Annotated in this window: 35 protein-coding genes and 1 pseudogene; 5 read left to right on the top strand and 31 right to left on the bottom strand. The window is 43.7% G+C overall.

Features of this window, described 5'->3' with window-relative positions:
• Positions 1–134: 134 nt before the first annotated feature.
• The 16 genes from DWY84_RS04845 to DWY84_RS04770 all read right to left on the bottom strand — a co-directional run bounded on the left by DWY84_RS04845 (position 135) and on the right by DWY84_RS04770 (position 17918).
• Entirely contained in the window at positions 135–1958 is a 1824-nt protein-coding gene (locus tag DWY84_RS04845) for a hypothetical protein (RefSeq protein WP_118531331.1), read from the bottom strand.
• A 154-nt stretch (positions 1959–2112) separates the two neighbouring features.
• Positions 2113–2499 carry a GtrA family protein gene (locus DWY84_RS04840; protein ID WP_182434915.1) on the bottom strand — a complete coding sequence of 129 codons (387 nt, stop codon included), beginning with the start codon at positions 2497–2499 and terminating at the stop codon, positions 2113–2115.
• A 43-nt stretch (positions 2500–2542) separates the two neighbouring features.
• Positions 2543–3310, bottom strand: a complete 768-nt coding sequence (locus DWY84_RS04835) for a radical SAM protein (RefSeq protein ID WP_118531327.1) — start codon at positions 3308–3310, stop codon at positions 2543–2545.
• Positions 3291–5306 carry a pyruvate formate lyase family protein gene (locus DWY84_RS04830; RefSeq protein WP_118531325.1) on the bottom strand — a complete coding sequence of 672 codons (2016 nt, stop codon included), beginning with the start codon at positions 5304–5306 and terminating at the stop codon, positions 3291–3293. Before DWY84_RS04830 ends, DWY84_RS04835 begins: the two co-directional genes overlap by 20 nt.
• A 10-nt stretch (positions 5307–5316) precedes the next feature.
• Positions 5317–6027 (bottom strand): glycosyltransferase family 2 protein, encoded by a 711-nt coding sequence (locus DWY84_RS04825; protein WP_347560766.1) that lies wholly within the window; start codon positions 6025–6027, stop codon positions 5317–5319.
• Between the two features lie 255 nt (positions 6028–6282).
• Positions 6283–7419 (bottom strand): polysaccharide pyruvyl transferase family protein, encoded by a 1137-nt coding sequence (locus tag DWY84_RS04820; RefSeq protein ID WP_118531323.1) that lies wholly within the window; start codon positions 7417–7419, stop codon positions 6283–6285.
• A gap of 20 nt (positions 7420–7439) precedes the next feature.
• A complete protein-coding gene (locus DWY84_RS04815) occupies positions 7440–8600 on the bottom strand; it encodes a glycosyltransferase family 9 protein (RefSeq protein WP_118531321.1) in 1161 nt (386 codons plus the stop codon).
• Positions 8590–9753: a glycosyltransferase family 9 protein gene (locus DWY84_RS04810; protein WP_118531319.1), complete on the bottom strand. Its 1164-nt coding sequence runs from the start codon at positions 9751–9753 to the stop codon at positions 8590–8592. Before DWY84_RS04810 ends, DWY84_RS04815 begins: the two co-directional genes overlap by 11 nt.
• Positions 9743–10924 carry a glycosyltransferase family 9 protein gene (locus tag DWY84_RS04805; RefSeq protein WP_182434914.1) on the bottom strand — a complete coding sequence of 394 codons (1182 nt, stop codon included), beginning with the start codon at positions 10922–10924 and terminating at the stop codon, positions 9743–9745. Before DWY84_RS04805 ends, DWY84_RS04810 begins: the two co-directional genes overlap by 11 nt.
• Positions 10911–11639: an ABC transporter ATP-binding protein gene (locus DWY84_RS04800; protein WP_118531342.1), complete on the bottom strand. Its 729-nt coding sequence runs from the start codon at positions 11637–11639 to the stop codon at positions 10911–10913. The genes DWY84_RS04805 and DWY84_RS04800 overlap by 14 nt, the downstream gene beginning before the upstream one ends.
• Positions 11640–11693: 54 nt before the next feature.
• Entirely contained in the window at positions 11694–12470 is a 777-nt protein-coding gene (locus tag DWY84_RS04795; protein ID WP_118531315.1) for an ABC transporter permease, read from the bottom strand.
• A gap of 14 nt (positions 12471–12484) precedes the next feature.
• A complete protein-coding gene (locus tag DWY84_RS04790) occupies positions 12485–13444 on the bottom strand; it encodes a glycosyltransferase (protein WP_243024761.1) in 960 nt (319 codons plus the stop codon).
• Positions 13445–13466: 22 nt separating this feature from the next.
• Positions 13467–14435, bottom strand: coding sequence for an ADP-glyceromanno-heptose 6-epimerase (rfaD, locus tag DWY84_RS04785; RefSeq protein WP_118531311.1), 969 nt, complete (start codon positions 14433–14435; stop codon positions 13467–13469).
• Between the two features lie 27 nt (positions 14436–14462).
• Positions 14463–15914, bottom strand: a complete 1452-nt coding sequence (hldE, locus tag DWY84_RS04780) for a bifunctional D-glycero-beta-D-manno-heptose-7-phosphate kinase/D-glycero-beta-D-manno-heptose 1-phosphate adenylyltransferase HldE (RefSeq protein ID WP_118531309.1) — start codon at positions 15912–15914, stop codon at positions 14463–14465.
• Positions 15915–15928: 14 nt separating this feature from the next.
• Positions 15929–16588 carry an SIS domain-containing protein gene (locus tag DWY84_RS04775; protein ID WP_118531307.1) on the bottom strand — a complete coding sequence of 220 codons (660 nt, stop codon included), beginning with the start codon at positions 16586–16588 and terminating at the stop codon, positions 15929–15931.
• Entirely contained in the window at positions 16578–17918 is a 1341-nt protein-coding gene (locus DWY84_RS04770) for a sugar transferase (protein ID WP_118531305.1), read from the bottom strand. The genes DWY84_RS04775 and DWY84_RS04770 overlap by 11 nt, the downstream gene beginning before the upstream one ends.
• A 274-nt stretch (positions 17919–18192) precedes the next feature.
• Here DWY84_RS04770 and DWY84_RS04765 point away from each other — a divergent pair, with 274 nt between their 5' ends.
• Positions 18193–19986, top strand: a complete 1794-nt coding sequence (locus DWY84_RS04765; RefSeq protein WP_243024759.1) for a hypothetical protein — start codon at positions 18193–18195, stop codon at positions 19984–19986.
• Positions 19987–20154: 168 nt separating this feature from the next.
• Here DWY84_RS04765 and DWY84_RS04760 read toward each other — a convergent pair whose 3' ends face one another.
• From DWY84_RS04760 to DWY84_RS04750, 3 genes and pseudogenes are all read right to left on the bottom strand, one after another.
• The gene (locus DWY84_RS04760) at positions 20155–21942 is read right to left on the bottom strand and encodes a cell wall-binding protein (RefSeq protein WP_182434913.1); all 1788 of its coding nucleotides are present in this window, start codon (positions 21940–21942) and stop codon (positions 20155–20157) included.
• A 150-nt stretch (positions 21943–22092) separates the two neighbouring features.
• Positions 22093–23793 carry an AAA family ATPase gene (locus DWY84_RS04755; RefSeq protein ID WP_347560768.1) on the bottom strand — a complete coding sequence of 567 codons (1701 nt, stop codon included), beginning with the start codon at positions 23791–23793 and terminating at the stop codon, positions 22093–22095.
• A 66-nt stretch (positions 23794–23859) separates the two neighbouring features.
• Positions 23860–24611: pseudogene (locus DWY84_RS04750) on the bottom strand (AAA family ATPase).
• Between the two features lie 220 nt (positions 24612–24831).
• Between DWY84_RS04750 and DWY84_RS04740 the strand changes: the two are divergent.
• Both DWY84_RS04740 and DWY84_RS04735 read left to right on the top strand, forming a co-directional pair.
• A complete protein-coding gene (locus DWY84_RS04740; protein WP_118531298.1) occupies positions 24832–25635 on the top strand; it encodes a tyrosine-type recombinase/integrase in 804 nt (267 codons plus the stop codon).
• A 134-nt stretch (positions 25636–25769) separates the two neighbouring features.
• The gene (locus DWY84_RS04735) at positions 25770–27566 is read left to right on the top strand and encodes a hypothetical protein (protein WP_182434912.1); all 1797 of its coding nucleotides are present in this window, start codon (positions 25770–25772) and stop codon (positions 27564–27566) included.
• 269 nt (positions 27567–27835) lie between these two features.
• Here the strand turns inward: DWY84_RS04735 and DWY84_RS04730 are convergent, their stop codons facing one another.
• Positions 27836–29638 carry a hypothetical protein gene (locus DWY84_RS04730; protein WP_182434911.1) on the bottom strand — a complete coding sequence of 601 codons (1803 nt, stop codon included), beginning with the start codon at positions 29636–29638 and terminating at the stop codon, positions 27836–27838.
• 417 nt (positions 29639–30055) lie between these two features.
• On the opposite strand from DWY84_RS04730, the gene DWY84_RS04725 reads away from it, so the two are divergent.
• A complete protein-coding gene (locus tag DWY84_RS04725; RefSeq protein WP_118531296.1) occupies positions 30056–31831 on the top strand; it encodes a phosphotransferase in 1776 nt (591 codons plus the stop codon).
• Between the two features lie 66 nt (positions 31832–31897).
• On the top strand, positions 31898–33049 hold the full coding sequence (locus tag DWY84_RS04720) for a cell wall-binding protein (RefSeq protein ID WP_118531294.1): 1152 nt from the start codon (positions 31898–31900) through the stop codon (positions 33047–33049).
• A 94-nt stretch (positions 33050–33143) separates the two neighbouring features.
• Here the strand turns inward: DWY84_RS04720 and leuA are convergent, their stop codons facing one another.
• From leuA to rho, 11 genes are all read right to left on the bottom strand, one after another.
• Positions 33144–34817 carry a 2-isopropylmalate synthase gene (gene leuA / locus DWY84_RS04715; protein WP_118531292.1) on the bottom strand — a complete coding sequence of 558 codons (1674 nt, stop codon included), beginning with the start codon at positions 34815–34817 and terminating at the stop codon, positions 33144–33146.
• A gap of 431 nt (positions 34818–35248) precedes the next feature.
• Positions 35249–36619: a phosphoglucosamine mutase gene (gene glmM, locus DWY84_RS04710; protein ID WP_118531290.1), complete on the bottom strand. Its 1371-nt coding sequence runs from the start codon at positions 36617–36619 to the stop codon at positions 35249–35251.
• Positions 36620–36696: 77 nt separating this feature from the next.
• Positions 36697–37542, bottom strand: coding sequence for a dTDP-4-dehydrorhamnose reductase (gene rfbD / locus DWY84_RS04705; protein WP_118531288.1), 846 nt, complete (start codon positions 37540–37542; stop codon positions 36697–36699).
• 49 nt (positions 37543–37591) lie between these two features.
• Entirely contained in the window at positions 37592–38620 is a 1029-nt protein-coding gene (gene rfbB, locus DWY84_RS04700; RefSeq protein WP_118531286.1) for a dTDP-glucose 4,6-dehydratase, read from the bottom strand.
• A gap of 20 nt (positions 38621–38640) precedes the next feature.
• Positions 38641–39543, bottom strand: coding sequence for a glucose-1-phosphate thymidylyltransferase RfbA (rfbA, locus tag DWY84_RS04695; protein WP_118531284.1), 903 nt, complete (start codon positions 39541–39543; stop codon positions 38641–38643).
• Positions 39544–39689: 146 nt separating this feature from the next.
• Complete coding sequence (srtB, locus tag DWY84_RS04690; protein WP_243024758.1) at positions 39690–40565, bottom strand: class B sortase; 876 nt, start codon at positions 40563–40565, stop codon at positions 39690–39692.
• A 77-nt stretch (positions 40566–40642) separates the two neighbouring features.
• Positions 40643–41716 carry a peptide chain release factor 1 gene (gene prfA / locus DWY84_RS04685; protein WP_118531280.1) on the bottom strand — a complete coding sequence of 358 codons (1074 nt, stop codon included), beginning with the start codon at positions 41714–41716 and terminating at the stop codon, positions 40643–40645.
• 52 nt (positions 41717–41768) lie between these two features.
• Positions 41769–42635, bottom strand: coding sequence for a peptide chain release factor N(5)-glutamine methyltransferase (gene prmC, locus DWY84_RS04680; RefSeq protein WP_118531278.1), 867 nt, complete (start codon positions 42633–42635; stop codon positions 41769–41771).
• Entirely contained in the window at positions 42632–43645 is a 1014-nt protein-coding gene (locus DWY84_RS04675; protein ID WP_118531276.1) for a DUF1385 domain-containing protein, read from the bottom strand. Before DWY84_RS04675 ends, prmC begins: the two co-directional genes overlap by 4 nt.
• Positions 43646–43731: 86 nt before the next feature.
• Complete coding sequence (rpmE, locus tag DWY84_RS04670) at positions 43732–43935, bottom strand: 50S ribosomal protein L31 (RefSeq protein ID WP_118531274.1); 204 nt, start codon at positions 43933–43935, stop codon at positions 43732–43734.
• Positions 43936–44096: 161 nt separating this feature from the next.
• Positions 44097–45407, bottom strand: a 1311-nt coding sequence (gene rho / locus DWY84_RS04665) for a transcription termination factor Rho (RefSeq protein WP_147354276.1), incomplete at its 5' end; no start/stop codon positions are given.

The following is a 45407-nucleotide window of genomic DNA, read 5'->3' as shown; positions in this document are numbered from 1 at the left end:
CCGGGAATTTTTATATCAACGGCTGAAATTTAAGCGCTTACTTTATATTAGCTTATACCGTAATGTTTTAAAATACTATACCAAATTTTATTATAGCATAGTAAATAAATTGAATTAAATCACTTTAATATTTTCTATTTCAAAAATCGAATTAAATATTCCGGCAATTTCGATAGACCTTGTATTCCACCTTCTCCGATCAGAGCTAAATATATAAGAATGACATATTTCCATTTATTACCTAAAATTCGCCTATAAGGCTCCACCGCATATTCCATTGATTTCGCTTCCACCTCATCACCAGTATAAAGCATAAATAGAATTACCAATATCATACACGCACAAGATAAAACAATCCATCTTCCAAAATCACAAGCTTTATAACAAGCAACCACAACCCCAAGCAAGGACAATGGAAATAAAAATATTGCTAATCTCTGTAATAAGCATTTACTTTTTTGAGCAATTCTATAAAAAAATCTAGCAGCAATATGAAATAATGGAAAACTCACTAATAAGCCTAATAACAAATATGTAAATGCATGTGTTCTAAACGCATCATAATGATCCAAAATTAGTTTGTCCCGCGTTGAAGTTACATAATACGAGCTTACATAAAACGAAGAAATTAACCCTTCCTCTTTAACATCACTCTGAAGTAATCCCAAAAGCGAATCCAAATCATTTGTTTTAATCTGCATTAATACAGTACACAAAAACAATACAACCACAATAAATGCACTCGAGAATAAAACGTAACCATCTTCCTTCTTTTTAGATTTAATGAAAACATATGTCAAATAACTGAACAACCACGGGTAGCATAATAATATAAACATTTCATGTGTTAACATAGCACATCCACATATAAATGGAACCAAAAATCTGCATTTACCAAATTCTTTACCCGATAACATTAAACAAATCACAAAAAATACTAATAATAATTCATCATAATGTAAAAATAAATTTGGACGAAGATAATAAGAAATAAATACCGGGCTTGCTATATATATAAGCAACATTAAATTCAACGCTTCATTATTAATCTTATTCGAGTTAGCCAATACGTGATAAAAAATAATCGACAACACAATTATAGAAACTATTTGACAAAACAATCCCGCATTTAACATTGTTTCCCTACTTATTTGATTACAGAACAGCTTTAAAATAGAACCAGGGAAAATTCTCGTAGTTAATCCTAATTTTTGAAATGAATACATCCATAGTGTATAGCCGAACTGATTGTTATAATTTGTGTATGGTTGGAACATGATGTAATCAACCACCCATCGAATTAATAATAGTATTATAATTGGTTCCTTTTTTATAATTAAATAACAGACTGATAAAATTATTGAAAACAGCATTAAATATAGAAAAATTGTTTTGTACTGAAACAGACATGCTTTAAAGCCTCTGAATGAAAAACGCGTAAGCACAAGCGCTCCATCCGACTTTTCATTTGAAACATATAAATTTCCATATTGTAACCCTTGCTCACTTTCGCTCACTATAAACTGTATACTTTCAACTCCCTGAATATTCTCTGGCCAAATATTTACTCTTCCCATTTCACTTCCCTTAAAGGCCGAAGCATCAATTATCATATTTGTCCATGTTCCATATTCATAGTCTGAAATTGATGATTTTCCATATATAACTTGATTATTCGCACCAGTAATATTCCAACAAAGATAACCATTTATTTTTTCCGAATTATCAGCAACTATCAATGTAGATATATTAATATCATGTGTTTTATTAATAAAAAGTTCTTGACTAACACTACCTACATCTAATAAATTTATAACACGTTCATTAATCCCATCTCTCAGTGTAACACTATGGTCCTCATCAATGACTAAGCATGCCTCTATTAAGCCAGCAATAAAAACACAAATTACCACCATTATCCCCATGGATCTTAATATTTTTTTTACTATATCTTTCATGTTTTGAACCTTCCTATAGGTAATACAAACTCATTACTACTAAATTCTCTTCCGTGTTTTTCTATATCTGTCCATTCTCTAATTGCATATTATGCTCAAACAAAGTGGCTCAATTTGTACATTGATAATTGAGACACTAATATTAATCACAATACTATTTTTTGTATGTCACAAATTTATTTAATAAATACTGAACTGCTGCAACAAACACAACTGAACCAATTTTAACTAACATTTGTTTCTGATTTAAAACATCAACACCAACCCACATGATTAACATCGACAGAATTAATCCAATATACCCAACACTAAAAAACTTAATGGCACGTTTGCCAACTTCATCTTTTTTCTTAAAGTTCAAATATGTATTAAGAAAAAAAGAAATAGTAATTCCAATATTTACACTTATAAAGTTAGATAGCAAAAGCGGAATTGATGTCTTAGACAAAAGAAAAAAACTTAGAGTATCCATAGAAGCCGAAAACAATCCAAAAATCCCATACAAAAACATTTCTCGAATTAACTTTTTTACACTGTCCATATTTCTCACTCGCATCTTTCATTTATTATTTATATCACTGTACTTAAGTATTTATTGAGACAGGTACTCCTGATGTCAATAGCCTGTCCCTTATTCGTTCAAGCATATCACCATCAGCTTTTTTAAATTCTGCATATGGTAAGCCCAAACTTCTGTACTTTGCTTTTCCCAAATTGTGTACACTAAAAATCTCACACTTAGCAGGTTTGTATTCAGCTAAAAACTCAACACACAAATTCAAACAACTCTCATCATCTGTTATTCCAGGTACAATAGGAATTCTCGTTGTTATTTTTTTATTCCCCACCATTTCAAAGAAATAATCTACATTAGATTTATACACATCAATATCAGCATTAAGACAATATTTTGCCCGCCTTTTATCCAATATTTTTATATCAACATATGCAAAATCCAGGTACGGTGCAACAACTTCAACAGCACGTTTTGGCGCATAAAGAGAAGTTTCTATTCCACATGAAATACCATTGTCTTTCAATCTTTTGAATAGTTCGCCCAATGCTTCATACTGAAGCAAGGCTTCTCCCCCAGAAGCTGTTACGCCGCCCTCATCACTATAATAATCTTTATCTCTAAGGCAAATTTCTAAAACTTCTTGTATCTCATAATCTTTGCCGAAGACCATAGGTGTTCCATTTTCGCTAACATATGGTTGTATCTCATAATTTAGGTTTTCTGGATTTGCACACCAGGGGCATCGTATCTGACACCCCTTAAGAAAAAGCGTTGTTCTAATACCAGGTCCATCATATGTGCTAAATCTTTGAATGCTAGTTAAACGTAAGTTCACTTTGAATCGCCCTTTCTATTAAATAATCCTTGTATTCTTCTGGCAATTCATTAAAGTATGCGTTAAAGCCCCACACCCGAACAATTAAATTCGGAAACTCTTTTGGATTTTTCTTCGCTGCAATAAGTGTTTTACTATCAACAATATTGGCCTGCATTTGGCAAACACCCTTTTTAAATGCTGCTTTTAAAAGGATTGCAAAATTCTTAACATTTCTGCTCACAAAGTTAGGAGAAACCATAAAGTCAACTACATTACCATTGAATCTGTCCTCGGAGCAATCTAACTGTGCAGCAAAATTGAATAACTCTGTGTACGCAATACCTGTCCCTGATGAAATATGAACAGAAAACGGCGCTTTGTTTTTTCGTCCATCAAATGACGCTGGATAATCCACACTATCCATAATATAATGCGGTGAACTCAGTCCAAATTTAAGCTTTCCGCCAAATGGATTTCTATAAGTGCTTATTATCTCTGTCGTCATTTCCGTAATCTTATTCACGAAAGCAATTATTTCCATATCATCTCTGGCAAATACTTTTGGACTATCGTTAAGTTCTTTTAATAATTCTTCTGCACCTTGGAAATTTTTCTTTCTATATGAATCTAACTCTTTATAGGTATATCGTTTTTCCTCAAATACGAATTTTTTTATGTTCGCAAATGAGTTAACTGCATTAGCCATACCAACAGTCAATATTCCATAATTATTATATTTTGCACCGCCTTCGCTAACATCAAGTTCAACTGATCTTGCATTTTTCGAAAACATAGAATATAAAGGATCTTTTTCCCATTTTATAGTAGATAAGTACTTTGTTATCTTTTCAATAGACTTTTCCAGCCCTTTCCTGTACATAGACAGCAAAATGTCCATTGATTGAATCGTATTTAAGTCCTCATTATCAGAAATATAATTAAATGGATCAAGATAATTCAATGAAAGAATATTATTTTGTTCGTAGGATTCCCCTGCTACCGGCTCCCAACAAGCGGACGTTATATAGTTACAAGCATCTGCTTTCTCATATCCAAACTGAATCATGCTTGGTATAATCTGATCATCATTCGATATAAGTGGACTTCCTACATTGGATGCCATAGTTGCCACAACATCATCCCATAATTCAGACGGCATTTTCTCACTAGTTCTAAGTAAAACTTTAGGATCTGGAAGTCCAAGTTTCTGTATAACACGCATGATCAATTTGGTATATCTACCATAAAAATATGTATCATCCTCTAATGTACCACCCAAAATAACAATCTGTCCTGTATCGCCCATAAGCGCGTTACTTTTCATCACATAATATTTATGAATCAAAGAGAAAAACTCTGTAAACAATTGCTCCGCTTCCGCTTCTTCACACTGATAAGAATCCAAATAGTAATCTAATCTGCCTAATCCTACCAAAATATGTCCCAGCTGCCACTGTATCTGATTCACTATCAAAATTCTTTGCAGTGCCTCCTCCAGAGATTCTGCTTTTTTATTTTTCATTCGATCAATGTATTTAACAATGTTTTCTTTATTCTCTATATTGCTTTCACGCACATAGATTTTTAGTCTTTCAAGATATTTAAAAATAGCATCTAATACAGCATTATTATCATTTGCAAAATCAGATGATGACTCCATATAATAGTCTTGTAATGGATACTTCAAGACTTTATTATACTCAATGGTACAGTTTCCTATAATCTTATTGTGAATCTTTGCGCTTTTAAAAATATCCCATGTGTAAATAAAGTTTGTGCATCCTTCATTATCAAATTCTGCCTGCGCCAAAAGCTTTTCAATTGATTTTCTTTTTGTTCCACCATACACCTTCATATCTGATAAATGATCCAATATGAATTTTACTGTATCACCCTTTTTCTCATTAACACGATTATACTTGTAAAATAAAATAACTGCTGAAAAAAGTCTTCCCTGAAACAAATGCCCATACTTTTTATATATTTTTATCAACAAATTCATTATTGTGTTCATTTTGGTATCCTCACATTTCCCGTTTCAATTTTCTAAAATCTCCAACTGCTTTCCAACCAATTTTTATAATTCTGGGAATATTTATTGAGTTTACCCCACCCTGACGTGGTTTGAATGAAATCTCTCTGAACGTTATACGTTCTTGATAATATGCAAAATATGTCGTAAACATAATATTAGGAATATTAAAATCTTCAGGCAAACGATCTATGTATTTATCAACCAAACTAGCTTTCATCAATCTATATGGAGCATTAGCATCAGGAACCTTTACTCCAAAAATACACCTCAAAAGGAAACATACTACATGTTCTACAAATGCTCTTGACTTTCCGTCTCCACGCACGCTCCTGTGGCCTAAAACCGCATCATACTTATCTCTGAGCTGCCAAAATGCCGCAAATTCCTCCGGATTTGTCTGACCATCAGAATCCGTCTGGAAAATATAATCCGCCCCATTCTTAATCGCATATTTATATAATGCAATCACCTTTGGACCATGATATCTATCGGTCTTCTCAAGAATTTCCAACTGTGGCATGCTCTCTTTTAATTTCATCAAAATTTCATGTGTTGCATCTTTGCTTCCATTATCAGCTATTACAAGTCTTGATTGCTCCCCCGCCATTTCTAATACTGGGTACCACTGTCTGACAACTGCCTCAATATTTTCTTCCTCATTATATGCAGGCATAACAACATAAATAGAATCCATTTTCATTTGCTCCTCCTAAAACTTTTAATCATTTGCAAAATTCTTTCCTACAACTTTTCCAAAACATTTCTTTACTCAAACAATACCTTATCGAATATACCGTAATCGTATTATTCTAATACCAGCCTCCCCTAGGAAATGATTGTTCCTAGTATCTATAATACTATATAAACAAGCTTTTTTATAAATACAAAATTACATGAAAAAACATTAATTTTTTCTAATTCTAATTTCAAAAAATTGCTTCAACAACATACGCATTTATTCCCTATGTTTATGTAGCACTTTATAGAATTCGTCATGTTCTTGATTAATTCGCTCATATAACTCATCATGTAATCCATTAACGGCACCATATAATTCTTCATGTTCCTGATTAATCCGAACATAAACTTCGTCATGTAATCGGTCAATTACTTCATATAATTCATCATGCAAGTCATTTATTGCATTTTGCAGATATTCCATACGTTCGGATAATCGACTTACTTCTGCCAATTTAGATTGAATATTCCAAGACTTCATATATGTCATTTCATAAAACTCTTGATATTCTTTACTTTTAGGAACATTCAATTCCAATATCAGCTTTTTTACTCGTTCAAAATATGCATCATTCATGCTTACTGCTTCAGCATAAGCATTCACATATATTTGAGCAACTTTACTTGCATTTTCCAATAATTCAACAGGGACTGCGTCTTCATTTTTAGATTCAATGAACTCTGGTTTGTATTTAAAATAATTAAATTTTGTACTCCATTTATTTATAACAATCGTCTTTCGCTGTAACAAAATTGACCAATAGGCACAATGATACGAATTTGTTATAACTACTTCTGATTCACAAATAAATTTTAAAATGTTATACAGGCTCTCACTATTCTTAATTCTATCTTCAATGTAGCCTATCCCTTTTATAGGCAAATCCTTGTGCTCAATTACACCATATTTTCTAATAGTATTCTGCTGTGACTTCAAAAAATCTTTTGGGATTGCAGCCGCACTCGGATCCGGCAACCATTCAATACCAGATGGGTGTTGATAATCTCTAATACTAAGCATTGAGAATTTATCCATACTAATAGTTGGAAAATCTGTTCCCTGAAACCACTGCTTATCATGAGTGTTAAAACCAGCACTCCATGCAATCACATGATTGCATCTTTCCAATATTTTGTTGATTGCTTCATTAAAAGAGCGTGTTACATTAAAAAGACCACTTCCCCCTAGTATAACTACATCTTCTGGTTCAATTTCTTTATAATCGATAAAATCAATGTCATGTCTAATCAGGTTAAATTGTTCAAAATAATCCAAATAGTAATTAAGTGGGCAACATCCCCAATCCCCTGCATTATCCCAATCAATCCGATTAATAAAATGAATTTTTTTCATACTCACACCTCACAAGCCAATTACGATAATTGCGCATCCAAAAATCCTTCAATTTTATCCATTACAATTTCCGCAGTAACCTTATACATACACTCCGGTTCTGCCAATCCCTTAAAACAGTCAAACGCCCAATCCGGATACGTTCCCATACAGTTATTGCATCCCTCATAAACAATATTGATGTTCTGCGGATACTCATAGAAATGCTTCGGCGTTGGTCCAAATATAACAGCACATTTTGTGTCAAACTGTGTAGCCAAATGTACCAGGCCACCTTCACAGTCTACATGCAGCATGGAGTTTTTCAAAATCCATTTCGTCACTTCCAGACTTTCTCCAAAAATAATCTGATCTACTCCTTCTATTTTAGTGTTGCCAGATGCACCGACCTGAATAATCGCAATATCCGGATACTTTTCACGAAACAGTGTTACAAAATGATTATAATGCTCTAATGGCCACACCTTAGTCTGCATTTTGCTGCGCCCCATACTGTCAGCTCCACGGTTTAAGGTAATGTAGCGCTTATTCTCCAGTCCCAGCTCCACAAAACGCTGATAAAACTCTTCCCGCAATGGGATCCACGTTTTCTGGTTCTCAATCTTGAAGACGCCTTCATGTCTCAGTTCTGTCCATCGGTTAATCCCCTTGTACTCGCAGCGTTTAAAATGCATCGCCTCCCGGAACCACTGTTGCTGAATTTCCGGATAATATGTTTTATAACTCCGCTCCAGCTTATTGAGTTTATCCATGAAAGCCGGACTGATTCTTGCAATTTTATTCGCATTCATCCGCTCAATATGCACAAAGTGTTCCACGGTTAATGCCAGATCATATTTCCACATCTGAGAATAAAATGTATTAATTGGCAGCACGCTGGTATTTTTACGTCCATCATATACGGCATGTCCAAATGTTACGTTCTCACAAAACACCAAAATATGACACGGTACTAATTCCAAAAGTTCATCCAGAAGCTTAGAACTAATGATATAGTCTCCAAATCCACCGGTCGGTCGAAATGCAATGGATATGCTGTGCTCATCGCACTCCTCTTTATTAACCAGATCATCCTCTGTGGATTCAATCATGGCTTTCACCAGATGAGCATGCTTGAATATAAAAAGTTCATCTCGCATACGATCCTTGATTTTCCGTAGTTTTTCCAGTTTATTTCCCATAACATTTCTCCCACAGTTCTTTTATCTTTTCATTTATTACTTCGGGTGTGTTCATAGCAATGCATCTCGGAACACCGTCAATTCCACATTCCGGATCAAATCGGTTGATATTTTCAATGCCACATCCAAGGCACGGTAAATTCGTAACAACATCCACCGGAAGCAGCGTTTCTCCTTCTGTCTCAACCTGATAAGGGAAAAATCTACCCCGGTTCCATCCAGCGGCAAGAACAACGCAAGGCGTTCTGGTTGCAGCTGCAATATGGGCACCGCCAGTATCATTCGATATAACAATGCTTGCATTCCGCACCAGCTGAATGCACTGCACCAAATTAGTTTCTCCCATACGGTTTTTACAAAGCGAAGAATTTACCTCTTTTTCAATGGCAGCACCTGTATCCCTGTATCGATTACCACCCAGAATCAGACATTGTACTCCATATTCTGAAATCAAATTCTGGACCACTTTTACATAGTTCTTATAATTCCACATCTGAATTGGTGCATCGGCATCAGGGAAAATAACAGCATATTTCTGTGTTGGAGTATCCACATCACACGGTACATCAGGAAGTACTGACAAATCTGCTTTAAAATCTTTCAAGCCTAATCCACGCATGAATTCCGCATTTTTTATTAGTTCCATTGCTTTTAGATTACAGGGAATCACTTTTTCATAAATTTTATCAGAACGCTTCATCTTTGTGGCGGACAATTCCGCATGATCACTCTGCTGCGCAATGCGATGCCGGACATTCACTGCCAGAACAAATAAATCTGACAGTAATGATCTGGATGGATTTGCATTAATGATCGTATCACCACAGAATCCTGCTGCCTCTCTCAAAGCTTTAATCCGGTGAAATCCCTCGGTATCCAGACTGATGACTTTATCAAAATATCCTGTAGCTTCTGCCAGTTCCTGAACATTTTTATAGGAATATGTTAAAAATATGATTTTCTTATCGGGGTAAAGGTTACGAAATGCACGAGCGCTGTCAAGCCAGATGCAGAAATCTCCAATATGTGCAAAACGTAAAACAAAAATATGATTGCTATTGCCCTTATATGATTTTCGGGCCTTTATTCTCAAAATATGGAATAGACTTTCATTCAAACAAACCGATATAAACCGCTTGATTTTATCTTTCATTTTTTCTCACCCACTCCAGACACTGATTCACAGCTTCCATACATTTCTCCACAGTGATGCTTGCAATGCAGTAATAAGTCCCCCGTTCTCCGAACGGATACTTGCACGGAACATCTTTCATTGCATTGCAGCCTTTGCACTCCAGATTAGCATCAACAACCCATAAGGGCAGCTTCTCATCTTTCTCACACGTATATGGGAAAAATCTTCCCAATTCATTATCTCCCATGAGAACTACCGAAGGAAGTCTGCATGCTACAGCCATATGCATAGCACCTGTATCGTTTCCAATTGCCATGCGGGAGCCATTTAATAAATGGATAGTCTGTGCCAGGCTGCAGCATCCTGCATAATTCTTGACTGTCTCAGCATGCTTCATATTGGAAATCACTTCTTCAATCAATACAGAATCAGCCTGACCTCCACTTAAGATACAATCCCAGCCGCTTTTCTCTATAATTGCGTCGAGAACTCTCGCATATTTTTCCGGTTCCCAGATTTTTGTCGGACCAGATGCTGCTGGAAATCCCACAAAATAATGTCCTTTATTCGAATTATCTTCACGAAGGTCCGGGAAACCCACCTGAAAACTTTCATCACCCAGGCCACGAATCAGTTCTCCACACCGAATCAATTCATGCTTGATTCCGGATGATGCCGGGATAATCTGATCATAACCACGATTTGTCCACTTGAGCTGTGTCCTGGAAAGAAATTTTGCGTTGGTGTCCAGAGTAATACGTTTTCCTGCTTTGCAGGCAAACACTAAAATATCCGTAAAGGCAACTCTGGAATATGCCGGCTGTATAAGCAGGTCAAATTCCATTTTCTGCATTTTTCGGAACTCAAAAAATCGTGTGTAATTATGAATATCAATATTAAAGACCTCATCAAACCACTGCGGCATCTCCTGCACCAGTTCTAAGGTAGGTTTAATGGAATCCAGCATCACAACAATCTTTTTATCCGGATACAATTCCCTGAATTTCTGCGCACAACTCAGCCATATAATAAAATCTCCCAGCCCGTCTGTCCGGGCCAGAAGAATCCTTCCTGTTTCATGTTTTGGACGCCGCTGTTTTGCTGTGGCACTATAATACCACAGCAAAAACATTTCCAGCTGATGTGCAACAAGTGGTTTCAAACGTCTTAATACTTTAGGTAGCCGCATACTGTCTCGCTCCATCGTAATCTTTTCTTTTATAAAAGTCGCAGACTGTCTGGGTATCTCCCATAGCAACCATATGTCCATGATCCAGCCATAATACACGGTTACAAAGCTCTTCTATCTGTCGAATGCTATGCGACACAATAAGAACAGTCGTTCCTCCATCCATCAGTTCCTTAATTCGCCGTTCACATTTTTCCTGGAAACTCATATCACCAACTGATAAGATTTCATCTACAATTAAGATATCTGGCTTTACAAGAGTCGCTATCGCAAAGCCCAGTCGCGCAACCATACCAGACGAATAGTTTTTGATTGGAACATCCATAAAGTCTCTTAATTCAGAGAATTCAATGATTTCTTCCTGTTTCGACTCAATAAACTTTTTTGAATAACCGAGCGTCAGTCCATTCAAAAGGATATTTTCTTTCGCTGTAAGTTCGATATCAAAGCCGGCGCCCAGCTCAATCAGTGGAGAAATGCTTCCATCTACTTCTACACTGCCCTTTGTAGGAGTTATGATTCCTGATATAATTTTAAGTGTAGTACTCTTTCCGCACCCATTGTCACCAATCAGGCCAAAAATTTCTCCTTTTTTTACGCTAAAGCTCACATCCTCCAAAGCAATGAACGCGTCTATCTGGAGCTTCCGCTTCATTTTTTTTATAAAAAATTCTTTTACATTATCTGTTTTTTCGCGCTCCAGATTAAAGCGCATTGTCACATTGCTGACCTTTATCGCATCCTGATTCACGTATGTTCCTCCCGCATATTATAAATATAAGATCAGATCTCCCTGTTTCTTTTTGAACACCTGAATTCCCACATTCAATGCCAGCAGCGCAAAGAAAATGCAGGCCGCATGACGCCTCCAGGTTGGGAATGTTCCATATAAAACCACCTCACGGAAGCACTGCAGCATCTGGTATAACGGATTTAACTTCATAATGTTCATGGCAAAGTCCGGGAGCTGGGTTGCCGGATAAAAGATAGGGGTAAAATACATCCAGGCTGTAATGAAAATTCCCCATAAGTAGTACACATCTCTGAAATAAGTTGCCATAATAGACAAAATCAGTCCAACACCCATGGAGAACACTAAGATATACAGGAGTGGAAGCGGCACCAGCAAAATAGCCGGTGTAACCTTTACCCTCGTAAAAATCATAATGATCACAATTGCCATCAAAGAAAATAAAAAGGTTACAAAACTGGATAATATTCTGGAAACCGGAAATACCTGTTTTGGCAAATAAACCTTTTTAATCAGGGAAGCACTGTTCGTAATAGAATTCATTGACATATTGGTTGCTTCCTGGAAAAAGTTAAACAGTGTCTGACCTGTAATCAGATACACCGGATAATTTTCAATATCAAAACGGAACATATACGAGAAAACAATGGAAACCACCATCATCATCATGAGTGGATTTAATAAACTCCACAAATATCCTAATACCGATTTTCGGTATTTGACCCTCAGGTCCCTTTTTACTAATTCTAATAACAGTTCTTTATAAGCCAGCAGCTCATCTAAAAAAGTCTTCATATTTTCCTCATTAATCAGCTATTTTTATGACGCATAGCATTCAATTTCTTTAAAACACGCAGTAAATATACCCAGATAAAATTCGGAAGCGGCATCATAAACAATTCAAACAGTGTCGTATTGCGATTATACATTCGGCCTTTCAGTACTCCGGGCAAAGCGGTCCATTTTCCTTCCGCATACTCCTTCCGACTGACCGCCCATTCATGCAAATTCCGAATGTATGTACAATAAGGTTCCTCCAGTTTTTTATCTAAAAGCCGCTGGTAACGATCTATCAGAATGCAAATCCGATTCTCATAATAATCCCGCTTGCTGCATACATTCTTTAAAAATCCGGTCTGATTGCTTCCATGAATTCGATACTGCATTAAAGATTCATTCAGGAAATAAATATTGCCCTGCATGGATGCAAACAGTTCTAGATACTGGTCATGGTACATACCCTCCAAAAACGGCAAAGACTGCTTGGCAATGTCTGCCCGTATCATCAAAGTGCAACCCCAAAAATAATTCTTAACCAGCAATGTCTTCCACGCTTCTCCTGATCGGATACACTCTGAAAAGCTGTCTGGAATGCTCATATGCCCCTTATACTGGAGCACATCATCTCCATCGATCACATCCGCATTTGAGCACAACATAACACAATTCTGTTCAGTCAATGTTTTCCAGGATTTTTCCAGTTTGTCTGCATTCCAAATATCGTCCTGATCACAATAGGCAAAATAATCTCCAGATGCTTCTCTGGTCAGACATTCAAAGGTTTTCGTACTGCCCAGGTTTTTTTCATTTCGTAATATTCTGTATGGCACCCTTCTCATATTTTCAGATACAAGCTGCTGAATTCTATGAAAATCCACATTCGGAGAGCAATCATCCCTTATAACCAGTTCTATATTGGAATACGTCTGTCTGTCAATTGACTGAAGCTGTTCTATGAGCCACCGTTCCGGTGGATCATAGACAGCCATTAATACTGTAATTTTATCCATTTTAGTAGGTCTTGTAATCCTGTGCAAGATAATTGGTCACATAATCTTTGCAGCCTTCTTCCAGAGTATAGAACGCTTCGTGATATCCTGCAGCACGGAGTTTCTCCATGTTAGCCTGTGTGTAATACTGATATTTCTTTCTTAAAGTTTCCGGCATCTCCACAAATTTAATGTTCGGCTCGAGTCCCAGTGCATCAAAGGTTGCTTTTGCCAAATCGTAGAAGCTTCTTGCTGTGCCGGTACCAAGGTTAAATAAACCGTTTACATCCGGATGCTCAATCATGAACTTCACAACTTTACAAATATCTTTTACATAAACAAAGTCACGCAGCTGCTGTCCGTCGGCATAATCTGGTCTGTAGGACTTAAACAGTCCCATCTCACCAGTTTCTTTAATCTTATTAAAGGTATGGAAGATTACGCTTGCCATGCTTCCCTTATAGTACTCATTCGGTCCATATACATTGAAAAACTTGAAGCCACAGTACTGTGCCGGACGCAGTGTCTGCTGTCTCTCCCACAGATCAAAAAGCTGCTTGGAATAGCCATAACCATTCAACGGTTCCAGTACCCCAATATCTGTCTTATCGTCAAAGCCATGATTGCCTGCTCCATACGTTGCCGCACTGCTTGCATTGATCATGGAAATCTGGTTCTTTACACAGAAATTCCAAACAGCCTTGGTGAATCCCAGGTTATTTTCATACAGGAAATCAAAATCTCGTTCAGTAGTTGCTGAGCAGGCACCCATGTGAATTACATGAGAGACTTTTCCATCAAAGCTGTCAAGCTGCTGTAAAAACTGGTCTCTTGGAATATACTTGATATATTTTTTGTTGACCATATTTTTCCATTTATCTGTAGTGGAAATGTGATCTACAATAATAATATCTTCAATTCCCATGTCGTTTAAAGTACGTACAATACAGCTTCCAATAAATCCTGCTCCACCTGTAACAATAATGCTCATAATAACTCCTTTCCGCAAAACCTTTTATTAGTGATAGGTATTTCTGATTTTTTCAATGATATTTGTTGTAGACAAACCGTCTTCCAAGTCAATCAGGCTGACCTTACCGCCATGTGCCTCCACAACATCCTGACCTACAACAACTTTTCCTGCCCAGTCTTTTCCTTTTACAAGAACATCCGGAATGATTGCTTCCACAAGCTTTTCCGGTGTATCATCATCAAAAATTACAATATAGTCAATCAGAGAGATTGCGCTCAGTAATTTAGCACGGTTCACCTGATCTACGATTGGACGTTTTTCGCCTTTAATTCTGCGAATCGACGCGTCACTATTAAGTCCTACAATCAGGATGTCTCCCAATGCTTTAGCCTGGGCAAAGGAAGAAATATGGCCCGCATGAACCAGATCAAAGCAGCCATTTGTAAATACAATCTTTTTATGATCTGCTTTTAGTTTTTTCACAATCTCTACAAGCTCATTCAGCTGCAGCAGCTTTGTTGCTCTGCCGCCATAGCCGCGGCTCTTGATTTCCTCTAAGGTTGCCGTTGCCGCCCCAAACTTTGAGATAACGATAGATGCTGCATCGTTTGCCATCTCGCAGGCATCCGGCAGCGAAAGTCCAGCTGCCAGTGCCAGGGAGAATGTAGAAATAACGGTATCTCCCGCACCAGTGACATCGATTACCTCCTGCGCTACCGCCGGGAAATCGGCCTTATGACCACTTTCTTTTTCGACCAGAGACATACCCTGTTCAGAACGGGTTACCAGAAGATAATCCAGATTAATCTCTTCACACAGTTTCTGCGCTTTTTCAGCAATCTCTTTCTCTGAAAGCTCGCCATTTTCATGAATCACCTGACGGAACTCTGCCATGTTCGGAGTACAGGTTGTCGCGCCGGTATATTTTTTATAATCACTGCCCTTTGGGTCAATGATAACCGGAATGTTTTTATTTCTTGCCTTACGAATAACAGTCTGGGCACTGTCGAAGGTAACATTTCCTTTTCCATAATCGGAAATAATTACAATATTAATATCTTCGAAAATCGCTTCCAGATTTTTTTCTACATACTCAACATATTCTTCGCAGACATCACGAACTGTTTCTTCATCATAACGTAAAAACTGCTGGCCCTTTGACACGACTCTGGTTTTTACAATCGTCTGTTCCTCTTCCTTCTGCCAGATGAAGCGGGTATCTACTCCTTTTTCATTCATTCTGCGAATCAGATAATCGCCGGATTCATCTTTGCCGATACAACTGATAATTCTGGCGGTTGCCCCAAGCGAGCAGATATTGTTTATTACATTTCCAGCGCCACCAAGATGCACCTCTTTTTTCTTAACGTTGATAACCGGAACCGGTGCCTCTGGCGAAATACGCTTTACGCTTCCCATAATGTACTTGTCCAACATAAAATCACCCAGTACAAGTACTTTTAAACGATTGAAATTATCTAATTTACCGTAATCCATTAATATTTCCACCTTTACTTTTCTTCAAAAAAATCTGCCTCAAGCATTGCGCACAAGCAATGATAGATTGGAAGATGCAGTTCCTGGATCATGAATGTTTCCTTTTCCGGAACCTGAATGGTAATATCGCAAAGTTCTTTCATTTTCCCACCGCCTTCTCCCGTAAGGCCAATGGTAGTAATTCCCTTTGCTTTTGCAACCTGCAACGCGTAAAGGATATTCTTGGAATTTCCAGATGTGCTGATTCCGAGGAAGCAGTCACCTTCTCTTCCATATCCGTAAAGCATCTGTGCAAAGGTAAGCGCAGGGTCTACATCATTGATGAATGCAGTAGACAATGCCGGCATAGAGGTTAATGGAATGGAACATAAGGTTCCCTCCAGTTTCTTAGAAAGCGCTACACCCTCATCTCCATATAAACGTACCAGCTCATCCGCATACTTTTTCTGAATTTTTCTCTCAAACATGAAAGACTTCATCAGTTCTCCTACAATATGCTCCGAGTCAGATGCGCTTCCACCATTACCCGCAACCAGAAGCTTTCCTTCTTTTTCGTAAGCATTTTTAAGTGCATGATACGCATCCAGGATACTGTCTTTGCAGCTTTCCAATTGTGGATACCGCTTTAATAATAATTCAAATAACTGTTTTGAGTCCATTTCCTTACGCTTCATTTTTTACTCCTTCTGTACTTTCTTTTAGCAGCATAATTTTAGGTGTCATAAATATTAACTTTAAATCCAAAAAGATAGAATAATTCCTGATATATGTCAAATCAAGTTTCAACTTATCATAGGAAGTCGTATTATATTTACCATAAACCTGCGCATAACCTGTCAAGCCCGCCTTTACCTTTAATCTGTACGAAAACTCCGGAATCTCTTTTTCTATTTCCGCTGCCAGTTCCGGACGTTCCGGTCTTGGTCCGACAATCGACATTTCGCCCTTCAGAATATTAAAGATCTGTGGCAGCTCATCCAAACGGGTAGCACGAAGCAACCTTCCCACTAGTAAAATGCGTGGATCGTGCTCTGAAGCCAGTACTGCGCCACTATATTTTTCTGCATTCTGAATCATGGTGCGGAATTTATAAATTTCAAAAGTTTTTCCATCCTTCGTCAGACGTGTTTGCTTGTAAAACACCGGTCCCCGATCTGTCAGTTTAATGCTGATTGCAATCAGTAAAAAGAATGGCGCTGATATAACAAGGCCAAGCAGTGAAAACACAACATCCATCAGGCGCTTACAGAACATCTGCTCGATTGCCAGCCCTGTATTTCTGGATAACAGCAATGGAGAATCAAACAGATTTAAGTCCACAGAGCTGCGCAATAATATATCCGATATTTTCGGGACACTATATGTTCGGATTTGCTTTGCATAGCAATACTTTATGATCAAATTCCGCTCATGGGACGGCATATCGCCAACAATAATGCCATCATACTGATCAATCTGCGGAATTAGTTTTTCCATTCCTTCTTTATAATTAATAATCTGACTGATAATGTATTTATCTTCACGGGCATTCATCTTCTCCAAGAGATGATAATCCGAATAATCTCCTGATATTAAAAGCATTCTTCTTGGCGGAAAGATCAATCCGTATATCCACTGAAAAATCAACGTCCATACAAGAATCGCTACAACTGACAACGCAATATTAACGCCTAACGGTACTGGGGTCGTAAATCGCTTATCCTGAACCGTAATTTGAAAATACGTTACAATATTTGTAAATAATACTGCGAGAATCTGAGAATATATCAAATTTCCCTTTTTTAAGAAACCCACTTTGAATCCACCATATGTATTCATGAAAAATATTAGAAGAATAGCATAAATAAAAATCATCATCCAGTTACCACGCCTAAAAAAAGGTGCCCAGATAATTTTATTGTACCACCCAATCCAAATCATCCCGTATATTCCTGCCAATATTGCAATCAAAACAACCGAAAAAATCACCTTGATTAAGCGTTTGTATTTTTCAAATTTTTTCATAACTATGTTCTCATTCTTTCATTACACGTTTCTACTTTATGTCAAAGCAAAATATACCGCTTATCAGTATAGCATTATACATGCATTTTCGCAACTTTCATTCCTTGAAAAGAACTGGTTTTACTTTATTATTCTTCCAATAGATATAATTTCTGTAATTTCTCAGCATTTCACCATGCTAATAATTTGCCTTATAGGAAGTATAATCGTCTCGTAATGCAATTTAGGAATTTCGTAGCAAATTCAAAAAAGTAAAAAGGAGAGTGCATTCATTATGAGAAAGCAGACTAAAGTAGTTGCAGTTGCATCTGCAGCAGCTCTGTTAGCTATCGGTGGTGCTATGACTTCTTTCGCAGCTCAGGGTTGGGTTGAGGAAGACGGTACCTGGTACTACTACGACAAAGATGGCAATAGAGTAGAAGACGAGTGGAAGAAATCTGGAGACAACTGGTTCTGGATGTCTAGCGAAGAGAACGGTGCTATGGCAACCGACGCTCTGATCGAAGATGACGACAACACCTACTATGTAGATAGCAACGGTGTTATGGTTACCAATACCTGGGTGAAAGTTGTTAACGAAGACCAGGATGAGGATGATGATCCGGCTGAATACCATTACTACTACATGCAGTCCAATGGTAAAGCATACAAGGGCAGCGGAGACAAAGTAAACAAGAAAACTATCGACGGCAAGCAGTATGCATTCGATGAGGATGGTATTATGCTGTATGGCTGGGTTGACGAAGATGGTACTACTCTGAACGACGAAGATGGTTGGGCAGAGGCTGAGTATTACTTTGGCTCCTGGGAAGATGGTTCCATGAAGACTGGCTGGCAGAAAATTACTGTACATGACAGCGACAACGACAAAGATGATGACTATGATTACTGGTTCAACTTCAAGTCTAACGGTAAAAAACGTGTACAGCTCGAGAGTGATAACACCACTGAGAATAAAGATGCTACCTGGAAGAACAACGGTAAGTATTATCACTTCGATACCCGTGGCGTAATGGTATACGAGTGGTACCCGACTGAGAACACCACCAGCAACCTGCATTCCGCATCTAACTGGTCTTACTTCAATAGCCCAGAGGATGGTGCTAAGGTAGTTAAGGGATGGTTCAAGGTAGTAGCTCCTAACGAGGATACTTCCTTCAAAGAACTGGATGCCGATACTTTCGCAAGCGATGATGCTAAGAACGAGGATGCTCGTTGGTACTACAACGATGGTCGTGATGAGGGCCTGGTAGTTGGTCAGATTAAGAAGATCAAAGGCAAATATTACGGTTTCCGTCCGGATGATGGCGTTAAGGGTGGCGCAATGCTGAAGGGCCTTTGCGCACTTGAAATGGATGGCGAGAAGATTGTCAAAGTTATCGATGATGATATGGATGCTGACGATCTGGACGATTTCCTGGACAACGCAAAAGCAGGCAGCGTAGCAAACGATGTATATCTGTACTACTTCGGTGATGCAGATGACGAAGATACTGATGGCGCTATGAAGACCGGTAACGTAACCGTTAACCTGGATGGCGAGAGTTTCCAGTTCAAGTTCCGCAACAACGGCGGTGCTGAGAGCAGAGGTCGTGGCGTAACTGGCGTTGATGATGGTGATTACATCTATAACTTCGGTAAGAAGATCAAAGCTGATAGTGAAGATAAGTACATCCTTGTATATGCTGATCAGGATATCAACTCCGCAACTCGTGCACACGTTGTTGATTATGATGGTTCCGAAGTAAGAAGCAAGCTTGGTTTAAGCAATGGTACTACCAATGCAGATGATAAGGGTCTGACCAATGTTTACTACGGATTTGGTACTAAGGATAATGGCTACTACCTTGTAAATACAAGTGGTAAGATTCAGACTGGTAACAAGACCGGCGTTAAAGATGGTGATGACTGGTACTGGTACATGAAGAATGGCAACATCATTATGTACACCGATTCTAAGGATCTTGGCGATGGTAAAGTAGGCTCTGCTACTTACGATTCTACCAAGGATCTTAAGAAATACTGGGATACTGTAACTTCTGCAAATATCGCTGGCTTAGTTGACTAATTTTGAGGAAGTTAATCATTAGCCTAATTTAATATAACCTGTCGTATTCTTTGGAATAGATCAAAGGATACGACAGGTTTTTGCTTTATTTATGAAAAAGGCATGCAAAAAATGATTTCTCATTTTCTACATGCCCTTTTCACTTTAATTCTTTAAAAATAGAATGAATTAGTTGTTGGTAGTAACGGTATTGTTATCCGGATGATAGGTCTTACCGCTCCAGGTCTTCCAGTTCTCAACAACAGTATCTTTAACAGTCTTGTTGTTGGTGTAAGCAACGATGTTCTTATCGTTCAGATAGAAGTACCAATCATCGCCATCCTTAGCAGCGGTCTTGCTCTTCTGGATATTACCAGAGGTATTTACCAGATAGTAGTTGCTATCCCAGATAGCGCCAGCATTACCAACATAGCTTACATGATCTTTATCTTTGTTGACACCAGCATCCTTCTGGTTAGCACGTAAGTCTTTGGACTTGATTTCCTTAACAACTGCAGTATCAGTACCGTAATCATCAGTTGCGTAAACAACGATGTATTTCTCATCGGAATCAGCTTTCAGCTTCTGACCGTATCTGTAAACATACTTCTTATCATAGATACCGTTGATACCACGGCCTCTGCTCTCAGCGCCGCCATTCTTCTTGAAGAAGAACTGATAGTTATCGCCATCAAGGTTAACGGTTACATTGCCAACCTTCATAGCTCCATCGGAATCAGCATCATCAGCATCACCAAAGTAGTATAAGTATACGTTGTTGCTTCCCTGTGCCTCACTTGCATAGGTCATGCCAGCGAAATCACCGGTTCCATCCATGAAGTCATCCAGGTCATCAGCATCCATCTCATCTTTTAATACTTCTACGATAGTAGAACCATCCATACGCAGTGCGCACAGACCAGACAGCATACGACCACCATCTACGCCGTTATCCGGAGCAAATGCATAGTATTTACCTTTGATCTTCTTGATCTCACCGGTAACCAGACCTTCGTCTTTGCCATCGGAGTAGTACCACTTCTCGTCTTCGTTTCTGCTGTTCTTGGTTGCGAAAGTATCGGTAGAATCATCCAGCTGAGAGAATTTGTTATCTTCGGTTGGAGCTACTACCTTGAACCAACCCTTAACGGCACGAGCACCATCCTCTGGACTGTTGAAGTACGCCCAGTTAGAAGCAGATGCCTGATCACCATTCTGGGTAGCAATCTGATACCACTCGTATACCATTACACCACGATTATCGAAGTGATAGTATTTACCGTTGCTCTTCCAGGTATCATTTAAATCGTCACTGCTATGAGCACGTTTCTTACCGTTGGATTTGAAGTTGAACCAGTAATCAAAGTCGTCTTTCTTATCAGTGCTGTCATCATAAACAGTAATTTTCTGCCAGCCAGTCTTCATGGAACCATCTTCCCAGCTACCGAAGTAGTAGGTTGCGTTCTCCCACTCGTCCTCACCGTTGCACATGTCGCCATCTTCAGCAACCCAACCATACAGCATCTTACCATCTTCATCGAAAGCATATCTCTTACCATCGATAACTTTCTTGGTCAGGCTTCCATTGGTGCTCTTGTCTTTGTAAGCTTTACCATTGGACTGCATGTAGTAGTAATGATACTCAGCCGGATCATCCTCATCGTCCTGATCCTCGTTAACAACCTTAACCCAGGTGTTGGTAACCATAACACCATTACCATCTACATAGTAGGTATCATCGTTGTCATCGATAATTTTGTCGGTAGCCATTGCGCCACCTTCTTCGGAATCCAGCCAGAACCAGTTGTCTCCGGATTTTTTCCACTGATCTTCTACTTTGTTGCCATCTTTGTCGTAGTAGTACCAGCTGCCATCTTCCTCAACCCAACCCTGAGCTGCGAAAGAAGTCATAGCACCACCGATAGCTAACAGAGCTGCTGCAGATGCAACTGCAACTACTTTAGTCTGCTTTCTCATAATGAATGCACTCTCCTTTTTACTTTTTTGAATTTGCTACGAAATTCCTAAATTGCATTACGAGACGATTATACTTCCTATAAGGCAAATTATTGAGCAACAAAAAACTGGCTGCCCAAGTTCATTGGCACAGCCAGTTTTTATTTCACTTTATATTTCCAAAAGTTTTTCAGCAATAACCTTGCATCGCTTTTTACAAAATGCCATTCCATACAGTAAAATGTTACGCCTGCCATCATTGAGCAAATACTCGGAATATCGTCGATCCTTGATTTGCTGTAAAGCTTTTTGACATGCCTGTTCCATATTTCTGAATTCTTTCGTATATTTCAATTCAACGATAATTCCGGTATTTGGATCATCTGTTTCCACAATAATATCTGCAAATCCTTCACCGGCTTCTATGTTTGATTTCACAAGCCAGCCGGCATTTCCGGTCAAAATACCGACCAGTAAATTATGATAGGAGCTCTCTTTTTCTTCATTTCGGGCTTTCGTGTCGAAAACACTGATGGAATTACTCAGTGTTTTCATCAGATAGTTTTCCATCCCGTCTGTATTGCCTGATTCAAAAGCGTTCCAAAACTCCTGCAATGGTTTTGTATTGGAAAAAATGCTCTTTTTAAACCAGTCCTGTATCTGCAGTTTGAATATTTCCCGAACTTCCTCATTTGGAATCATAAGCTTGTAAGATCCGTCCGCATTCATTCCTGCCTGTGTCAGATATCCGGTTGTAAACAGAACGCTCCAAAGATTTTCGATACTGTTGTCTATCTCATCATAGGTCAGATCCAGACGAAGGTGTTTTTCGATGAATTCTCCGGCAATTAGTCGTTCAATTTCATTGCGTGTTGTTTTGCCAGCTTTGTCAATGAAGCGTTTTACCAGTTCGTTTCCGCTTGTGTTGATCCAATAGCTTTCCGGTCTGGCAGCCGGATCATCTTTTATTCTGTCTACATGGTTTATGACATCCCAGGGACAGTATACATCTGCGTTTCCAAAATGATATCCGTCATACCACTGCTTGGTTTCTTCAAATCTCTGTTCCAGATGATAGTCCTTAAGAAGCTGTTTTACTTCCATATCTGTAAAGCCGAACTGTTCATCAAATCTGGAATCCGTAATGGATAAAATTTTAAAATTATTCAGACCTGTAAATATACTTTCTTTGGAGACGCGAAGGCATCCTGTCAATACAGCAAATTGGAGTGCATCATTTGTTTTTAAGACATTGCCAAATAAAATACGCATCAAAGAAACCATTTCCCGATAATATCCGTGCAAAAATGATTTATCAAGTGGAACATCATATTCATCAATAAGGACCAGCGCTTTTTTCTGGTAATGTTTATTCAGAAGCTCTGACAATGTTTTCAGTGAGCGTGACAGCACAGGTTCGCTCATCCAATAAGCACCTGATTTCATAGTTATGATAGCCTGGTACTGCTCTTTATCTTCCGGAGCAAGATTTTGACTGTCTAAAAGGAATCGAAATCGGCTTGCTTCGCTTCCGATCACATCCATAAATTGGCACTTTGCTTCCTCAAAGGAAAGACCATCCACATTTTTTAGTGTAATGAAAATAACGGGATAACCGGCCATGTGTTCCCTGCACAATGTCTGATTCCGGGAAATATATAATCCATCAAACAATGTGCAATTTGTTCCGATTTCAAAAAAGTACTTTAACATACTCATATTCAGTGTTTTGCCAAAACGGCGGGGTCTGGTAAACAGATTTACCTTTCCCTGGTTATCCAGCAGCTGTTCTATGAGTTTTGTTTTATCAATATAGTAATATCCCTCCGTGCGGATTTCTTCGAAATTTTCAATTCCGACGGGCAATTTCATTGATTTTCCCATATTGTTCTGCTCCTTTTTGCTTTGTATGCCGCCATCTGCTACGATTTTTTCTAATCACGCACCGTTTCTTAAAAAATGAAATTTCATAACACAATACCTGGTCATAATCATCCTCCAGCTCTTTGGCGTACATGCGTGTATCGATCTGCCGGAGCGCCGCATTACAGTCCTCTGAAAGACTCTCGACATCTTGACAGCCGGCATATGTTCGGATAATTTCGCATCCTGAAGAATCTGTGTTACATCTGTATCTGTGAATCCAAAATATTCATCCATCAGCAGGATAATCGGTTTTCCATAATGGGCGCACAGCATTCTGGTTAGAAGAAGAAAACTGGTTTTGATTTCCGTTAAAGAGGCTTTCTGATTTACGATTCGGTAAAATGCTGCCCTGTCATACTCATTTACCTGTTCGCTTGTCAAAAGAAAATCATATTGTTGGAACAAAAACGCAACCAGCGCAGTCAACATACCATATGCATCCTGAAAATTTAAACCTTCAACATCTTTAAAAGTAAAAAACACAGTCGGCCACTGATTCATCCAGTTCTGGCACAATTCAGTCTGTCGGCTGATAGACAGCCCCTCAAATAAATGCCTATTATTTTTTCGAATATCAAAAAACTGGCCAGCATACTCATAGCCATGGTCTTTCCAAAGCGCTGCGGGCGGGTGATCAGAGTTACTTCTGTACTTTCGGAGTTCAACAATGCGGAAATAAGAGAACTTTTATCTACATAGTAATAACCATTCTGCCGAATCTTTTCAAAGTCAGAAATACCAACAGGTATCTTTGATCTGGTCATTTAAAAACACTCCCTTCTACGTGCTCATATACGATTATGATAGCATGAAACGATTTTGCAAACAAGCAGAAAGCCTTCTTTCCAAAAATCTTAGACGAACGTGTATACCTTAATCAGTTCTACGGTTCGATATAATAGTAGGACGATATATTGTCTGTATATATTGGATTTTCCGTTCACAGACAAAACCCGTTAACTATTTTTACAAAGGAGGATCTCTATGGAAAATGAGTTCAAAACGTATCTGTCGGACCAGAATTTGTCAAAAAACACGATCACATCGTATCTTTACGCGATTCGTCAGTTCGAAGCAAAGTACGACAAACTTAGTAAACAGAATCTGCGGGATTACAAAGTTTATCTGATTGAACATTATAAACCGCAGACTGTTAATCTGCGCATCCGGGCAATCAACTGTTATCTGGAAAGCATCAAAAAGGAGCAGTGGAAACTGCCTTCTGTAAAGGTACAGCAGAAGCCGTTTCTTGAAAACGTGATCAGCGAAGCGGATTATCTGTACTTCAAAAACTGTTTGAAGCAGGATCATGAGATGTACTGGTATTTTGTGGTACGTTTTCTGGCTGCTACCGGCGCCCGTGTCAGTGAACTGGTTCAGATCAAATGCGAACATGTAAGGATTGGATATCTGGATTTGTATTCCAAGGGTGGGAAGTTGCGGCGGATTTATATTCCATCTGCTTTACAGAAAGAAACCTTAAAATGGATGGAAGAAACGAAAAAAGAAAGTGGATTTCTCTTCTTGAATAAATATGGAGAATTGATTACTGCAAGAGGAATTGCCGTACAGTTAAAACACTTCGGTTCCAAGTATGGCCTGGATCCGTCTGTCGTTTATCCACATTCGTTCCGGCACCGTTTTGCAAAAAGTTTTCTAGAACGCTACAATGACATTGCTATGCTGGCCGATCTGATGGGACATGCCAGCATTGAAACCACCCGGATTTATTTAAGAAAAACCAGTACTGAACAGCAGAATATCATCAACCAGATTATTGACTGGTAACAGCTAAAATGACCTGATTGCAACTACTTTTCCACTTCTCAATAATTTGCCTTATAGGAAGTATAATCGTCTCGTAATGCAATTTAGGAATTTCGTAGCAAATTCAAAAAAGTAAAAAGGAGAGTGCATTCATTATGAGAAAGCAGACTAAAGTAGTTGCAGTTGCATCTGCAGCAGCTCTGTTAGCTATCGGTGGTGCTATGACTTCTTTCGCAGCTCAGGGTTGGGTTGAGGAAGATGGTACTTGGTACTACTACGACAAAGATGGTAGCAGAGTAGAAGATGAGTGGAAGAAATCTGGAGACAACTGGTTCTGGCTGGATTCCGAAGAGGGTGGCGCAATGGCTACCGATAAACTGATTGAGGATGACGATAAGACCTACTACGTAGACGCTAACGGTGTTATGGTTACCAACACCTGGGTTAAAGTAGTTAACGAGGGTCAGGATGATGAGGATGATCCGGCTGAGTATCATTACTACTACATGCAGTCCAATGGTAAAGCATACAAGGGCAGCGGTGACAAAGTAAGCAAGAAGACCATCGATGGAAAGCAGTACGCATTCGATGAGGATGGTATCATGCTGTACGGTTGGGTTGACGAAGATGGTACCATGGTTAACGACGAAGATGGTTGGGCAGACGCTACCTACTACTTCGGTTCCTGGGAAGATGGTTCCATGAAGACTGGCTGGCAGAAGATCAGCGTATACGACAACACCGATGACAAAGAAGATGACTATGATTACTGGTTCAACTTCAAAGCAAACGGTAAGAAACGTGTACAGCTTGACAATGGCAGTGAGGATACTGATGCTACCTGGAAGAACAATGGTAAATACTATCACTTCGATACCCGTGGTGTAATGGTATATGAGTGGTATCCGACTCAGAATACCACCAGCAACCTGCATTCCGCATCTAACTGGTCTTACTTCAACAGCCCAGAGGATGGTGCTAAGGTAGTTAAGGGCTGGTTCAAGGTAGTTGGCCCGAACGAGGATACTTCCTTCAAAGAGCTGGATTCCGAGAGCTTCGCATCTGTTGATGGTGTTAAGAACGAGGATGCTCGTTGGTACTACAACGATGGCCGTGAAGAGGGTCTGGTAGCTGGTAAGATCAAGAAGATCAAAGGCAAATACTATGGCTTCCGGCCGGATGACGGTGAGAAGGGTGGCGCAATGCTGAAAGGTCTCTGCGCACTTGAGATGGACGGCGAGAACATTGTCAAAGTTTACGATGACGATATGGACGCTGACGATTTGGATGACTTCCTGGATGGCGTAGATGCTGGTAACTACACCGCAAACACCTATCTGTACTACTTCGGCAACGCAGATGACGAAGATACCGATGGCGCTATGAAGACTGGTAATGTAACCGTTAACCTTGATGGCGAGACCATTCAGTTCAAGTTCCGCAACAACGGTGGTGCTGAGAGCAGAGGCCGTGGCGTAACTGGTGTTGAGAAGGGCGACTACATCTACAAGTTTGGTAAGAAGATTAAAGCTGATAGCGAAGACAAGTACATCCTTGTATACGCTAGCGGTGATATCAACTCTACCGGTACTGTAACTGTACATGATTACGATGGTTCTGATGTAAGAGAACTTAGCGGTCTGCTTAAGGGTCAGTCTAATGCTGATGATAAGGGCATGACCAATGTTCTGTACAACTTCGGTACTGCTGATCAGGGCTGGTACCTTGTAAATACCAGCGGTAAGATCCAGACTGGCACCAAGACCGGTGTTAAAGATGGTGATGACTGGTACTGGTACATGTACAAGGATAACATCATGATGTACACCGACAGCAAGGATCTGGGCGATGGCAAGATTGATGGTAAGAATGTCGGCAAGAACCTGAAGAGCAACTGGAACAAGACCAGCATGACTTCTGCAAAGATTGCTGATTTCCTTGATGTGAAATAAGTTGTAGTTTTAATGACTACGCCAAGCGGCGGGGACGAAAGTTCCTGCCGCTTTTACGTTAATCAACAATTTCAATGCAAAAAGCCCTGAAGTCTGATAAAAACTCCTAGAAGGAAGTTAGTGATTGGACCGATCTGTTAAAGCAAGGTTTATTCAGATGAATGAAACTTCGCTTAAATAGCGGACGTAACACCCAAAAAGGGCTACACGCAAATTGCGTGTAGCCCTTTTTGTTACATAGATTCTGCTCAATGAGTAGTTTCTAAAATTTAGATACCATCATCAACCATATCAGTATCAAGAACATCACCATCGATACCATCGGAGATCAGTTTGGACTCAACGTTCCAATCCTTCTTCAGGTCCTCAACGCCACCAGTTAAGGTGTTGTTATTGGTGTACATCTTGATAACCTTGTTATCTACATAGAAGTACCAGTCATTACCGTCTTTAGCTGCGGTCTTATTCTTAACGATAGTACCGCTGGTATTTAACAGGTAGTAGTTAGAAGAAGCCTTACCAGATACTAAGGAACCAAGAGTACCGTAAGCGTAAACGGTATCACCATCTTTGTTCTGGCCTCTCTCAACTGCATCACGTCTTAATGCTGCAGTATCAATCTTATGAACAGTTACATCACTTGCGCCAGTATCGCCATCAGCGTAAACAACAATGTACTTGTCATCGCTGCCAGCTTTCAGTTTCATACCAAACTTGTAGATGTATTTGCTGTCATCAATACCATTCAGGCCACGACCTTTGCCCTCAGCACCACCGGTCTTGCTGAACTGGAACTGATAATTGTCACCATCAAGATTTACGCTAACAGAACCAGTCTTCAGAGCACCATCGCTATCTTCATTATTGCCGAAGTAGTACAGAGTATCGTTGGTATCAGAACCGAAACCATCAAAATCGCCTTCGCCGTTCATAGCATCATCCAGATCATCGGAATCCATGTCTCTAGCCCACAGCTTGGTGATGTTACCGCTGTTGTCTACTCTCAGAGCACACAGACCAGTCAGCATAGAACCAGCCTTATTTCCTTCCGGAGCGAAGCCATAGTATTTACCTTTGATCTTCTTGATCTGGCCTACATACAGCTCACCATCGCTATTTGCGTAGTACCATCTCTCGTTCTCATCCTCAGCATCGCCCTTAGCGAAGGTCGGATTCTCAAGATTGCTATAATCTTTGAAGGTGTTGTCATCGCCGTCTTTATCCGGAGCAACTACTTTGAACCAACCCTTAGTAGCACGAGCACCGTCCTCTGGGCTGTTGAAGTATAACCAGTTAGAGATCGTAGCAGCGTCAGAAGTAGTGGTCAGGGTCCATTCGTAGGTCATAACACCACGATTATCGAATGCGTAGTGCTTACCATTGATTTTCTTCTCGAAGATATCCTTTGAATCGCTCTCGTTGAAACGCTTCTTACCGTTGGATTTGAAGTTGAACCAGTAGTCGTAGTCATCATCCTCATCCTGGTCATAAACGGTAATCTTCTGCCATCCAGTCTTTAAGGAACCATCTTCCCAGGAACCCATGTAGTAGGTTGCAGTCTCCCAATCGGAGTCATCGCTGGCCAGAGTAGAATCATCCTCGTTTACCCAGCCATACAGCATTTTACCATCCTCATCGAAAGCATACTTTTTGCCATCGATGGTTTTGAATTTGGTCTTACCGCTGTCACCAGCTTTGTAAGCTTTACCACTGTTCTGCATGTAGTAGTAACGATACTCTGCCGGATCATCATCATCATCCTGATCCTCGTTTACTACTTTAACCCAGGTGTTGGTAACCATAACACCGTTAGCGTCTACGTAGTAGGTATCGTCATCATCCTCAACCAGCATATCGGTTGCCATAGCGCCGCCCTCGTCGCCATTTAACCAGAACCAGTTGTCTCCAGATTTCTTCCACTCGTTTTCTACTCTATTGCCATCTTTGTCGTAGTAGTACCAAGTACCGTCTTCCTCAACCCAACCCTGAGCTGCGAAAGAAGTCATAGCACCACCGATAGCTAACAGAGCTGCTGCAGATGCAACTGCAACTACTTTAGTCTGCTTTCTCATAATGAATGCACTCTCCTTTTTACTTTTTTGAATTTGCTACGAAATTCCTAAATTGCATTACGAGACGATTATACTTCCTATAAGGCAAATTATCAATAGTTTTTTACATTTTTTCCATGTTTAAGAATAAATGCAATTCTATGTAATTGCTTCTGGAAGTTTCCATCTCTCCATCACAATGACAGTATAGTATAGTTTTTTGGGAAATGCTATAACAAAACCCTAAGCGTTTTCTTACGAAAATCTTACGGAAGTTATAGTTTTTGTGAAATATGTATTAATATTAATACAATCTTATTTGAAGGCTGTACCTGTGTGCCGGTTTGTGCTATATTGTTCATATCTTTTAGATTTTAGTTGTTTTTGAACAGTTTTATCTTTACAGAGGATGTTCTGTAAACAGTCATGGAGGTTTTTATGGATCGGATTGGTTTGATTTGTCGTTATATTAAGGAAGATCCCCGCAGTACCCAGCGGGATCTGGCGCAGAAAACAGGGTTTTCCGTGGGAACGGTGAATACCTTAATTAAGGAGGCTATGCAGCAGCGGCTCATTGCACAGGGCAAAAGTGTGGCTGGTACCTATGAGCTGACCGGTGCCGGGGACGCGTTTCTGGAGCAGTTTCGGGTGGACGGCGCGCTGATCATTGCTGCGGGATTTGGGTCCCGGTTTGTGCCGCTGACCTTTGAAACTCCAAAGGGGCTTTTGAAGGTATTTGGCGAGCGGATGATTGAGCGGCAGATTAAACAGCTGCATGAAATCGGAATTACCGACATTACCATTGCCGTGGGGTATTTAAAGGAAAAGTTTGAGTACCTGATCGACAAGTATCAGGTGAAGCTGCTTTATAACCCGGAGTATGCCACCAAGAATACCCTGACTACCATCTATCGGGCCCGACAGGTACTGGCGGGTAAGAATATGTACATTCTTTCTTCCGACAACTGGCTGCGGAACAATATGTTCCACGCCTACGAGTGCGGTGCCTGGTATGCTTCTTCTTATATGGAAGGAGATACTTCTGAATGGTGTCTTTCCTATAATAAGAAAGGACGTATCACCCATGTGGAAGTGGGCGGGCATGATTCCTGGGTGATGTATGGCCCAGTGTTCTTTTCCAGAACTTTTTCCGAGAAATTCCTGCCGCTTCTAGAGCGGTATTACCACACCCCGGGCACGGAGCAGTTTTACTGGGAGAATGTGCTGGTGGAGCATTTAGATGAACTGGAGATGGATATCAACCGGCAGCCGGAAAATCAGATCTACGAATTTGAGAATCTGGAGGAGCTGCGGCGGTTCGATCCGCGATACCAGAATCATTCGGACAACACGGCACTGGAGCTGGTTTCCCGGGTTTTCGAGCTTCCAGAGTCTGAGATTCATGACATCCGCTGCTTAAAATCCGGCATGACCAACAAGTCTTTCCTGTTTCAGCTTCAGGGACGGCATTATATCTGCCGCATTCCGGGACCGGGTACGGAGCTGCTGATCAACCGGAAGGAAGAGGCAGATGTGTACCGCGTCATCCAGCCGTTAAACATTTCCGAGCATATCATCTATATGAACGGGGAGACTGGCTACAAGATTGCGGAATATTATGAGGGAGCACGTAATTCCCGGGCGGACAGCTGGGAGGATGTGAGCCGGTGCATGGAGGTTCTGCATAAGCTCCATGAATCAGAACTGACCGCGGACCATGAATTTAATATGCGGGAGCGGATTGCTTTTTACGAGGGACTCTGCGCGGCCCATGGCGGCACGTTGTTTGAGGATTACACTGAGGTGCGCAGCCACATGAATGAGCTGTTGGACCAGTTAGATGCCCTGCAGCGACCGAAGGTCCTCTCCCACATTGACAGCGTGGCAGATAATTTCCTGTTCCTGCCGGATGGCTCTGTGCGACTCATTGACTGGGAGTATTCCGGCATGTGCGATCCCCTCATTGACATCAGCATGTGTGCCATCTATTCCTATTATGACGAGGACGCCGTGGAAAAACTGATGCAGATCTACTTTGGAAGAGAGCCGGAATTGCTGGAACGCAAGGTCATTTACTCTTACATTGCCCTGGGCGGATTCTTGTGGGCGCTGTGGGCGGTGTACAAAGCATCTCTCGGAGAGGAGTTTGGGGAGTATACACTCATCATGTATCGGTACGCGAAGAAATATTATAAGAAAGTATGTTTGTTGTAAGAAAAATGTTACCATTTTCCATTGGCTCCATGCTATAATCAGAATATATGAGATTAGGAGGACGGTATGAAATATACAAAGCGATTTACGGCAGCCGCCATGGCGGGGCTGATTGGTGCCATGACCCTGGTTTCCGGCGTGACCGCCTACGCCGCTACCGGCTGGCAACAGAACGGCAGCACTTATTACTATTATGACGCAAATGGGGAATTGCACAAGGGCTGGCTCAACACAGAGAACGGCTATTACTATCTGAATTTATCCACCGGTAAGATGACCGTTGGCTGGGAGAAGATCAACAACAAGTGGTACTACTTCCAGGGCAACGGCGTGATGGCGACCGGCTGGGTGAAAGATAATGGCAAGTATTACTATATGCTGACCGATGGCACCATGCACACTGGCTGGGTGAGCATTGACGGTGTCTACTACTACTTAGGGGACAGCGGCGCCATGGCAACCGGCTGGGTGAATATGGACAATGGCTGGTATTACTTCGACCCGAACGATGGCAAGTGCACGGTAAACAGCGCGCGGGAGATCAAGGACAGCTGGTACATGTTCGGCAGCGACGGCAAGATGGTAACCGGATGGCAGCAGGTGGATGGCGGTTACTATTATTTCCACACCGACGGCAGGATGCTCACCGGATGGCTCAGCGACGGCACCAACAGCTACTATATGGATCCGGCCAATGGCCGCATGTCTACCGGGTGGAAGCAGATTGAGAATTCCTATTATTATTTCAACAATTCCGGCCACAAGCTTACCGGCTGGGTCCAGATTGACGGAACCTATTATTACCTGAACCCATCTGACAAGGGGCGCATGGCGGCAAACACCACGTTGAAGATTGACGGAGTTTCCTATACCTTTGCGGCGAATGGTGCCTGCACCACCAGCAATGGGAATGCCCTAAACGTAAGCAACAATAACAATACGAATTCCAGCACTGTTCCGGGAAACAACACTTCCTCGGGCACGACTCCGGGCAGTACCAGTACCAGCAACAGCACTGCGCCCGGAAGCTTCAACTCAAACAGTAATAACAACAGTAACAATGAATATGTATCCACCGGCCCGGCTACCGGAAAAAGCAATCCAAGCTTCAATGGAAGCACGCCTTCCGGTGGCAACAGCCAGAGTAATTCCAGCAGCAGTTCCAATTACGTCAATGGGCTGCTGAAGGCCGGACTGACCTCTGGTCCAAGACCGTAGGCAATGTAACAAAACAGATTGTAAGCACAAAATATCCCGCATCCGACTGAGATGATTCATCGGATGCGGGATATTTATTTGCAAAAATTCAGTTTTATGAGAAGAACAGTCTGTTCACGGCACTGAAGATACCGCGGATGGAAGACCGGGTGATGTTGGAGCTTACGCCGACACCGTAGGTCACCTTGCCGCTGTCCTTGTCCATTAAGTGGATGTAGGATGCTGCCTGTGCGTTGGAACCGGAGTTCAGAGCGTGCTCGTTGTAGTCCAGAACCTTGATCTGGACGCCGAGTGCTTCTTCCAGGCCGCGCTGTACCGCATCGATCGGGCCGTTGCCGACGCCCTCGAAGGTTTTCTCCATGCCGTGATCGGTATAGGTAACCTTGGCAAGGGTTGCAAACTCGCCGTCTGCAGACTCGGTATCGGTGATCTGGCACTTGCGGAAGTGGATCGGCTCTTTCTTGTCCAGGTAGCTCTTGCGGAACTCTTCCATGATCTGCTCCGGAGCAACCTCACCCTGCTGCTCGGAGATTTTCTGGATGACATCCGCGAATTCTTTGTGCATGCCCTTCGGCAGCTTGAAGCCGTAGAAGGTATCCATAACGAAGGCTACGCCGCCCTTGCCGGACTGGCTGTTGATGCGGACGATCGGCTCGTACTGTCTGCCGATGTCGGACGGATCGATCGGAAGGTACGGAACCTCCCAGTACTGGCTGTTTCTCTCATGGAGAGCCTGTAAGCCTTTGTTGATGGCATCCTGATGAGAGCCGGAGAATGCAGTGAATACCAGCTTTCCTGCGTACGGATGACGCGGGTCAATGGTCATCTTGGTGCAGCGCTCGTATACTTCCGCGATCTCACGGACGTTCTCAATGTCCAGCTTCGGGTCGATGCCCTGGGAGAACATATTGTAGGCGATGTTTAAGATATCTACATTACCGGTACGCTCACCGTTGCCGAACAGGGTTCCCTCGACACGATCTGCGCCTGCAAGGAGTGCCAGCTCGGTGGCTGCCACGCCGGTACCGCGGTCATTGTGCGGATGTACGCTTAAGATGATGCTCTCACGGTTCTTGAAGTGCTTGTGCATCCACTCGATCTGGTCTGCGTATACGTTCGGAGTGTTCATCTCCACGGTAGATGGCAGGTTAAAGATGATCGGCTTCTCCGGAGTTGCCTCGCCCCAGGTATCCTGAACAGCGGTGCAGACCTCCAGTGCATACTCAAGCTCGGTGCCGGTAAAGCTCTCCGGAGAGTACTCTAACATTAAATCGCCATCGTAGTCTTTTGCGTATTTCTTGACTAACTCGGTTCCTTCGATTGCGATCTGCTTGATCTCTTCCTTATTTTTGTGGAAGACTACGTCACGCTGTAAGGTAGAGGTGGAGTTGTAGATATGAACTACTACCTTCTTGATGCCCTGGATTGCCTCAAAGGTTCTCTTGATCAGGTGCTCACGGCACTGTACCAGAACCTGTACACGGACATCGTCCGGGATAAGCTTGCGCTCTACTAACTGTCTTAAGAAGTCGTATTCGATCTGGGATGCTGCCGGGAAACCGATCTCGATTTCCTTAAAGCCCAGCTTTACTAACATGTTGAAGAACTCAATCTTCTCTTCTACTACCATCGGCTCTACCAGTGCCTGGTTGCCGTCACGTAAGTCTACGCTGCACCAGATCGGTGCTTTCTCAATTTCCTTGTTTGGCCACTCGCGCTCCGGGTAATGGATGACTGGGTTTCTTTTGTATTTCTTGATATTTAACATAATGCTTTTCCTCCAATTTGTTCGTTGTCCGAGGACAGCTGCTTTCGTTTCATGCTATCCTTGCTTTTATAGGTTGCTTCTTTACGGTTTGTACTTATTTCCGGCTGCTGCCTTTTGCCTTGATATATGACAGTTCCGGTAATGATCCTCACTCAGCCCATAACGGGCAGTCGCTCGATCACGCCGTAGAAGCGGACAATGAACAATACTGATCCTACTGATTCAGCCCCATCTTTCATCATTCCTTTTTCTGAAAAATTTGATACGTTAATCCATATAATAGCATATTTTTCCAGATGTGACAAGAACCCATCTACAGCCGAAACTTTATTCAAATCAATTTGATTCAAATCGATTTAAACAAAAACGCATGAAATTCGTTAAACATTGTTCATGAATTCCATGCGTTCTTCTTTTGTAATTTCTGTTTCTTACAGCACGTGTCCCTGTGCCTTCATAACTTCGATCACCTGGTCTACCAGCATCTCGCACTGTTCGGTGGTCGGCGCTTCTACCATGACGCGCACCACCGGCTCCGTGCCGGACTGACGGAGCAGGATGCGGCCGTCTGCGCCCAGAGTCTCGGTGACCTTTGCCACCTCTGCCTGGACTGCCGGATCATCCTGTGCTTCCTTTTTATCTTTGACGCGGACATTTTTCAGTACCTGCGGCAAGATCTCCACCTCAGATGCCAGCTTGCCCAGGGTCTCTTTCTTCTCCAGCATCACTTCCATAACCTTTAAGGAGGTCAGGATGCCATCACCGGTGGTGGCGTGCTTACTGAAGATGATGTGGCCGGACTGCTCACCGCCCAGACAGTTGCCGTACTGGGACATGTTCTCGTACACGTATTTGTCACCGACTGCGGTCTTCTCGTAGGAGATGCCTTCCCGGTCAAATGCCTTGTAAAGGCCGAAGTTGGACATGATGGTGGTAACTACCGTGTTGTTGCGCAGGGTACCAATCTCCTTCATGTACTTGCCGCAGATGTAGAGGATCAGATCACCGTCTACCACGCTGCCGTTCTCATCTACCGCGATGCAGCGGTCTGCGTCGCCATCGTAAGCAAAGCCTACGTCACAGCCAGTCTCTTTCACATAGTCCTGGAGTACATGGATGTGGGTGGAGCCGCAGTCGGTGTTGATGTTCAAGCCGTTCGGATGGTTGTTGATGACATGGGTCTCTGCTCCCAGAGCATCGAACACGTTCTTCGCAATGGCAGATGCGCTGCCGTTTGCGCAGTCCAGAGCCACTTTTTTGCCCTTGAAGGAACGGGTGGCAATGGAGATCAGGTACCCGATATAGCGGTTTCTGCCTGCAGCATAATCGGTGGTGCGGCCGATGGCATCCTTTAAGGCAAACGGAATCTCTTCCATCTCCCCGTCTAAGTAGCGCTCGATTTCTACGATAACGTCCTCTTCCAGCTTCTCGCCCTTGCCGTTGATGACCTTGATGCCGTTGTCATAGTATGGGTTGTGGCTGGCAGAGATCATGATGCCGCAGTCGAACTCTTCCGTGCGTACCACATAGGATACGCTTGGGGTGGTGGTGACATGAAGCAGATAAACATCCGCGCCAGAAGCGGTGAGACCTGCTACCAGGGAGTACTCAAACATGTAGCTGCTTCGTCTGGTATCCTTTCCGATGGCTACGCGGCAGCGGCCCTCCGGATTGTCTGCGGTCTTTTTCGCGCGCTGTCCATAATACCAGCCCAGGAAACGGCCTACCTTGTAGGCATGCTCTACCGTTAAATTGACATTTGCTTCCCCGCGGAAGCCATCAGTTCCAAAATATTTTCCCATAATTTTAATCTCCTCATTTTGGCTTAAACCGGAAATTCCCGGCAGGCACACCTGCGCCGCCGGGAACCTTTTGTATTTTAATATTCGATTTCTTTTAAGAAGCGGCCCAGCGCGTCCTGCCATGCCGGAAGGCGCTCAAATCCGTTCTCGCTGAGTTTGTCTTTATTCAAACGGCTGTTGGACGGACGGGTTGCCTTGGCCGGAAACGCGTCACTGCTGACCGGGGTGACCGGCACATCCATGCCTGCCTGGCGGAAAATCTCTTTTGCGAACTCGTACCAGCTGCACAGACCCTCGTTGGTGGCATGATAACGGCCGTACTTGTCGGTCTGGATCATGTCGACCAGAAGTCTTGCCAGGTCGTAGGTGTAGGTCGGGGAACCAATCTGGTCATCTACCACGCTGACTGCCCCGCGCTCTTTGCCAAGGCGCAGCATAGTCTTAATAAAGTTCTTTCCTGCCACGCCGAATACCCAGGCAATTCGTACGATAAAGTATTTGTCGGACAACTCTTCTACTGCCAGCTCTCCCTCGTACTTGGTCTGACCGTATACATTTAACGGATGACGCTCGTCGTCCGGCTCCCACGGGCGGGTGCCCTGGCCGTCAAACACATAGTCTGTGCTGATGTACATAAGCTTCGTATCTGCCTCTTTGCAGGCCTGTGCCACGTTGCGCGTGCCCTCGCCATTGATACGGCGGCAGAGGTCTGCGTTATCCTCAGCTGCGTCTACTGCAGTATATGCGGCACAGTGGATGACTGCGTCTGCGCCGGAATGTTTAATGACACGGCGGCAGGCTTCCGCGTCGGTGATGTCCATTTCCTGGACATCTACGCCGATGCCCTCGATGCCGCGTTTTTCCAGTTCATTCATCAGGTCAGTTCCAAGCTGGCCTTTTGCTCCTGTTACCAGAACCTTCATGCTGTTTCCTCTTTCTGTTTCACAGTTTTTCAATGACGGTTTCGCAGGCTTACACTTCCTCGCGGTTTCCGTACATTTTCTCGTAATAATTCTGATACTCGCCGGAGATGATGGTCTCCCACCACTCACGGTTCTCCAGATACCATTTGATGGTCTTCTTGATGCCGTCCGCGAATTTGGTCTCCGGCAGCCAGCCCAGCTCGTTGTGGATCTTGGTCGGGTCGATGGCGTAACGCATGTCGTGGCCCTTGCGGTCGGTAACATGGGTGATCAGGCTTTCCGGCTTGCCCAGCTCCTTACAGATGAGCTTGACGATATCGATGTTCTTCATCTCGTTGTGGCCGCCGATGTTGTAAACCTCACCGACACGGCCCTTGTGGATGATCAGGTCGATGGCCTTGCAGTGGTCCTCTACATACAGCCAGTCGCGGACATTTAAGCCCTCGCCGTACACCGGAAGCGGCTTGTCTGCCAGCGCGTTTGCGATCATAAGCGGGATCAGCTTCTCCGGGAAGTGGTACGGACCGTAGTTGTTGGAACAGCGGCTGATGGTGACCGGCAGACCGTAGGTTCTGTGGTATGCCTGCACCAGGAGATCAGCGCCTGCCTTGGAGGAGCTGTAGGGGCTGCTGGTATGGATCGGAGTCTCCTCGGTGAAGAAGAGGTCCGGGCGGTCTAACGGAAGGTCTCCGTATACTTCATCGGTGGATACCTGATGGTAACGTTTGATGCCGTACTTACGGCAGGCATCCATCATCACTGCGGTACCCTTGATGTTGGTATCCAGGAAGATCTCCGGATTCTCGATGGAGCGGTCTACGTGGCTCTCTGCTGCGAAGTTTACCACGATATCCGGGTGCTCCTCCTCAAAGAGCTTGTAGATGGCTTCGCGGTCGCAGATGTTGATCTTGCAGAAGCGGAAGTTTGGGTTCTTTAATGCCTCTTCCAGGGTGGATAAATTGCCTGCGTAGGTCAGGCAGTCCACGCACACGATCCGGTAATCCGGATACTTGTTTAACATATGGTAAACGAAGTTGGAGCCGATGAAACCGGCGCCGCCTGTTACGATGATAGTCATGGTCTGTTCCTCTTTTCTTTTTACTTCATGTCGTTGCCGTGCAGCTTGTCGATGTATTTGCCGTCCAGAACATCTTTTAAGTAGCGGCCGTACTGGTTCTTCTTTAACTCCTCATAGGTCTCCAGAACCTGCTCCTTCGTGATCCAGCCGTTTAAGTAGGCAATCTCCTCCAGACATGCGATTTTGCGGTGCTGATGGGTCTCTACGGTCTTTACAAAGTTGGTGGCCTCCACCAGGGACTCATGGGTTCCGGTATCAAGCCAGGTAAAGCCCTGGCCCAGGAGCGTTACGTCCAGCTCGCCGTTTTCCAGGTAAATACGGTTTAAATCCGTGATCTCCAGCTCTCCGCGGGCAGACGGTTTTAAGCTCTTGGCATACTCGACCACGCGGTTGTCGTAGAAGTACAGACCGGTCACGCAGTAGTTTGACTTCGGATGCTCCGGCTTCTCCTCGATGGAAACGGCCTTGCCCTGATCGTCGAATTCTACGATACCGAAGCGCTCCGGATCGTCTACGTAATAGCCGAATACGGTTGCGCCCTTTTCCTTGGCAGCTGCCGCGCGCAGGCGCTTCTTTAAGCCCTGGCCGTGGAAGATGTTGTCGCCCAGTACCATGGCAACCGGCTCTCCGCCGATGAACTCCTCGCCGATGATAAAGGCCTGTGCCAGTCCGTCCGGGCTCGGCTGTACCGCATAGGACAGCTCCACGCCAAACTGATGGCCGTCTCCCAGAAGCGCCTCAAATCGCGGCGTGTCTACCGGAGTAGAGATGATCAGGATCTCCCGGATGCCGGCGTTCATAAGAACGGACAGCGGATAGTAGATCATAGGCTTATCATAAATCGGAAGCAACTGCTTGGATGTTACCTTTGTCAGCGGATACAGACGGGTGCCTGAGCCGCCTGCCAGAATGATACCTTTCATAGTTTTCTCCTTTTAAAATCATAAAATACCGCCCGGGTCTCTTTTGTACAAACGGACAGTTTAAGCTAGTTTGTACTATACCACAGATGCGCCGATATTGCAATCTGGGGCCGGTAAGAGACCGGGCGGGAATTCGAAATTTTTTATTAATTTGTCTGTACTGCCGCAGATGTCTCCGCAACAGCCGCACCTGCATCCGGCACATTTCTTCCGGTGGCCGGGAGGAAGTTTCCGTCTTCATCTACCTCTGCCGCAAACAGCAGGGTACGGGCATCATTTTTTTCATAGCTGCAGGTGATCAGGACAAACATGGAATCAAAGGGCTGCGTTGGAGCTTCTGCGAAGCTGCATGGTGCCAGACGCTCGCTGACCCATTTGTCAAAGGATGCCTGGGACTTGAAAGAGGTCTTGCGGACAATGCCGTTGGAGTCACTGTAGTAGCAGCCTAATGTCTTTAAATGGATGGTGCGCTCCGGGGTGTAGATTTCAAAGTACCGGTGGCTTTCAAAGAAAGCCTGATCCTTGAACTTTACCACATCCTTGAACATGGAGCCGTCCTTCATGTGGTGGCCGTAAATTGGGTTGTTCCAGCCGCTGAAGTCCGACTTGCTGTCGGCATCCAGGTAGATGGCGCCATACACGCTGTCTTTGCCCTCAAAATCCTTGTGGAGGTAATACTGGTTATCCGGGGACTGGACGATGGGATAATCGATCTTAGTGTCCGGCACACGGATCCAGCCGATGGTGTCCGGGTTCGTTTCCAGAAGCGGTGTAAAATCAATGGGTGAGACATATGGCGCCTCGGTCTCGGCTTCCGTCTCTTTCTCTGTTTCCGGCGGTTCGGTCTCCGTCTGCTTTGCCGCCTCAGCCAGGCTCTCCTCCAGCCGGCGCTGCGCGGCGGCGTCCCTCCAGTCCTTTACCAGGCTGAGAGCGCTGCCGATCATGATGACCAGAAGGACAGCAATGACAATGCGTCTGAGAAGGCCGTTTGAATTTCTGTTTTTATTCTCGTGTTCCATCATAAAATCCTCCATTTTGTAAAAAGCCAGATTTAATACCTTTGATTAAATCCAGCTTTTTTCAATCGTCCTGATGATTCCTACACTTCGTTCATCTTTGCCAGCTTTGCTGCCTGATCGGCCGCAATGCAGGCATCCAGGATTTCCTGGATATCACCATTCATGATCTTATCTAATTTGTAAAGGGTCAGGTTGATGCGATGGTCTGTCACACGGCCCTGCGGGAAGTTGTAGGTACGGATCTTCTCGGAGCGGTCACCGGTACCGATCTGGCTGCGGCGCTCTGCTGCCTCCGCGTTCTGCTTCTTCTCCAGCTCCAGATCATACAGCTTGGAACGCAGGAGGCGGAACGCCTTCTCCTTGTTCTGCAGCTGGGATTTCTCGGTCTGGCTGTAGATGACGATGCCGGTCGGAATATGGGTCAGACGTACCGCGGAGTCGGTGGTGTTGACACACTGTCCGCCGTTACCGGACGCACGCATAACATCGATACGGCAGTCGTTCATGTCGATCTGAACATCGACCTCTTCTGCCTCCGGCATCACTGCTACGGTTGCGGTGGAGGTGTGGATACGGCCGCCGGACTCGGTCTCCGGTACACGCTGTACGCGGTGTACGCCGGACTCGTACTTCATCTTGGAGTATGCGCCCTTACCGGTGATCATGGCCTGTACCTCTTTGAAACCTCCGATGCCGTTCTCACTTAAAGAGATGATCTCTACCTTCCAGTGCTGGCTCTCTGCGTAGTTTACGTACATACGGTAAAGCTCTGCCGCGAACAGGGCTGCCTCATCGCCGCCTGCACCTGCGCGGATCTCCAGGATGATATTCTTATCATCGTTCGGGTCTTTCGGCAGCAACAGGATCTTCAGTTCCTGCTCCAGCTCCTCCACGCGCTTCTTGGCATCGGAAAGTTCCTCTTTGGCAAGCTCGCGCATCTCCTCGTCGCTCTCCTCTTCCAGAAGTGCCAGGCTGTCTTCGATGTCCTGCTTTGCCTGCTTGTAAGCCTTGTACGCCTCTACTAACGGTGCCAGGTCAGCCTGCTCCTTCATGAGCTTGCGGAAACGGTCCTGGTTTTCGGTTACGTTCGGCTCGCCTAATTCCTGCATGATCTCCTCGTAATGGATGAGGATGTCATCTAATCTGTCAAACATGCGGTTCCTCCTATTATATATGTGTTCGTATCTGTTGGTTTCTTAATTTATATCAGCCCGGCCAGACGCCGCAGACCACTCGGTCCTTGCCCGGAAGGTCTTTTACGACTCTTACCTTATCAAAACCCGCTTCCCGCAAAAGCCCGCTCACGGCCTCGCCCTGGTCATACCCGATTTCCAGATAGATGGCTCCGCCCGGCTTTAACCAGGTTCCGGCTTCTTGGGCAATCTGCCGGTAGAATCTCAGGCCGTCTTCGGTGCCGTCCAGGGCCATCATAGGCTCGTGCTCCCGCACCTCCGGTTCCAGGGTGGCAATGACTGCCGTGGGAATGTAGGGCGGATTGGATGTGATGATGTCGAAGGTTCCGGCTTCGGTCCGGGGCAGGGCAGAGAACAGGTCGCCCTGGCGGAAGATGATTTTTTTCTGGTGTGTTTTCGCGTTCCGCTCTGCCACCTTCAATGCCTCCTCTGACAAATCTGTGGCCGTTACCGATTCGTAGCCGCCCTTCACCGCCAGGCTGATGGCAATACAGCCGGATCCGGTGCAGAGATCCAGAAGCTTCTTTTCTCTGCCCTGCTGCTCCTGCAGCACCAGCTCCACCAGTGTCTCGGTGTCCTGGCGCGGGATCAGCACGTGTTCATTTACATAAAATTCCAGTCCCATGAATTCCTGACTGCCCAAAATCTGCTGCAGCGGAATGCGGGAGGCGCGCTTTGCGATCATGCCGCGGTACGTCTGCATCTTTTCCTGTGTTTCCGCGTCACTTTCTGAAAGGGGACGCAGGCGGTCCATCAGGAAATGAACCAGATCCAGATGAAATACCTCGAAGAGAAGCAGCTTTGCGTCATTCTCCCCGTCGGTATCCCCCGCCTGTAAGAGGGCTGCGCTTCCTTCAGTCAGAAGGTCATAGAGTGTCATCTGGCTTCCTCCCGGCTGATGGCCTGGTCCTGTGCCGGACCGGAAACTGCGGCATCCGAACGGTCCTCCGGAATTTCCGTATCCGGAAAATTTTCCCTTAAGTATGCTTTCCAGTCAAACACCGCTTCCACCGCCGCAATGGCTACCTCGATCATGGAATTATCCGGCTCACTGGTAGTCAGGTTCTGCATCCACAGCCCCGGCTTACTGAGTAAATTGACAATCGGGTTGTCACTGCGGCCTGCCAGGCGCAGAAACTCGTAAGACACACCGGCAATGACCGGCACCAGAATGATGCGGCTTGCCATACGAAGCAGCACGTTGTCTACCCGCACCACCATAAAGAACAGAATGCTGATGAGCATGACAATGATGAGGAAGCTGGTGCCGCAGCGCTTGTGCTGCTTGGAGCTTTCCCGCACATGGTCCACCGTGAGGGTCATGCCATGCTCGATACAGTTGATGCATTTGTGTTCCGCGCCGTGATACATGAAGGTGCGGCGGATGTCTTCCATCCGGGAAATCAGTTTAATGTACGCGATAAAGATCGCGATGCGGATGACACCCTCTAAAATAGCCATGATGGTGTCGGAGTGGATGACCTGCTTACAGGCATTCGCAATAAGCAGCGGCAGCACCATAAAAATGCCAATGGCCATGACCACGGAAAACACCATGACAACCGCCATAAGCACCTGCTCCACTTTCTCCCCGAAGACCTTGTCCAGCCACAGCTCCAGCTTTCCTGGCTCGGAGTCTTCATCATCCTCGAAGAAGCTGGCAGAAAAGCTTAAGGTCCGCATGCCGAGGATCATGGAATCCGCAAAGCTGAAGACGCCCCGTACAAAGGGGAGTCCGCAGAATGGCACCTTTTCCGTCATGCTGACGTAGGTGTCCTTTTTGACCTCAATGCCGCCGTCCGGCCTGCGCACAGCCGTGGCATACTGGTCTTTATTTTTCATCATAATTCCTTCAATGACGGCCTGACCGCCGATACCGGAATATTTCATATGAGTGATATCTCCTTATAAAGAAAAATAAGGTTGAGCCAAAGTGTCTCCACTTGAGTCTCAACCTTACTTCGCTCTCGTTATGCTTACGCCTTAACGCCGTATTTCTTGTTGAACTTATCGATACGACCGCGTGCAGAAGCAGCTTTCTGCTGACCGGTGTAGAAAGAATGACACTTAGAGCAAACCTCTACGTGGATCTCTTCCTTGGTGGAACCGGTAACGAACTCGTTGCCGCAGTTGCAGGTAACCTTAGCCTGATAATAAGCTGGATGGATTCCTTCTCTCATGATTTTCACCTCTTCACTTTCTCAATTATATAGTACTGTGATCGTCTAACGGTCTCATTCGTACCGTTAAAATCACGCCACATCTATAAACAGCTCCATAATTGTATCATAGAACGATAGCCTTGGCAAGCATATTTTCTAAGGTTTTCAAAGATTTTTCATCAGAACATACGCCGTTTTTTCGCCACTTCCACAAACTCTCGGTTGGTGCGGGTCTGGGCGAACAGATCCAGGATGCGCTCCACGGAATCCTCCGGCTTCAGGCTGTTGGTTGCCTTGCGGACAATATCCACTGCCTCGGCCTCATCACGGCTGAGAAGCAGGTCATCGCGGCGGGTGCCGGACTTTAAGATGTCGATAGCCGGGAAGATACGTTTCTCGGAAAGCTTGCGGTCTAATACCAGCTCCATGTTACCAGTGCCCTTGAACTCCTCATAGATCACATCGTCCATGCGGCTTCCGGTATCCACCAGAGCTGTTGCCAGAATGGTCAGGCTGCCGCCCTCCCGCATGTTGCGGGCCGCGCCGAAAAACCGCTTTGGCATGTGCAGGGCCGCCGGATCCAGGCCGCCGGAAAGGGTACGTCCGCTCGGCGGAACCACCAGGTTGTAGGCCCGGGCCAGACGGGTGATGCTGTCTAAGAGAATGATGACATCTCTGCCATGCTCTACCAGACGCTTCGCGCGCTCGATGACCATCTCGGACACGCGTTTATGGCGCTCCGGCAGCTCATCGAAGGTAGAATAGATCACCTCGACATTGTTCCCTACTACGGACTCTTTGATATCGGTAACCTCCTCCGGGCGCTCATCGATCAGAAGGATGATCATGTGCATATCCGGATGATTGTTGGTGACTGCCTGAGCCACCTGCTTTAACAGGGTAGTCTTACCGGCCTTCGGCGGAGATACGATCATGCCTCGCTGGCCCTTACCGATTGGTGCCAGAAGATCCAGAACCCGCATGGCGGTGCTGCTCTTGCCCTGGGTCTCCATATGGAGGCGGCTGTTCGGGAAAATCGGGGTCAGATCCTCAAAATTCGGACGGCGTTCCAGCGCGCTGACCGGATAACCATTCACGTTTTTGATATATAAAAGAGCCGCGAACTTTTCATTGGAGGTCTTCACACGGCGGTTTCCATTGATGATATCACCAGTCTTTAAGTTGAAACGGCGGATCTGGGTCGGGGACACATACACGTCATTCTCTCCCGGAAGAAAGTTCTCACAGCGAATGAAACCAAAGCCGTCCGGCATCACTTCCAGGATGCCGCTTGCCGGTACACCACTGTCCATCTCTTCCTGGGATTTCTCAGCGACCTCGTCCCGATTATTCTGATATGCCGGCTGCTCATTATTCTGGTTCTGGCGGTTCTGGTAAGGCTGTTCCCCATTTTGGGCCTGGCGGTTCTGATAAGTCTGTTCGCCATTCTGATTCTGGCGGTTCTGGTAAGACTGTTCGCCATTCTGGTT

Origin of the sequence: Clostridium sp. AF27-2AA, from assembly GCF_003478505.1 — a bacterium.
Lineage (GTDB): Bacteria > Bacillota > Clostridia > Lachnospirales > Lachnospiraceae > Brotaphodocola.
Note: the sequence above shows the minus strand (reverse complement) of the source record. Positions and strands in the feature narration are given on the sequence as shown.

Coding starts and splice junctions, on each gene's coding strand:
- DWY84_RS04765 (WP_243024759.1), top strand. CDS start 18,193: ATGAGAAAGCAGACTAAAGTAGTTGCAGTTGCATCTGCAGCAGCTCTG.
- DWY84_RS04735 (WP_182434912.1), top strand. CDS start 25,770: ATGAGAAAGCAGACTAAAGTAGTTGCAGTTGCATCTGCAGCAGCTCTG.
- DWY84_RS04755 (WP_347560768.1), bottom strand. CDS start 23,793: ATGAAATTGCCCGTCGGAATTGAAAATTTCGAAGAAATCCGCACGGAG.
- DWY84_RS04840 (WP_182434915.1), bottom strand. CDS start 2,499: ATGGACAGTGTAAAAAAGTTAATTCGAGAAATGTTTTTGTATGGGATT.
- DWY84_RS04795 (WP_118531315.1), bottom strand. CDS start 12,470: ATGAAGACTTTTTTAGATGAGCTGCTGGCTTATAAAGAACTGTTATTA.
- rfaD (WP_118531311.1), bottom strand. CDS start 14,435: ATGAGCATTATTGTTACAGGTGGAGCAGGATTTATTGGAAGCTGTATT.
- DWY84_RS04730 (WP_182434911.1), bottom strand. CDS start 29,638: ATGAGAAAGCAGACTAAAGTAGTTGCAGTTGCATCTGCAGCAGCTCTG.
- DWY84_RS04810 (WP_118531319.1), bottom strand. CDS start 9,753: ATGAAAGATAAAATCAAGCGGTTTATATCGGTTTGTTTGAATGAAAGT.
- rpmE (WP_118531274.1), bottom strand. CDS start 43,935: ATGAGAGAAGGAATCCATCCAGCTTATTATCAGGCTAAGGTTACCTGC.
- DWY84_RS04790 (WP_243024761.1), bottom strand. CDS start 13,444: ATGGCTGTCTATGATCCACCGGAACGGTGGCTCATAGAACAGCTTCAG.
- rfbD (WP_118531288.1), bottom strand. CDS start 37,542: ATGAAGGTTCTGGTAACAGGAGCAAAAGGCCAGCTTGGAACTGACCTG.
- srtB (WP_243024758.1), bottom strand. CDS start 40,565: ATGATGGAACACGAGAATAAAAACAGAAATTCAAACGGCCTTCTCAGA.
- DWY84_RS04675 (WP_118531276.1), bottom strand. CDS start 43,645: ATGAAATATTCCGGTATCGGCGGTCAGGCCGTCATTGAAGGAATTATG.
- DWY84_RS04820 (WP_118531323.1), bottom strand. CDS start 7,419: ATGAAAAAAATTCATTTTATTAATCGGATTGATTGGGATAATGCAGGG.
- DWY84_RS04720 (WP_118531294.1), top strand. CDS start 31,898: ATGAAATATACAAAGCGATTTACGGCAGCCGCCATGGCGGGGCTGATT.
- DWY84_RS04760 (WP_182434913.1), bottom strand. CDS start 21,942: ATGAGAAAGCAGACTAAAGTAGTTGCAGTTGCATCTGCAGCAGCTCTG.
- DWY84_RS04775 (WP_118531307.1), bottom strand. CDS start 16,588: ATGAAGCGTAAGGAAATGGACTCAAAACAGTTATTTGAATTATTATTA.
- DWY84_RS04800 (WP_118531342.1), bottom strand. CDS start 11,639: ATGCGCTTTAATCTGGAGCGCGAAAAAACAGATAATGTAAAAGAATTT.
- DWY84_RS04845 (WP_118531331.1), bottom strand. CDS start 1,958: ATGAAAGATATAGTAAAAAAAATATTAAGATCCATGGGGATAATGGTG.
- DWY84_RS04815 (WP_118531321.1), bottom strand. CDS start 8,600: ATGGGAAATAAACTGGAAAAACTACGGAAAATCAAGGATCGTATGCGA.
- rfbA (WP_118531284.1), bottom strand. CDS start 39,543: ATGAAAGGTATCATTCTGGCAGGCGGCTCAGGCACCCGTCTGTATCCG.
- DWY84_RS04805 (WP_182434914.1), bottom strand. CDS start 10,924: ATGCGGCTACCTAAAGTATTAAGACGTTTGAAACCACTTGTTGCACAT.
- rfbB (WP_118531286.1), bottom strand. CDS start 38,620: ATGACTATCATCGTAACAGGCGGCGCCGGTTTCATCGGCTCCAACTTC.
- DWY84_RS04740 (WP_118531298.1), top strand. CDS start 24,832: ATGGAAAATGAGTTCAAAACGTATCTGTCGGACCAGAATTTGTCAAAA.
- glmM (WP_118531290.1), bottom strand. CDS start 36,619: ATGGGAAAATATTTTGGAACTGATGGCTTCCGCGGGGAAGCAAATGTC.
- DWY84_RS04830 (WP_118531325.1), bottom strand. CDS start 5,306: ATGAACACAATAATGAATTTGTTGATAAAAATATATAAAAAGTATGGG.
- leuA (WP_118531292.1), bottom strand. CDS start 34,817: ATGTTAAATATCAAGAAATACAAAAGAAACCCAGTCATCCATTACCCG.
- prmC (WP_118531278.1), bottom strand. CDS start 42,635: ATGACACTCTATGACCTTCTGACTGAAGGAAGCGCAGCCCTCTTACAG.
- DWY84_RS04825 (WP_347560766.1), bottom strand. CDS start 6,027: ATGAAAATGGATTCTATTTATGTTGTTATGCCTGCATATAATGAGGAA.
- prfA (WP_118531280.1), bottom strand. CDS start 41,716: ATGTTTGACAGATTAGATGACATCCTCATCCATTACGAGGAGATCATG.
- DWY84_RS04725 (WP_118531296.1), top strand. CDS start 30,056: ATGGATCGGATTGGTTTGATTTGTCGTTATATTAAGGAAGATCCCCGC.
- DWY84_RS04770 (WP_118531305.1), bottom strand. CDS start 17,918: ATGAAAAAATTTGAAAAATACAAACGCTTAATCAAGGTGATTTTTTCG.
- hldE (WP_118531309.1), bottom strand. CDS start 15,914: ATGGATTACGGTAAATTAGATAATTTCAATCGTTTAAAAGTACTTGTA.